Annotated in this window: 28 protein-coding genes and 1 pseudogene; 19 read left to right on the top strand and 10 right to left on the bottom strand. The window is 39.9% G+C overall.

Going from position 1 to position 50072, the window contains the following annotated elements; all coding sequences use genetic code 11:
* Positions 1–110 precede the first annotated feature (110 nt).
* From KFO40_RS18560 to KFO40_RS18520, 9 genes are all read right to left on the bottom strand, one after another.
* Complete coding sequence (locus KFO40_RS18560) at positions 111–1727, bottom strand: sulfatase (RefSeq protein WP_008021433.1); 1617 nt, start codon at positions 1725–1727, stop codon at positions 111–113.
* Positions 1728–1828: 101 nt separating this feature from the next.
* Positions 1829–3829, bottom strand: a complete 2001-nt coding sequence (hepC, locus tag KFO40_RS18555; protein ID WP_008021435.1) for a heparin-sulfate lyase HepC — start codon at positions 3827–3829, stop codon at positions 1829–1831.
* A gap of 59 nt (positions 3830–3888) precedes the next feature.
* Entirely contained in the window at positions 3889–5193 is a 1305-nt protein-coding gene (locus KFO40_RS18550; protein WP_008021436.1) for a DUF4995 domain-containing protein, read from the bottom strand.
* Between the two features lie 201 nt (positions 5194–5394).
* Entirely contained in the window at positions 5395–7059 is a 1665-nt protein-coding gene (locus KFO40_RS18545) for a RagB/SusD family nutrient uptake outer membrane protein (protein ID WP_087318997.1), read from the bottom strand.
* 12 nt (positions 7060–7071) lie between these two features.
* Positions 7072–10224, bottom strand: coding sequence for a SusC/RagA family TonB-linked outer membrane protein (locus tag KFO40_RS18540; protein ID WP_008021441.1), 3153 nt, complete (start codon positions 10222–10224; stop codon positions 7072–7074).
* Between the two features lie 19 nt (positions 10225–10243).
* The gene (locus KFO40_RS18535) at positions 10244–12475 is read right to left on the bottom strand and encodes a surface glycan-binding family protein (protein WP_087323746.1); all 2232 of its coding nucleotides are present in this window, start codon (positions 12473–12475) and stop codon (positions 10244–10246) included.
* Positions 12476–12487: 12 nt separating this feature from the next.
* Positions 12488–14626 carry a heparin-sulfate lyase HepC gene (gene hepC, locus KFO40_RS18530; protein WP_049703148.1) on the bottom strand — a complete coding sequence of 713 codons (2139 nt, stop codon included), beginning with the start codon at positions 14624–14626 and terminating at the stop codon, positions 12488–12490.
* A gap of 673 nt (positions 14627–15299) precedes the next feature.
* Positions 15300–19361 carry a two-component regulator propeller domain-containing protein gene (locus tag KFO40_RS18525; RefSeq protein ID WP_004302193.1) on the bottom strand — a complete coding sequence of 1354 codons (4062 nt, stop codon included), beginning with the start codon at positions 19359–19361 and terminating at the stop codon, positions 15300–15302.
* Positions 19362–19569: 208 nt separating this feature from the next.
* The gene (locus KFO40_RS18520) at positions 19570–20940 is read right to left on the bottom strand and encodes a TrpB-like pyridoxal phosphate-dependent enzyme (RefSeq protein ID WP_120069538.1); all 1371 of its coding nucleotides are present in this window, start codon (positions 20938–20940) and stop codon (positions 19570–19572) included.
* A gap of 132 nt (positions 20941–21072) precedes the next feature.
* Between KFO40_RS18520 and KFO40_RS18515 the strand changes: the two genes are divergently transcribed.
* Positions 21073–22902, top strand: a complete 1830-nt coding sequence (locus KFO40_RS18515) for a TrkH family potassium uptake protein (protein ID WP_008021450.1) — start codon at positions 21073–21075, stop codon at positions 22900–22902.
* A gap of 4 nt (positions 22903–22906) precedes the next feature.
* Positions 22907–23593 carry a potassium channel family protein gene (locus KFO40_RS18510; protein WP_211146691.1) on the top strand — a complete coding sequence of 229 codons (687 nt, stop codon included), beginning with the start codon at positions 22907–22909 and terminating at the stop codon, positions 23591–23593.
* Positions 23594–23725: 132 nt separating this feature from the next.
* Here the strand turns inward: KFO40_RS18510 and galB are convergent, their stop codons facing one another.
* Positions 23726–26173, bottom strand: a complete 2448-nt coding sequence (gene galB / locus KFO40_RS18505) for a beta-galactosidase GalB (protein WP_211146690.1) — start codon at positions 26171–26173, stop codon at positions 23726–23728.
* A gap of 241 nt (positions 26174–26414) precedes the next feature.
* Here galB and KFO40_RS18500 point away from each other — a divergent pair, with 241 nt between their 5' ends.
* The 17 genes and pseudogenes from KFO40_RS18500 to KFO40_RS18425 all read left to right on the top strand — a co-directional run.
* Complete coding sequence (locus tag KFO40_RS18500; protein WP_211146689.1) at positions 26415–26966, top strand: DUF4738 domain-containing protein; 552 nt, start codon at positions 26415–26417, stop codon at positions 26964–26966.
* A 123-nt stretch (positions 26967–27089) separates the two neighbouring features.
* Positions 27090–28286 carry a heparin lyase I family protein gene (locus KFO40_RS18495; RefSeq protein ID WP_211146688.1) on the top strand — a complete coding sequence of 399 codons (1197 nt, stop codon included), beginning with the start codon at positions 27090–27092 and terminating at the stop codon, positions 28284–28286.
* Between the two features lie 195 nt (positions 28287–28481).
* Positions 28482–29069, top strand: a complete 588-nt coding sequence (locus tag KFO40_RS18490; RefSeq protein WP_004323707.1) for an RNA polymerase sigma factor — start codon at positions 28482–28484, stop codon at positions 29067–29069.
* Between the two features lie 129 nt (positions 29070–29198).
* Positions 29199–30398: a FecR family protein gene (locus tag KFO40_RS18485; RefSeq protein WP_008643057.1), complete on the top strand. Its 1200-nt coding sequence runs from the start codon at positions 29199–29201 to the stop codon at positions 30396–30398.
* Positions 30399–30683: 285 nt separating this feature from the next.
* On the top strand, positions 30684–34118 hold the full coding sequence (locus tag KFO40_RS18480; protein WP_248005603.1) for a TonB-dependent receptor: 3435 nt from the start codon (positions 30684–30686) through the stop codon (positions 34116–34118).
* 12 nt (positions 34119–34130) lie between these two features.
* Positions 34131–35888, top strand: coding sequence for a RagB/SusD family nutrient uptake outer membrane protein (locus tag KFO40_RS18475; protein ID WP_008021467.1), 1758 nt, complete (start codon positions 34131–34133; stop codon positions 35886–35888).
* Between the two features lie 46 nt (positions 35889–35934).
* On the top strand, positions 35935–36831 hold the full coding sequence (locus KFO40_RS18470) for a phosphodiester glycosidase family protein (protein ID WP_248005602.1): 897 nt from the start codon (positions 35935–35937) through the stop codon (positions 36829–36831).
* Between the two features lie 16 nt (positions 36832–36847).
* The gene (locus tag KFO40_RS18465) at positions 36848–38752 is read left to right on the top strand and encodes a BACON domain-containing protein (RefSeq protein WP_211146685.1); all 1905 of its coding nucleotides are present in this window, start codon (positions 36848–36850) and stop codon (positions 38750–38752) included.
* Positions 38753–38787: 35 nt separating this feature from the next.
* Entirely contained in the window at positions 38788–39741 is a 954-nt protein-coding gene (locus KFO40_RS18460) for a phosphodiester glycosidase family protein (RefSeq protein WP_211146684.1), read from the top strand.
* Between the two features lie 499 nt (positions 39742–40240).
* A complete protein-coding gene (locus tag KFO40_RS18455) occupies positions 40241–41212 on the top strand; it encodes a tyrosine-type DNA invertase cluster 3b (protein ID WP_032842070.1) in 972 nt (323 codons plus the stop codon).
* Positions 41213–41547: 335 nt separating this feature from the next.
* Positions 41548–42144: a UpxY family transcription antiterminator gene (locus KFO40_RS18450; RefSeq protein ID WP_008025447.1), complete on the top strand. Its 597-nt coding sequence runs from the start codon at positions 41548–41550 to the stop codon at positions 42142–42144.
* Positions 42122–44536, top strand: a complete 2415-nt coding sequence (locus KFO40_RS18445) for an SLBB domain-containing protein (protein WP_211146683.1) — start codon at positions 42122–42124, stop codon at positions 44534–44536. The genes KFO40_RS18450 and KFO40_RS18445 overlap by 23 nt, the downstream gene beginning before the upstream one ends.
* Before the next feature lie 15 nt (positions 44537–44551).
* Positions 44552–45688, top strand: a complete 1137-nt coding sequence (locus KFO40_RS18440; protein ID WP_211146682.1) for a Wzz/FepE/Etk N-terminal domain-containing protein — start codon at positions 44552–44554, stop codon at positions 45686–45688.
* Between the two features lie 19 nt (positions 45689–45707).
* Entirely contained in the window at positions 45708–47120 is a 1413-nt protein-coding gene (locus tag KFO40_RS18435; protein ID WP_211146681.1) for an undecaprenyl-phosphate glucose phosphotransferase, read from the top strand.
* A 41-nt stretch (positions 47121–47161) separates the two neighbouring features.
* Positions 47162–47357 (top strand): annotated as a pseudogene (locus KFO40_RS25765) (lipopolysaccharide biosynthesis protein RfbH); the annotation flags it as partial.
* Between the two features lie 111 nt (positions 47358–47468).
* On the top strand, positions 47469–48995 hold the full coding sequence (locus KFO40_RS18430; protein ID WP_087321327.1) for a lipopolysaccharide biosynthesis protein: 1527 nt from the start codon (positions 47469–47471) through the stop codon (positions 48993–48995).
* Positions 48996–49122: 127 nt separating this feature from the next.
* The coding region (locus tag KFO40_RS18425) for a hypothetical protein (RefSeq protein WP_211146680.1) at positions 49123–50072 on the top strand (950 nt) is incomplete at its 3' end.

Raw genomic sequence — 50072 nt, 5'->3', positions numbered from 1 at the left:
GTATACAATTATGCCCTTTCAGGGCGCAAATTCAGATTGTCGTTTTTACGTAGGGCGTTGCCCTACGCTATATAATTAAGCCCTTTCAGGGCACTCCGCAAAATAATCATTTAGCGATTTTTCATCAGTCTTCTGTCACCTTTGAAAAGAACCTTTTCCTTTTCATCCGGGTCTGTATCTTTATACTGTTTTTGAGTTTCCTGAAGCAGTTGCATCAGCTCTTTTTGTTTTTCAGCATATTCCGGTTTGCCGAAGACATTGTTCATTTCTCTTGGGTCAGCTTTCATGTCATACATTTCCCATTCGTCGATGTCGTTGTAGAAATGAATCAATTTGAAGTCTTGTGTGCGAATACCATAATGACGTTTCACAGAATGTTCAGCAGGGTATTCGTAGTAATGATAATAAGCTGCTTTGCGCCAATCGGCAGGAGTTTTGCCTTCGTTCACCAATACCGGTTTCAGGGAGGCTCCTTGGATATCCGATGGAATCTCTATTCCGGCAAAGTCGAGGAAAGTAGGAGCAAAGTCCACATTCATGCTGATGGCATTACTGGTACTTCCTGCTTTAATTGCTTTCGGATAACGGATAATAAGCGGCATGCGTTGACATTCTTCATACATGAAGCGTTTGTCAAACCAGCCATGTTCGCCAAGGAAGAAACCTTGGTCGGAGGTGTAGACAATGATTGTATTGTCCAGTTCACCAATTTTTTCGAGATAATTCAGCAGGCGGCCGATATTTTCGTCTACTGCCAGAACTGTCGCCAGATAATCACGCATATATTGCTGATATTTCCAGCTGATTAATGATTTGCCTTTCAGGTCACCTTTGCGGTATTCGGCAATGCGTCCGGCATATACAGAGTCCCATTTATCCTGAACTTCAACAGGCATACGTTTGTATACACTGTAAAGACGGTTGGTGGTATCTTTCAGCATTTCTTCACGAGTCAGCAATTTGAGGTCCCAGTCGTTTGTCAGTGTATGTTCGATAGACATATCCTGTTCACGGGCTGCTCTTCCGCGGCCTTCATAGTCGTCGAACAGATTAGCCGGTTCCGGGAAAGTAGTATTGTTGAATATACCCAGATGACGGGGAGCAGGCATCCAGTTGCGGTGCGGAGCTTTCTGATGATACATCATGCAGAAAGGCTTGTTCTTGTCGCGACCTTCGAGGAATTCAATGGCTTTATCAGTAATAATATCCGTGGCGTATCCTTTTTCTACAATATGCTTCCCGTTTTCCCAAAAATCAGGATCGTAATAGTCACCTTGTTCGTGTTGGCCGCTAAGGATGCTCCAATGATCGAATCCTTGCGGTTCACTGATAAGATGCCATTTACCAATTATTGCAGTCTGATATCCGGCTTGTTGAAGCAGTTTGGGGAATGTCTGCTGATCTCCGTTGAACGTACTGGCGTTATCGGTAAAACCATTCTCGTGGCTGAACTTACCGGTGAGGATGCAGGCGCGTGAAGGTCCTGAAAGAGCGTTGACAGCGTAGCAGTTGTCAAAACGGATACCTTCGTTGGCAATCCGGTCCATGTTAGGAGTCTGAATCAAATTTCCTCCGTAACAGGACATTGCTTGAGTGGTATGGTCATCCGTCATCATGAAGATGATGTTCGGTTGTCTGGTCTCTTCTTTCTTTTGATTGCCGCAGGAAGCGAGACTTAGTGCAGCTAGTGGGAGGAGTAGGGCAGAGGGGGTGTAATAGTTTTCCATAATGATGAAGGGGAGTGACTAAAAAGCCGGTTGCATCTCCAATTCCCTTCCTTCCGGAAGGAGGAGAAATTGAGATGCGACCGACTTTTTAGTCAGCTTTATTATAGTTTGTATTTTAATGACTGTTTCTTTCCGTTTACTTTCACTTCTACTTCCAGTCCGTTTTCATCGAACGCTTTGTTCTTGAACTTAGCTGCAAATTTAGGGGCATCTGCGCTTTTCTTAACTGGGTAGATAACTGTGATGTAACGTACAGCTTCTTCGCCGTCTTTCTTCACGTTGAAAGATACATTCATACGTTTGTAACGTTTGCGATAAGCAGTTGAGCACCAACCCGGTTCTTTCTTCATCGACATACCGTCGGGACCGAAACATTGCAGTTTCATGTTGCTGCCGTCTTCAAATTGTGTCAGGAACGTCATGTCTTCGCGGCTGTTGGCAATTTCTCCTTTTGGCATTTGATAGTGAAGATTGATGGAACCTTTGGCGCTACCGATCATTTCGTCTACAATGACAAAGTAAGTGTTGTCAACAAAGAAAACAGAACGACGGTGTTTCAGGTTCTTGTAACTAGGATTTTCGGTCACTAAAGTTTGGATAGCACCTTCCGGTTGCCACAATTTAGTCACAGATTCTGTCGTATCCAAGTTCTTGTTGTTCAGCGTTACTGTGTTGTGAACACAAGTCTGACGGTGCCAGTTGCGTTGTTCCATCACTTCGCCTTCACCGGCATATACATACGAACCAGAATCCGGGAACAAATTCTTGCCGTTAAACCAAAGTTCAAACGTTCCGTTATCCGGCTGACAATGCCAGAATGCTTTCGGACCTGCTTTTACTACCATTTGCGTAGCATCCATTCCCCATGAGTTACGGAATACAAAGAAACCTGATTTCAAGAATCCTTTAGACATATAATCCGGCAATGCACCTTCTTTACCTTCAGTTGCGAAGTATTTGATAGCCTGGTTTTTCGGGAACAGTTTACTCCATGCTTTGTAGTTTTTCACCATTTCTTTCTTTGTTGTCAACTTAGCATCGCTGAAACATGGATTGGTATAATCAGGGAAAGAAATGTTTGCGTAGAACATAATCATGCTTTCGATAGTATCCAGATAATCCTGTGGGAATTCTTTACGGAATCCGTTCGCATCCGCGATACCTAATGCCTTGCAGAAAATGTTGATGGCTGCCAGATGATAATGTGGGTCGAGTTCGAACTGTCCGCCGTCTTCGTATACCTGTACATGAATTTCACGGTTCAGAATATCGATACCGCTTTTTCTCCATGCCGGAGCATCTTTGAATTCAGGGAAGAAAGCACCGGCGTAGATCATACGTTGAGCTTCAAACAGCAAGTGGTTACCTTGATCGGAATAATTAGCAAGGATATGTATAGCATGTTTGTGATAGTTTACCAGGAATTCTGTCAGGAAGTCCGGAGTGAAAGAAGGAGAAGGGAGGAATAACTGGAACTGTGAAGTCTGGTCTTGCAGACGATTACTAACTTCCAGCGGACGCCATGCGAAACGTACATTTTCTACTTCACCTTTGATTTTTCCATCACTTATCAGCTCATATTCTTTCTTGTTCATCTTTACCAACGGATTTTTTTTAATCCAGTCGATATACTGATGTGCCCATTCTTTAGCATATTTCTCGTCGCCGGATATGCGATAAGCCTTTCCCATCGGAGTGAACCATTTGTGACGGTGCAACTGCCAACGGAGTTCATTGTCTTTCACCGGCCAGTATTGCCAGTTGATGTCTTCTCCGTAGTTGTAAGAAGGCTGATAACCTTTATGTACGAAGAATGTATGTTTCAATCCGTCATCTGCCCACTGCTGTTCTTCTTTGCTGATAGTCACTTTGTTCAGATTGATATCCGGAGTTTTTACATTGGTACGTGCACGGTAATAGTCTAATAATGCTTTGGCAGCATCCTCATCTTTACCTTCCTGATGCAAAGCTTTCACTTTTTCCAATCCCGGATAGTCCAGGTTAAGAATTGAAAAGACTTCGCTTTTCAGTTCTTGGGCACTAGCTTTGCCTACAAAACAAGCGATTGCCAGCAGAACGATATACTTTAAAGTTTTATTCATGATATAATTTACGATTTTACGATTTACTATTTACGATTGAGAACACTCTTGCTTTTGTATTATTGGATCATTCTCAACTCTCCATGCTCAACCCTCAACTTCTTCAATTCCATGAATCTCTTCAATGCTTCCAGATAGTAATAGTCAGCATAGTTCAGTGGAGTGTCGATTTCAGAACCGTTGGGCAGTGAGCCGACAGAGTGCATCAGAATGAAACCTTGATTGTCACCCACTTTTGCAAGATATGCGTCGCTTGACAAACTCTTCAGAATCTTTTCCGCATAATCCAGATATTTTTGTCCGTCGGGAACCATTGTGCTTAGTTCGATCAATGCTGAAGCGGTAACAGAAGCGGCAGAAGCGTCACGTGGAGTTTCTTCAGTCACAGGTGCATCATAATCCCAGTAGGGGATAGCATCGTCTGTTTTAACGCGATCCATAATCATATCAGCTACTTTGATAGCGAAGTTCAGGAAAGTACTGTCGTTTGTTTCACGGTAGCAAGCTGTGTAGCCATATACAGCCCATGCTTGACCACGTGCCCATGAAGAATCGTCATTCTTGCCTTGGTGAGTTTGCTTGCGTTCAACAGTTCCGTCGTTGTTGTAGCTTACTACATGCCAGCAAGTATAATCCGGGCGGAAGTGATTGTTCATGGTAGTCATAGCATGCTTGATAGCAATGTCTTTGTATTTATTGTCACCTGTCGCTTTTGCTACATTAAACAGAAGATCGAGGTTCATCATATTGTCGATAATAACCGGGAAGTTCCATGTTCCGAAATCCCATGAACGGATAGCGCCGATAGAATCGTTGAAACGGCCGCAGAGGTTATCGGCAGTTTCTCTCATCACAGCGGCAATGGTGTCGTTGGGTGAAAGACGTTCTGCGTTGCCATAGCTGCAGTTGACCATGAATCCCAAATCATGCGTACCTTTATAATAGCGTACCGGATTCAGCAGATTTGTATATTGGATGGCTTGAGTTTTCAGTGTATCGTTTCCTGTCAGTTCGTATGCATACCATAATGAACCGGGGAAGAAACCACTCGTCCAGTCATAAACGTTGCAGAGGCGACGTTTGCCTAGCTGGTCAGCAGTGGGTTGTGCGCGTAGTGAATCTTTGAATGTTGATGAATCTCTTTCCAACTGACGGCAAAGGAAATCCATGCCATAACCGGTACGGATGGAGCGTGGCAACATTCCTGTACCACTAACCTCTTCTGCAGAAAGTTGTAATTGGGCAGAAGCTACATCCAGTCCTTTTTTTATCCAACTGTAGTCTTCCTTTGGGGTTGTCTGGCACGATGCAAGTGCAATACTAACCGAAGCAAAGAGAACAAGTTTCTTTTTCATGTTATTCATTTTAAGTGATTGTTTTTAGAAGTTTTGTAACTGATACAAAAGTAGTGGAAAGGCTTAACTTTGTGTTGCAGGATTGTCCAAAAGGAGTTTGAACTCTGCTTTTCAAGTTTTGATTTTGTTGAAAAAGGTTTTAATTTTCTCCAATATGCCCTAATTAGGGCATATTGGAGAAAAATTATAGATTTTTTTATCAGAAAAAGATTAGTCGCCCCATCCTTGGTTCTGCTTGAAGTTTTCCATCAAACTCATGTCACGAGCTGGGATAGGGAGTAGTTCGTGTTTATTCTTTTGGGTATATTGGTAAGCTACATAGTTTGCTTCCGGATACCAACCAATTAATTTTATATAAGTATTCACTATTGTTTCATAATACATCCCCCAACGTATTAAATCTTGGCGGCGATTTCCTTCGAAAGCGAGTTCATAGGCACGTTCATTCCGGATATATTCTTGGAATCCCTCGTATGATGTTGATTTTAAATCAACAGTTGTATTTGCTTCATTATAAGGAAGTCCATATCCGCGGCGGCGAACCATATTAAGAGCTGCTAATGCTGCATTGTTGGGACCATGATGCCATTCGTTAAGTGCTTCTGCATACATGAGTAATACGTCTGCATAGCGTAATATATACCAATTGACATTTGATTTATCGTTATTCAGTAAGAAGTTGTATTCTTTTACATACTTTTCAGTGTCCCATTTTGCCGGAGTATAATTTTGCTTATTTTTTTGGCCAGCTGTAGGTTTGTCTACTTCCTCCGGTTTTGCCCAGAAAGATTTATCTGGATCATATTTGTAATTGGCTATGGAAAGATCACGGCGTTTATCTCCTTTTTCTTTGTTTAACCAATCTAGGAAGAATGTATGTACTACTTTAACGTTGGCAGCATTACGTCCTCGTGTTCCTGGAATTTCGGTAACTCTGACTCCATTCCATTTACCAATACGCCCTACCGGGTCTTCGCTGGCTGTACCAGTAACAGAATTTGCATAGAAACTTACCTCAATTAAACTTTCCGCCGGATCCCATGTACCATTACATGTATTTTCCCAAAGTTGTTCATAATTATCTAACATATGATGTTTACCGGAGTTGATAAGCTTCTCTGCCGTCAATGCAGCTTGTTTCCATTTCTCTGTATCTTTAATGGGTTCGCCTGCCCAAGTGACATATACACGAGTCAGCAATCCCAATGCACCGCCTTTAGAAAAACGGAATCGAGTGTTAGCACGCAGGGTGTCATCCGATTCAAACGGTAAATTTTCGATAGCAAATTTAAGATCTTCTTCAATGAACTTGTATACGTCACGAGGATCTGCTTGAACGAACTCTGACGGATTTTTAGATGATTCGGATGTGTTAGTAATTAATGCAATGTTACCATACCAACGTACCAACTCAAAATAATACAATGCTCTCAATGCTCTTGCTTCCGCTAAATACATAGTGGCGAGTGCTTGATCGTTTAGATTGTATGTAACCATTTTAACTTCCAGACGCTCTATAAAGTCGTTGGCGCTATAAATAGCACTATATAAGGATGCCCATGTATTTTGCACATACGAATTGTTGGGATTGAATGCATTAGCCGGATATTCACGGAAACTACTGGTACTGTTTCCTTCACATTGTGCCAGGTCATTAGTTAAATCAAATATGCATGATAAGTTCATACCATAAAGGTTATCTGCCACCATGTTGCGGTAAACTCCTAACAATACATTGTTGGCTTCAGATGCATTGTTCATATATTGGTTCTTTCTAATATCTGATTTCGGATCTTCATCCAATAAATCGGAACATGAAGTGAAAGACAATGTGCATAAAGCCAGTGCTGATATATAATATATTAGTTTTTTCATTGTTATACTCGTTTAAAATTGAACATCAAGTCCGAATGTAAATACTCTGCTCTTTGGATATGCACCCCAATCCAGACCGGGAGTCATAGGATTGCTGGCTGCTGTGCTGACTTCCGGATCATATCCGCTATATCCGCTGATGCAGAACAAGTTCTGTGCAGTACCATATATGCGAAGTTTGGATATGTGGATTTTGTTAATCCATTTTTTCGGCAGGCTGTATCCTAATGTCATGTTCTTCAGTCGTAGGAACGAACCGTCTTCTACGAAGCGTGAGTACACGTCTCCCTTTACATACCCTTTCGTTGAGGGTACTTTGTTGGATGCATTGGTAGGACTCCAACGATCGGCAACTTCTGCCAGCATATTGTAGCGCTGGTCTTGTGAACCGGTTGCAAACTGACGGGTTGCGTTGAACACATCATTGCCATAGCTGTATTGTAACATGAAACTAAAATCTATTCCTTTGAAACTAAAAGAGTTGGTGATACCTCCAAACCATTTCGGCATGGCATTACCGATGACTGTGCGGTCGGCGGTAGTGATCTTTCCGTCACCGTTTTGGTCTTTGTATTTTACTACGCCCGGAGCAGCCCCACCATCATAACGTGTGTTGTTCGTAATACCCGGCTTCAAGATGAGTTTTCCTGTAGCGGCTGAAGTGTAGAAATCGTCTACTTGATAAATACCATCGAATTCATAACCGTAAATCAATCCTAATGATTCGCCTACTATGGCACGATAGTCTGATTGAGTATAATTGGTTCTATCGAAGTTAGAATATGCTTCTGCATAGTTGGCACCGGAAGATAAAGCTTTCAGTTCATTGCGAATGAATGAAATATTGAAGTCTGTACTCCAGGTAAAATTACGATTTTGGATATTAGTGCTATTAATAGCCAATTCGATACCGCGATTCTGGATTTTACCAATATTCTGCATTTGTGATGAGAATCCGGTAACATACGCTAGGTTTTGCGCAAGTAGCAAGTCTTTGGTATTCTTGATAAAGAAATCAGCTGTAACATTCAGGCGATTATCAAAGAACCCAAGGTCAACACCTAGATTGGTAGTACTTGAACCTTCCCATTTCAAATTTTTATTCTTCAGGTGAGATTGAGTCAGTACAGTGGAAGTTGTGTTACCAATACCATATTTACTTTGTGTATAGAGGTCTAATGACAGGAAATTAGCAATACGGTCGTTACCTACAATACCCCATCCTAAACGAAGTTTCATGTTAGATACAAAAGGAAGATTCTGTTTCATAAATTTTTCTTCCGAGATACGCCATGCAGCGGAGAAAGCCGGGAAAAATCCCCATTTATTTTTGTATGAGAAAACAGTAGAACCATCCGCACGTACAGTAGCTGTCAGCATATATTTGTCGTTGAATGAATAATTTCCCCGCGCAAAAAATGATAACATGGTTTTATCTCCAAACGAGGTGTTTACTTTACTGGGAACTGCACCTAGACCTAGATTGTCATTACCGATATTATCTGAAGGGAAATTTTTTGCTTGTCCCAATAAGAATTCGGAACTTCTGTATGCGAGTTCCTCACCTAACATTATTTCATAACGATGTTGCTTTATTTTTTCTACCCATGTTAACTGGTTGTAATTGGTCCAACGTTTTTCGCGTCCCATCTGAGTTTCTCCATAAGGCATTTGACCGTTAGTGTAGGCCTGTCTTGTCTGAGTTTTGTAGAATACATCTCTACGGGTGTTGGTCGTATTGTATGTACCAGCTGTTTTAAATGTTAATTTCTTAGTGATTTTTGCAGTAAGAGACAAATTGGCACTCCACATTTCAGAGCGCTTGTTGTCTGTCGTATTTTCAGCTTGTAGGATGGGGTTCACCTGTGCTAGACTTTCGCCTGTTTCCAACATAGCCGGGTCGATGGCACTGGCTAGTAATTCTTCATTGGTTTTAGCCAGACCTCCTGTAGGACGTGATCTTAATATCTGTCCTAACATATTGAAACGTCCTCCATCACCGGAAGTTCCGGCACCTTCTTTCAATGTATTGGAATAATTGATAGTAGCATCGGCTGTAATATACTTATTAATCTTCTGATTGATACGAACTTTACCGGTTGTTTTAGTAAAACCGCTATTTCTGAAAATACCGTTTTCTTTGTAATGAGAGAAAGAAGCAGAGTATTTGGTACCGTCATTACCTCCTGTTACGGAAATGTTATGATCTTGCGACCAAGTAGGACTGAAAGTTTCTCCTTGCCAATCTACAGATTCTACTCCAATATAGTCGTCCAAAGTACGATATTTGTAATACTCCCCTGTTTCGGGATTGATTTCGTTGCGGTAATAACCGGGGATAAACTTGGTATCTAGTTCTCCCTGTAGTTTTACAAATTCATAGGCGTTGAGCAAGTCTAATTGTTTGGTGATTTTACGATAAGTAGCAGAACCATTGTAGCTGACTACTGGTCTACCTACCTTACCTGATTTAGTGGTTACCATCACTACACCATTAGCTGCGCGCGCACCGTAAATAGCTGATGAAGAAGCATCTTTTAGAATTTGAATAGATTCAATATCAGAGTTTGCCAAGTAGTCAATGTTGTCAACTTGGAAACCGTCAACAATGTAAAGGGGAGTAGCGTCACCGTTTAATGTTCCTACACCACGAATCTTAATATCAAATCCTGCGCCTGGAGTTCCGTCAGTTTGGGTAATTTGTACACCGGCCACTTGACCTCCTAAAGCTGCCATAACAGAACTACTTTTAAATTCTTCTATATCCTTGGCGGCAACAGAAGCTACAGAACCAGTCAAGTCACTTTTTTTCATAGAACCATAACCCACTACAATAACTTCATCAAGCACTGCATTGTCCGGTTCCATTTTAATGTTTAACTTTTTGTCTGTTTGCGCAATTTTCACTTCTTGATTTTTATAACCAATATAGCTGAATACCAGTGTTGAACCTTTTTGGGCTTGGATAGTGAAGTTACCATCAAAATCAGTTGTCGTTCCGGTTTGACTTCCTTTTACCATGACGGTAGCACCAATCATAGGCATGTCTGTTTCGTCTACTACCACACCTTTGACGTTTTGTGCCGAAACACAGATTGTAGCTATGAGAGCTAAGAGGGTGAACCACCCTCTTTTGCTTATTGCTTTTGTATATATATTGTACATAATTGTAATGTCTTTTAATTTAGAAATTTTCATCAAACCATATCAATAATGGGAATGCTTTGGGACAATTCTTATCAGAGCTTAATTTGCCTGAATCTCCATCTGTTCTATAGGTCATTTGACCAGTCATAATACCATTGGCAAATTGTCCGTTTTCTTCTCCATACGTAGGATCACCAAACCATTTGTTGGGATTAATGGTAACAGCCCATCCTTTGGTCGGGTCGACATAACCTAATGCATCTGATAACTTCTTATTAATTTTGTTAGAAATTCCATCATAATAGGACATAGGTGCTCTTGCTCCATAATTGGGTGCTGTTGATCCGTAATAATTACGCCATACTTGGTTCATAAATACTGTTGCATCTACTTTATCTCCAGTAGTGATTGCTCCCGATTTATGTGTTTTAGGCCCTTCCAGATTTTGATAACGGAATGAACGACGATAATCCATTACAAATTGTGAAACATCTGTTACTCCGACTAACGTAGGTTCTACAGAAATTCCTCCCTTTCTTGGATTTACTTTGAATACAAATGGAGTATATTCTATTCTAATAGGATTTGTACTAGGATTAAAGTCAAAAGCAACGAATGTTTTGAAAGTTCTTGCAAGATCACCTTCTCCGGCAGTGGCTTCTATTATAAGATAAGCCATAGGAGCATCAGCTTCTTTGAAATTATCCGGGGAGAATCGGACTACACCTGTTGCTTCATCAATCATAGGATATCCTGTTTGATTAGGATCGTCTAAATTGAATTTAGTGGCTATCTTCCATTTGAAAACAATACCTTTATCATCTAAATTCGTTTCTGGAGTTAAAACCAAACTACCCAATTCTGCTGCACTTCTAATACGATATTGTGAAGCTTCTGTTGCCTTATCCAATCCGAGGTTATTACCGTAATATACATACACTATATTATTAGGATTTGGAGTAACTGTTAATAAGAAAGTTGTGATAGTCGGATTTCCCTTACTGTTATCAGCTTGTACCTTAACTTCATATCTGCCTTCTGGTATACTATTTCCTTTTTTTGCAGTGATCTTACCATTACTCGGATTGATAGTCAATTGTCCTTCAAACTTTTGGTCAAGGTCTACGAATGAATAGGTGACATAGTTTCCTTGCATTCCTTCTTTGGGTTGAGCTGATATAGGCGCGTATTGTGCTATCTCTAAAGCTGCGTATTCAAATCCTGATATAGGAGTGATTTCATCAACTACTTGAATTGTGAATTTAGTTGGCATTTCTACACCTTCAGGAGCGAATTTGTTGGAAACTTTTATAGTGATTTCATAGTTTCCGGCTTCTGTGATACCATGTCCTTTAGCGATTGATATAGCTCCGGTTGTTTCATTGATAGTCACTTTTCCTTCTGCTATTTCCGGAATAATGTTAGCTATACTGAACTTAGCTTCCTCTGTTGAACCTTCAATGACAGGTATAGGACTGATATATTCAGTTTGTCCGTTCGTTTCAGACTCTTTCTCCATGATACCTTTATTGGTAGCGTTATACGTTACATCTATTGGTTTGGAAGTCAGATTGAATGTGATAGCATCAGCAAATATACCTTCTCCTGCTAAAGTAGTCAGTTTTAATGATACTTTGTGCAAACCCGGTTTCATCTTCTTTATAGCCTCTTCATCTGGATTAATAGAAATAACTCCACTTTGAGAAATTTTGAAGAATTCTTTCTCCGGACCATCTGCTATTGCATAACCGCCGCTGGGGATTGTGACGTGTTCACCTTCTGTTATTACTTTTGCAGTAGCTTTCGATTCTCCAATTTCTTCAAAGTCGATTTCAATATAATCAGGTTCTACTTTAATTCCATCGGGAACGCTGGGCAACATTTTTACTTGTATGGCATCTTTGAATTCATGGTAGTTGCCATTGCTATTACATCCTACAGAGATGGAATATAATCCCACCGGTAGATTATCAGAGTTAACAATTCGAACACTACCATCCTTGCTGTCAATGATAAATGATTCGGATGTGTATGGTTCACCATTAAAAGTGATTCCGGTGATAACGAAATCTGTCGGTTCACCTCCTGTATATGTAGGCTTTTCAATCACTGCATTCATTGATGGACCTATATCAGTGAGGCTGTAATAATAGATGGCAAAGCCAGTTGTGTTGGTAGTCTCTGTATCCGTGCATGAGAAGCCTGTAAGAGTCAGGACTACTATAGATAAGATTGCCAGGAATCTAGAGGTTAGTTTTTTTAAATTCATAGTGTTATGATATTAGTTATTATTTTCTGGTATTGTATAGCTTAACTCATAAGGAGTACCATTTACCGTGACTTTGATAGCAACAGCTTTTCCTGTGTAACCTCCATCGGTAAATTCAGCATTAATTGTGGTACCTGTTGGATTGGAAGTCGGGTATATGACGGTAATAGCACGAATTGTTTTTCTATCTTTGTTCTTTCTAAGTGAAATTTTATATCCTAAACGATTTTCAATATTAACCACACCATGATCATTGGATACGTTGCTTTTAAAAGTTGCAGATGAATCATAATCTTCAGATGATGTATAAATAACAATATTGTTATTATCACTGTAGTTAGTATGTATGCCATGGGCTGCTTTGGAATTCGAATTGTCGAAAGTTATTTCATTTTCAGGTGCACAAAGATTGAAATTCAAATTGTATTTGCCTGTATTATACGCTTCTTCAGGATTTTTCATGTATAATTCATCAACAAGCACAAAGAACTCTTTGTTGGCGTGGAATACAGAACGTCTATGGGTTAGAGATGAATTTTCGTATGGTTCATTCTCTGTAACTATGTAATTTGTATTGTCTTGTGTTCCTTTATGGACATAATGGCCTTCCATCTTATTGATATTTGTGGTCGTAATCGTCATTGTATTATGCCAGAAACTTTGGTTATATTTATCTCTGGCGGGATCACCACTATATGCATATACACCTGCATCAGGGAAGAAGTTACGTCCTTTATGGAATAAGCTGAATGTATTATTATCCGCTTGACAATGCCATTTCTTTTTAGGATTATAGTTGTTCTTTAAAATGAACATGGACACTTTACTAGGGTCTTGATCCCATCCATTACGTAGCATGTAATAACCGGAATATTCGTATGCTTTTAATGTATAAGTTGGTTTTTTACCTTCTTTACCTTGGGTAGCCATCCATTTCATACCTTCGTTGTCCGGAAACATCTGTGCATAGCGTGTGAAATTCTTTATCAACATACTCTTTTGCATACGTCCTGAACGAGTGTCGTTAAAATTTTCTACAGAGTAGTTCGGATAAACTAAGTCCATCACAAATTCTGTTGCTTTACGTAAGGACGGCATATAATCGGCTGAAAAATAATGTGCTTTATTATTCTCTTTAGCCACTTCGTAGGCGTTATAGAAGTCTGAAATAGCACCTACATGATAACTCGGGTCAAGCTCGTTTTGTATACCGTCGGGATTGAACTGTTCTTTTATTTGTTCATTTAATTTGCGGGTACCTTCTTCCACCCATTCTTCTGCTTTCTTTAGTTCTGGGAATAAAACACCAGCTAAAGTCAGTGAATATAACTGTGTTACTAATATATTACCTTCCGGTTTATAGAGTTTGCGGATGCTCTCCACTTGATCTACATACTGAGTGAGAAAGATGGATAACCATTCAGGAGTGAAATTGGCAGAATGTATATAATAGGTCATTAAATCTGCTTGTGAGCTAACTCGCTCTGCGATTTGTAATCCGGACCATGGAAAATATTCATCCTTAATAACTTCCGGACATGGATAATTTTTCATCCAATCGGTGAAAACTTCTTTCCAAGACAGTATGTATTTCTCGTCTTTAGTCATGTAATACGCTTTAGCTTGAGGTACCATCCACTGATGACGATGACGCTGATATTTGAACTCATTATCTGTTATGCCGTCAACCTTTAAGTCCCAATTTATTGTTCCATCACTATTTTTGAAAGAATAGTAAATATCTTTCGACTCGTCTCTAACTCCATCGGTTTCTCCTCTAGTTTCAGGGAAGTTCCTTACATAAAAGCGATAGTCCAGAGCTTGATTTGCAATGTTTAGTTCCACTGCTGATGCTGTAGTTCCTAAAAGAGTTACATTCGGGTTTACTACATCTGTACGCATGCGATAATAATCTAGTAATGCATTAGCAGCTAATTGATAGTTTCCTGCTTCATAGTACTGTTTTACTTTTTCTAGACCTTTATAATCTAGATTGATAACTTCAAATAGTTTTTTTTCAATTCCTTCACCTTCATCGGGAAGAATGTTTTCTTTGTCGTTGTTGGGTTCTCCAATGATTAATTCGTCTTTGTCGTCTGTGCAATTAGACAGAAAGAACATTGCGAATAAACAAATAAAGATGTTCTTCATACTTTATTAGGTTTTAATTATTAAAAGTTATATTTTACTGTTTGCAAATGTAATCTGTTTATTTAGAAATGATGATTTGTCCTGTTCACACTTTGTTCAAAAAATGATTTTTTGATATTAATATTGTTGAATCATATATTAATAATGTTTAGAAAAACGGTTTTTAGGCTGATATTAAGCTTTTTATACATCATAATGTAACTTTCATTATTCTTTTATGAAATGAACTAATTCATTTTGATACGGGAGGGAAACGGTACGGAGACGAACTAAACGCTAGTTGTCAATAAGAGATAAGCTGTCTTAATACTGTGTTTAGTTTCCTATCTTCTATAAATAATAATTAGCTCTACATTCTAGTTTGTGTTCTACTTAAGTCGAACGATAGAACCACTTAAGTTGAACTATCGCTCCACTTAAGTGGAACGCAAATTTATTAGGGAACGAAGAAAATAATAGCTCCAAGAAGAATTATTAAAAAGACTATTGTGCTAGATTAATCCTTGTAACTATGAATTTAGCTCAAAACCCTACTGAAAAAAAGAAAAGTACTGTTTTATACATTGGGGTTGTTTGTTATGTATAAACTCTCTTCCAATCCAAAAATATTATGATTTTTATGGATTGGATTCCGTAAAAATCATAATATTTTTGGATTTACCTCTCTAGTTGTTTATCCCTTTGCTTTCTTAATATACTCCGTAGGCAAACATCCGAAATACTTTTTGAAACTCGTAGCAAAGTAAGACGGCGTATTAAATCCTACCATTGTGCTGACTTCTGCTATTGTATAACGGCCATCCTTCAGTAGTTTTGCCGCTTCATTGAAACGAATCTTGCGTATAAAGTCGATAGTCGATTCACCTGTGATAGCTTTCAATTTGAGGTGCAGATTAGAACGGCTCATATTCATTTCTCTGGCGAACTCGTCGGTAGAGAATTCAATATTATCCATATTCTTTTCTACGATGGCAACGGCACGTTTCAACAAAGCTTCATCCATGGCGTTGAACGTAATCTTTTCCGGTTCCACTTCCAGAGATTTGGAATACCGTTCAAGCATACGCCTGCGGGTACGCATCATATTCTGTATCTTCGTAGTCAGGATAGCCAGTGAGAACGGTTTCGGGATATAATCATCTGCTCCCATTTGCAGACCTTCCATCTGATCTTTGGTTTCGCTTTTGGCAGACAGGATAATCACAGGAATGTGACAGGTACGGATATTCTGCTTCACATTCTTGCATAGCTTGATACCATCCATCACAGGCATCATGACATCGGTCACAATAATGTCCACTTCATTCTCTTTCAGCTTTTCCAGGGCTTCTTCACCATTTCCGGCTTCCAGTGTATTGAAAAGTTCGGCAAGTCCGCTACTTAGATAATGGCGGATTTCATTATTGTCTTCTACGATAAGAATCGTACCACGTTTCTTGTCACCAGTTTCGATCGTTTCGTTTTCTACTTTTTCCGTATCAATGAAATACATCTCTTTCGAGTTGGTAGAATAAACTTGGTCCTCCTCATTTTTAGCGTCATTAGAAGCTAATTCGGAAGATTTATAGATATTTATATCCTGTGGCAGATAAACAGAGAAAGTACTGCCTTTGCCTTCTTCACTGTCTAACTCAATACGTCCGTGATGCAGTTCCACCAAACGTTGTACCAGTGACAGCCCGATACCACTTCCTACGTGCTCACTCTCTATCTGATAGAAACGTTCGAATATTTTCCCCTGCTTGTTGATAGGAATACCAATACCGGTATCACTAACTTGCAGTACCAGCCAATTGTTTTCCTCTTTCAACGTAACAGTAATGCTTTGCCCGCTTTCTGTATATTTGAAAGCATTTGAAAGCAGGTTATTAACGATCAGTTCCAGATAATTCGGATCGAAAAGTTCCTCTTTTTCTTCCAGTTCGGAGTGGAGAGTATAAGTAATCTTCTTGTGGCGTGCCAGTTTATCGTAGAACAAGAAATTATCCTGTATCAGTTGATGCGCATTCTCTTTCTTTACTTTCAGCTCGAAAACTCCCAATTCGGCACGGCGATAATCCATCAACTGGTTGACAAGATGCAACAGACGATTGGCGTTGCGTTGGATATATTCCAGTTGGTTACGAGTCCAGCGATCACTAATCTTATTGATTATTTCTTGTAAAGGAGCTAAGATGAGAGTTAATGGCGTGCGAAGCTCGTGCGAAATATTGATGAAGAAACGCATCTTCATCTGGTTGATTTCTTCTTGATGCTCCTTGTCCCTGCGTTCAAGTTCCAGTTCCGCTTCCATACTCTTACGCATCCAGAAGAAGCGGAAGACGAAAGTGATAAACCCGATAAAAGTGGCGAGGAAAATCATGATTGCCCACCAGGTCTTGTACCAGATAGGGAGAACTATGATTTCCAACATTGTAGGTACAGTATTCCATTTTCCGTCACTATTGGCAGCTTTTACCAAAAAGTGATAAGTGCCTTGTGGTAGGTTGGAGTAGGAGACAGTACGTTTATCTGTCAGATAATACCACTCTTTGTCATATCCTTCCAGTTTATAAGCGAAAGTGTTATGTTGTCCGGAAATATAATTGGATACTACAAATTCAATCGTGAAAGCAGTTTGCCATGATTTCAGGGTGATACTTTCTGTCTCATTGATATTCTTAGTCAGGATACCGGTTTCATCATCCGGGCGAACTGTCTTGTTAAACAGTTGAAGTTTAGTGATAACTACCGGAGGCGTATAAGGGTTATCCAGCAATAGTTCCGGGCGGAAAGTAGTGATCCCGTTGATACCTCCGAAATACATCTGACCGCTCGAAGTGCGACAGAACGAAGAAGTATTAAACTGATTACTCTGTAACCCGTCGGATTCCGTAAAATTACGGAACCTCTCTGTTTCCGGATTGAAACAGGAAATGCCACGGTTGGTACTTACCCAAAGACGTCCGAAAGTATCTTCCAGAATACCATATACCACATTGTTGGGCAAACCGTTAGCCGTAGTATATCGTTTGATTTTCTTTTCTTTCTCATTAAAACAGTAGAAGCCTTCACGCGTACCTACCCAAATGATACCGTTGGCAGCCTCGTAAATGCAATTGGTAAACGTCTTTGTTACAGATGATTCCGGCAGAATAGGCACCTTTTCTATCTCGATTCCTTCCTGCTGAAAGACAGATATACCTTCCTCACCCCCGACCCAAAGCCGTTTATGGGAATCTCTGAACAGGATTGTGATTCGTTGTGAAGTAAATGGAGTACCGTCCTTTTCCTTATCAATGGTGGTAAAACTCTTTTTTTCCGGGTTAAAACTAACCAGAGCACTTAATGTCCCCAATAAGAGATTTCCCCCTTTATCAGGAAGAATTGCATATACATTCTCATTCACCAACTGGCTGTTCAGCTGATTGAAACTTTCCATTTTTCCACTGTTTCGATGGAGAACAGTCAGTCCGCCGGCATGTGTCCCTATATATACAAGTGATTTTTGTTCATCTACATATACGGCTTTGATATTGTTGGAACCAATACCGATTTCCCGTTCGTCTTCCTGTAAGATATAGTGCGTAAACTGTTGTGTCTTTGTATTATACAGATTCAAACCACCATCATTCGTTCCTATCCATAAGTTCTTATCCTTATCTTCCGTAATGCAGCTGACTACGTTATCGCTTAGAGAATTCTTATAGGGAATACGCTGGATATTCTTGAATCTGTTGCGGATAGGATGGTAATAGTTCAATCCCCCGAAATAGGTTCCAAGCCACATACCTCCTTGCGAATCCATAAAGATACTGCGAACCGAACGTTGTGACAAACTGCCGTTTTCTACCGGACTGCTACTGTAGGAAACGAAAGAATCGCTTCCTTCATGATAAATGTTTAGATCATTGAACGTTCCTATCCATAAGCGATTTTGCGAATCCAGTGCCAGAGAGCGGATATAATTGGAACTGATACTTTTAGGATTGGAAGAAGAATGATGATAAGCCTTGACCTCTTTCGTTTTCGGATTGAGCAGAAGCAGACCGGCTCCTTCGGTAGCTACCCATATACGGGTAGGAGATTGCTGCAAAATGGCCTGAATCTGTTTCGTTTCCGTTATCGGAGTAATCTTTTCCAGTTTCTTTTGAGGAATGGAATAGCTGTAAAGCCCGTCGACCGGGGTACCGATATAGATAATATCCCCCTGTCTGTAAAGAGCTGAAGCTATAAGCTTGTGCATAGCGGTACTAAAAGAATCGTCTACAAACTTGGATTCTTTAATATCGAACATGGTCAGTCCTTCCTGTGTGCTTATAAGCAACTGTTCCGGTGAGATTTCTGCAATACCATTGATTTGTTGCCGTTTGCCCTTTTTCTCGTAGAAGAAATTTCTGAATTTGTCTTTTTCTTCGTCATAATATGACAAACCATCCCGCGTACCGATCCAGACACGTCCCTGACTGTCAGTCTTTACGATTCGTGAAATGTCATTAGCAATACTGTTCGGATCCTCTTCATTATGTTGATAAACTGTAAATGAATACCCGTCATACTTGTTTACTCCATCATAGGTAGCGAACCACATATTACCTCTTTGGTCCTGATCGATAGAGAATACGGTGCTTTGTGACAATCCTTCGTTAATAGAAATATAAGAGAAGTTAATTTGCTCCGGAACTTCAGAAAAAACGCAATTAACCCCTATACATAGAAAGAGTAGACAGATTGTTGTTTTTTTAAGGCTGTTCATTATTAGTTCATAAGATTAATAATGGCATCAAAGATAGCAAAATCTTTTATATGGAGGTATTCAATAGAGAGAAAGTAAATATAGGGAATGAAAAAATACCACCAATTATACAGATTAGCACGGATTTTTATATCGACAATCTTCGAATTACAATTAAATCTGTGTTAATCTGTGTAATCGGTGGTGAAACTTGAAACTGGTAGGTAATTTATTTAGCTAAATCTCCTATCTCGTCTAAATTCTTCTGAATATCTTCGTCATTCAATGTATAATTCACCAGATCACCGGCCAAATACTTGTCATAAGAAGCCATATCGATCAGACCATGTCCCGAAAGATTGAACAGAATCACTTTCTCTTCTCCTGTCTCCTTACATTTGTTAGCTTCGCGGATAGCCGCTGCAATAGCGTGGCTGGATTCGGGAGCCGGAATAATACCTTCGGACTGCGCAAACAGACAACCGGCTTCGAAAGACTCCAGTTGCTGTATATCTACCGCTTCCATCAGATTATCTTTGAGCAACTGTGAAACGATTACACCTGCGCCGTGATAACGAAGCCCACCGGCATGGATATGAGCAGGAGCAAAATTATGTCCCAAAGTGAACATCGGCAGCAATGGAGTATATCCGGCTTCATCACCGAAGTCATATTGGAACTTACCACGTGTCAGTTTCGGACAAGAAGCAGGTTCGGCAGCAACGAAACGAGTCTTTTTCCCTTCCTGTATGGTGTGGCGCATGAACGGGAAAGAGATACCTCCGAAGTTGGAACCACCTCCGAAACAACCGATCACGATATCCGGATATTCGCCTGCCATTTCCATTTGTTTTTCAGCTTCCAGTCCGATAATAGTCTGGTGGAGAGTCACGTGGCTAAGTACGGAACCGAGCGTATATTTACAGTTGGGAGTCATTTGTGCCAGTTCGATAGCTTCCGAAATAGCAGTTCCCAATGAACCTTGATAAGTGGGGTGTTTCGTCAGAATATCCTTACCGGCACGGGTAGACATAGATGGAGAAGGAGTGACCTGTGCTCCGAAAGTCTGCATGATGCTGCGGCGGTATGGTTTTTGTTCATAACTGATTTTTACCTGATAAACGGCAGCTTCCAGGCCGAAAACCTTGGCTGCGTAAGAAAGAGCGGCTCCCCATTGTCCGGCACCGGTTTCAGTGGTAATGTTGGTAACTCCTTCTTCTTTACAATAATAAGCTTGTGCCAATGCAGAGTTCAACTTATGCGAACCGATAGGGCTTACGCTTTCGTTCTTAAAATAGATATGAGCCGGAGTGCCGAGTGCTTTTTCCAAACCATAAGCACGAACCAGCGGAGTGCTACGATAGTACTTGTACATTTCACGCACTTCTTCCGGTATTTCTATCCATGCATCCGTCTGATTCAGCTCCTGATGACACAGTTCTTTTGCGAAAATCGGATATAAATCTTCTGCTTTCAGCGGTTGTTTGGTTCCCGGGTGCAACGGAGGCATAGGCTTGTTCACCATATCAGCCTGAATGTTGTACCAGTAATGTGGAATTTCTTCTTCCGGTAGAATATACCGTTTTCTTTTTTTACTCATAATATTGTAGTTTTTTAGTTTTCTGTTGCCAAAAGTAGTCAAATTTTTAATATTCAGAAAATTTTGTCAACAAAGAATCGTGTTTGATTGTTATTTTAGTTAAGTTTGCACGACCCCGTTAAAAAAGATGATATGAAGATTTATCATAAGTTTTTATTGTATCAGAATAAACTCCTAAAACCCTATGTACGTATTTTGTTAGGGCTGATAGAAGCACTCACTTATCTGGCATCTTTATCATTGATTGTCGGAGTAGTATATGAACATGGCTTTCCCTTGTCTATTGATGAAGTGGCGAATTTGCAGACATTGTATAAAACTGTCTGGATCATTTTTCTGATTGATGTCACTTTACATATCTCGCTGGAATACCGGAATACTAAAAAGCAATACCGGCGATTAGCCTGGATATTGAGTGGATTGTTATATCTCACGTTGGTACCTGTTATATTCCATCGTCCGGAAGAAGAAGGAGCTATTTTGCATATTTGGGAATTCTTACATGGGAAGTTTTATCATCTTTTGTTATTGTTAGTTCTTTCTTTCCTCAATCTGTCCAATGGGCTGGTGCGTCTGTTGGGACGGCGTACCAATCCGTCTTTGATATTGGCAGTCAGTTTTATGGCTATTATTCTGATTGGAGCAGGCTTGTTGATGCTTCCGCGCTGCACGGTAAATGGTATCACCTGGGTAGACTCTTTATTTACCGCTACCAGTGCCGTATGCGTTACAGGCCTGGTACCGGTAGACGTGTCTACTACATTCACCACTTCAGGATTAGTTGTCATTATCCTGCTGATTCAGATTGGCGGATTGGGAGTGATGACATTAACCAGTTTCTTCGCCATGTTCTTCATGGGGAATACCTCCATTTACAACCAGCTTGTTGTGCGTGATATGGTTAGTTCCAATTCATTAGGTTCTTTGCTGTCTACTTTATTATATATATTAGGCTTCACTTTAGTGATTGAAGGGATCGGTATGGTTTCGATTTGGTTTAGTATTCACGGAACGTTGGGAATGACTCTGGAAGGAGAGTTGGGTTTTGCTGCTTTCCATTCTATTTCAGCTTTTTGCAATGCGGGCTTTTCTACGCTTTCCGGCAATTTAGGAAATCCGATGGTGATGACTAACCACAATTGGCTGTTTATTACCGTTTCTCTATTGATTATATTTGGTGGTATCGGTTTCCCCATCCTTGTCAATTTCAAGGATATTGTATTGTATCACCTCCGTCGTTTCTGGAAATTGATTCGTACCCGCAAACTGGATCGGCATAAAATGCAGCACCTCTATAACCTGAATACGAAAATCGTGTTAATCATGACTTTTCTGCTTTTATTAATCGGCACATTGGCTATTGCTGCTTTTGAGTGGAATGGTTCTTTTGCCGGTATGCCTGTGGCAGATAAGTGGACACAAGCTTTCTTTAATGCCACTTGTCCGCGAACAGCCGGTTTCAGCAGTGTCGACCTGGCATCATTGAGCGTGCAGACATTGTTGGTTTATCTATTCCTGATGTGGGTGGGCGGTGGATCACAGTCCACGGCAGGTGGTGTGAAAGTGAATGCTTTTGCGGTCGTAGTTCTGAATCTTGTAGCCGTATTGCGTGGCACTGAACGAGTGGAAGTGTTTGGCAGGGAATTGTCTTACGATTCAATCCGGCGTTCCAATGCAACAGTAGTCATGTCATTGGGAGTCTTATTCATTTTCATTTTCACATTGAGCATACTCGAACCGGGTGTTTCCATTATGGCATTAACTTTCGAATGTGTCTCTGCGCTTAGTACCGTGGGTTCCAGTCTGAATCTGACCCCTCATTTGTGCGACGCGAGCAAACTATTGGTGTCTTTGTTGATGTTTATTGGTCGTGTGGGATTGATAACATTGATGTTGGGAATCGTCAAACAGAAAAAGAATACAAAATACCGTTATCCGAGTGATAACATCATAATAAACTAAAGCTATGAAGTATATTATTATTGGTTTAGGAAATTACGGCCATGTGTTGGCGGAAGAACTGTCCGCCTTGGGACACGAAATTATAGGTGCGGATATAAGCGAAAGTCGTGTAGACTCCATCAAAGATAAGGTTGCTACAGCTTTTGTCATTGATGCCACTGACGAACAATCATTATCAGTGTTGCCATTGAATAGTGTGGATATAGTTATTGTAGCGATTGGAGAGAATTTTGGTGCGTCGATACGTGTCGTTGCCCTGTTGAAGCAGAAAAAGGTTCCCCGTATTTTTGCCCGTGCTATTGATGCCGTACATAAAGCGGTGCTTGAAGCTTTTGATCTGGAACGAATCCTGACCCCGGAAGAAGATGCTGCCCGCAGCCTGGTACAACTGCTCGATTTCGGTACTAACATGGAAGGATTCCGCATCGATCAGGATTATTATGTGGTGAAGTTCACGGTTCCGGAGAAATTTGTAGGATATTTTGTGAATGAGTTAAACCTGGATGAAGAGTTTCATTTAAAAATGATAGGATTGAAACGGGCGAATAAGATCACCAACTGCCTGGGTATCTCTCTGACCGAGCTTCATGTGAAGAATGAATTACCGGAAAATGAGAAAGTGGAAGAAGGAGACGAATTGGTCTGCTACGGCAGGTATCGTGATTTTCAGGCCTTCTGGAAGGCTATTTAGCTAGAGTACTTATAACGTCGCTTTTATTGAGCACAAGTGAGCAGGTTTCGGAGATAGTTGTATGAAGAAACCCATCGGACTTCTTTTCAGTAAAGAAATCCGGTGGGTTTGTTATATGCTGAAGCGTATGCCTTATTTCGTCTGAATACGAATATTTCCGGCTTTCACTCCGTTTGCTTTTGCTGTAAATACAATCTCACCGGCAGTTTCACCGGCTTGCAGGATAGCTGTCAACATACCGTTGAAAGCATGCATTTTCGGAAGATGGAATTGTTCAAGGTTCGTCGGATCGCCATTGGCGGCAGCACGATATTTACCCGTTCCCTTTACCGAGAAATTTATCTGACGATTATCGGCTGGGCAGAGGTTACCGTCTTTGTCTACTACTTTAACAGTCACATAAGCCAGGTCTTTTCCATCTGCAGTCAGTTCGTTACGGTTGCTTACCAGTTCGATGTGATGAGGCTTTCCGGCAGTACGGACTACTTTTTCAGCTACCGCTTTTCCGTTTTTGTCGTAGGCTACTACTTTCACTTCACCCGGTTCGTACTTTGTATCCATCCACATCAGACGATAGCGGTTCTTTAGCGAACTATTATTCTTGCTTTGTTTTCCATAGCTTTTGCCATTGATAAACAATTCGGCAGTAGGATAATTAGTGTACACAAAAATGGGAGTCACTTCACCTTCACGTCCCGGCCAGGTCCAGTGAGGCAGGATATGCAAGGTTTCCGCTTCCTTGTTCCATACGCTACGGTAAAGATAATAGCGGTCTTTTGGTAAACTGGCAAGGTCGATGATACCAAACATTGAACTGTGGTTGGGCCATGAATCCGTATCGTATGGTGACGGTTCACCCAGATAATCGAATCCGGTCCATACGAACTGTCCGATGGTCCAATGATGATCGTCAGCTAATGCAAAGTCCTCGTCCGGAATATTCGACCAGGGACAAACTTCCACATCGTATGAAGAGCATTGATGATCTTCATATTTGGCCCCTTTCTTATCCTCCACCGGGAACTTGTACACGCCGCGTGAGCTGACAGTAGAAGCCGTTTCGCTTCCCAGAATCAGATTCTGCGGGAGTTGGTCGTATGACTCCTGATAGCGTTGCGTACGGTAATTAAGTCCCGGAATGTCAATCATTGCTGCAAATCCGTTGGCAAGTACACAAGTCACTTGGTCCATTCCGCAAGTGACAGGACGGGTAGGATCTTCACGATGGCAGATATCCTGCAGGAATTTGGCCACTTTATAACCGACAGGACTGCATTGAGTCGGTACTTCGTTGCCGATACTCCACATAACGACGCAAGGGTTATTCCGGTAATTATGAAGCATATTTATCATATCACGTTCCGCCCATTCATCGAAGTAGCGGTGATAACCATTTTCACATTTGGCGATATCCCATTCATCGAACGGTTCGATCATCATCATAAATCCCATTTCGTCACACAACGCAACGAGTTCGGGAGTCGGCATATTATGAGAAGTACGGATCGCGTCGCATCCCATATCTTTCAATAGCGTAAGCTGATGACGCAGTGCTGCAACATTGATAGCGGCGCCCAACGGACCTAAATCGTGGTGATTGCATACACCCTGAAATTTGCGGTGCTCCCCGTTCAGGTAGAACCCTTTGTCGGCAATGTATTCAATGCTGCGGATACCGAAACGTGTGGTGTAAGTATCTACCAGTTTATCATCCGCATAAATTTTAGAGACAGCCTTGTAAAGCGACGGACTTTCCGGCGACCAGAGTTCGGGCGCGTTTACAATAAAATTTTGTTCAAAAGGTTGTCCGTGATTGATGCGGCTTGTATTCTCTTTCCGGGTAACAACTTTACCTTCCGGAGAAAGAATTTCCGTCTCTACACGGATGGCTGTTTTCTCACCGGCATTGTCTATCTTCGTTTGGAGACGTACGGCTGCAAAATCCTTGTTGACGTGAGGAGTTGTGATTTGCGTTCCCCATACAGGTACATGGATTTTGTCAGTCACAATCAGGTGTACATTGCGATACAGACCTGCTCCCGGATACCAACGCGAAGATTGCGGACGGTTTTCCAAACGCACGGCAAGCGTATTGTTTTTACCGTCTTTATTCAATAAGGAAGTCACATTACAGTGAAAAGAATTGTAGCCGAAAGGCCAGAAACAAGCTTCTTTTCCGTTGATGTAGACACGCGCTTCACTCATGGCACCGTCAAAGAGCAGTGTCACTTCTTTGTCGGCAGGGGCGTCAAAACTGGTACGATACCATCCGGTACCTACATAAGGAAGACCGCCGGTACGTCCTGTCTTCAAGGAAGCTTTTTTCTCAAAGTTCTGTGTCACTGCCACGTTTTGGAGGTCATTGTTCATGTCGAATGGACCAAAAATCGCCCAGTCGTGTGGAATAACAACCGATTCCCATTTAGTGTCATTGAATTCCGGCTGACTGGCCTCTTTAAAATCTCCTTTACTGAATTTCCAGTTCTTCTCCAGCAGTGCCTCACTGCGTTGCGCTTGCATAGTGCAGGCGGCGGCCATCAAAAGTCCAGCTAATAACTGTTTGGGGTGTTTCATGTTCATTTTTACTTTTCAGGTATAAAATATTTTGGATTCGGCGTAAAGTTATAAAAAAGGATTCAATAATCTTATCTCTTGAAAGCATTTAATGCACTGTCCGGTTTGCCACTGTCGTCGAGCATCCCTTTGTGATAGTATTTCCATTCCTTCTTTCCTTCAAATGTAGGAAAAATGTCGGTTACACTTGTAAATATCCCGCTCTTTTTGTTCCTTTGCCATCTATTTATAAACAGAAAACTTACGTATGAGAAAACTAATTTATTTGCTTTTGTTGCCGTTGGCGGTGGCTGTGACTGCATGTGGCGGTAAAAAAGGAACTTCAGATAATCAGTCGCTACTGGCAAGAATAGACAGTATAGATGCTCACGGATTGCAGCGTATGCAGACGTCTAAGAGCGAAACTAACTTTAAGTTCAAAGGAAAAGATTATCATTCCTTTGTTTCACGTACTCCGGACGAAAGTCTGCCTCATGTAACAAATGAGATGGGAGATACTTATGTCGATAATAAAATAGTGCTGCACCTGACACGCGGTAACGAAACGGTATTGAACAAGACATTTACTAAGAATGATTTTTCATCCGTAGTCGATGCAAAATTTCTCTCGAAATCTATATTGGAAGGAATTGTATACGACAAGACCACCCCGCAGGGCATTGTATATGCCGCAAGTGTTTGTTATCCGCAGACAGATTTGTATATGCCGCTTTCTATAACGATCACCGCCGATGGAAAAATGAGTATACGGAAAGTCGATATGCTTGAAGAAGATTTGAACGATGAAGCACCGAATTAAGCCTCCAGGCAGGTGTTGACAGCAAAATTACACAAATGTGAAAGCATTTGAGACAAACGAAAGGCAACTGATGAGGTTGCCTTTCGTATTTTTGCACCGTCAACAAACTTAATATCGAATAGAATGAAGAAAAGCATTTTTATTATTTGCGTGCTGGCATCAGGATGCACGGCGATGGCTGAACAAGTCGAGAAACCCGGTCCGGCTATAGAAACACAGACTTTGGTGCCACTGACCGAGCGTGTAAATGTACAGGCAGATTCGGCATGTGTCAATCAGATTATAGATGGTTGCTGGGTAGCAGTCGGAGCTAAAAAAGCGCATGCCATTCAACGTGATTTCAACCTTATGTTCAACGGAAAACCTTCTTATCGTTTTGAACTGAAAGAAGATGATAACACATTATCCGGATATGCAGCGGGGGAAACAAAAGGGCGTGCGGAATTTTCTTATTGTTATGCAACTTCCGATGATTTCAAAGGCAAACCAGCCGATACATATAAGAAAGCACAAATAATGAAAACTGTATATCATCATGGAAAAGGTATTTGTCCGCAGGGTGCTTCCCGCGATTATGAGTTTTCGGTATATATCCCTTCTACATTAGGCAGTGATGTTTCCACCATTTTTGCTCAATGGCATGGAATGCCGGATCGTACTTTGGTACAGACTCCACAGGGTGAAGTGAAGAAACTGACAGCTGATGAGTTCATGGAACTGGACAAGACTACTATTTTTAAGAAAAACATGGGATACGAAAAGAAACCCAAGCTGGACAAGCAAGGTAATCCGGTGAAAGACAAACAAGGCAATCCCGTTTATCAAGCCGGAAAGGCCAACGGATGGCTGGTGGAACAAGGTGGCTATCCTCCATTGGCATTCGGATTTTCCGGCGGATGGTTTTACATCAAAGCAAACTCCGATCGTAAATGGCTGACTGATAAAGACGACCGTTGCAACTCAAATCCGGAAAAGACACCGGTTATGAAACCTGTGACATCTACATATAAAGCATCGACCATTGCTTACAAAATGCCTTTCGCCGATTTTCCGAAAGATTGTTGGATTACATTCCGTATTCATATCGATTGGACAGTCTATGGCAAAGAGGCGGAAACAATTGTAAAGCCGGGTATGCTCGATGTACAGATGGATTATCAGGAAAAAGGGAAAAAGGTTAATAAACACATTGTGGACAATGAGAAAATCATGATTGGACGTAACGACGATGATGGTTATTACTTTAAGTTCGGTATCTACCGTGTAGGTAATAGCACGAAGCCGGTATGTTACAATCTGGCAAACTATTCAGAGAGGTAATTTCTTTGGAATAACTCCATTAAATAAGTCGGTTTCAAGAGGCATATTAAAAGAGATTACCATCAAATTTGAAGAAGAACCATTCCGGAAATTTGTATATCTCAATATATTTTGCGAATATTGCCTTGAATTAGTATTGAATAAAATACGAAAGAGTATAGTTTAAATCTTGAAACCTGACTTAAAAAACAGTTTATGACTCTCAATGATCAGAAACGCATAATAGATTTATGGGTACAATTTTGGGGTGGAAATGAAATGGCATTTTCTCAATTGTACTGTTTATGCTTTGATGATTTATTAGCTTATGGTCGTAGAGTGGGGGGAGATAATGAGATGGTAGAAGATTTGATTCAAGACCTGTTTCTGAAACTTTATCAGAAAAAGATAATTCTTGAAGATAATACAAAGTTACGTTCCTTCCTATTTCGTGCATTAAAGAATTTGATTTATAATCAATTACTTCGTAATGCGAAACTTCAATCATTGCCGGATTATGACTTTGCATTTGATTTGGATTATACAATTGATGAGCAATTGTCTTGGATGCATGACCAAGGGCTGTCAGATGAGGTTCATCATATATTGAAAGGACTTACCGGACGTCAGAAAGAAATAATCTATCTTCGCTTTATCCATGAGATGAGTTTTGAAGAAATCTCAGAAATAATGAAAATTAATATCCAGTCTGCCCGAAATCTATTGTTCCGTTCTATGGAAAAGATTAGGAAAGAATCTTCATCCGCTACTATTTTATTTCTTATTAATGTGCTTTCTATATAATTGTATAGTAACTTGTTATAGCATACTTCTTTCATTTTTACTTATCCCGTCTGTCTTTTTTTGATTTTTTTTCTCCTGATGAGTATAAATTCATCTGCTCGTTTGTCATCATAGAAAATAAGGCAGAAAATGGCTCAATATACATTTAGAGATATAGAAGAATTTTTGTTGGATGATGATTTCTTCCAATGGGCAAGATATGGTTTTTCTGATAATGGGTTTGATATTAAATTCTATAAGATTCAGCATCCCGGTTGTGAAGAAAAGATAGAATTGGCTATTGCGGTGATTCAAAATATGAAAGTGGTTGAAGATAGCAAACCTGTATCTGAGGAATATAAGATGCAAAGTTTTGCCAGAATGATGGATAGGCTTCAACATGAATCTTCGCAACCGGTACAGCTTCACAAAAAAACATTACCTTATCGGAGAGTAATGGCTTATGTGGCAAGTGTGGCAGCCTTACTATTCATCTGTTTGGGGACTTATTATATTCTATCCAAATCCAATTTGCAGAAAACTACAGATGTTACAGCCAATATTATAGACTCTTTAGGTCATTCAGGGCAAATACAGATTATTTTGGATGGTAAACAGGCCGTTGGTTTGGATAAAAATAATGCTGAAATCCGGGTAGGTGAGGACGGTACAGTTACAGTGGACGAACAGTTGGTAGCTGTTTCCAGAGGAGAAAAGATATCGGTGAATCAGATAATGGTACCTTATGGGAAGCGTTCTAAAATAATCCTTCCGGATGGTTCTTTATTGTGGATTAATTCCGGTTCATGCATATCTTATGCTTCGGACTTTCTAGAGAATAGAAAGTTGAATGTACAAGGAGAAGTATATTTGGACGTTCGTAAAGATGCTAAGCACCCTTTTGTCGTGAAGACGAATCGTTTGGAAGTTACCGTACTGGGAACATCATTCAATGTAACCGATTATGTAAAAGATACGGAGACAGCAGTGGTACTTGTTCAGGGAAGTGTAGATGTGACAGTAGACAATAAAGAGAAAAAGCGTTTGCTCCCTAATCAACGTCTTTCAAAAGACAACGGTGCAGTAAAAGTGAATGAAGTGGACGTATACAACTATATTTGTTGGAAAGACGATGCTATGAATTTCGATGGACAGAGACTTTCTGATGTGCTGAAATCACTGTCGAGATATTATGATACAAAAATAGAAATATCAGGAAGTTTGAAAGATGAAAAATATTATGGTAGTCTTGATTTGAATTGTACACTTGACGAAGTGTTGGAGGCCATCTCATTGACTACGCCATTAAGTATAACCAGGCGAGGGGATGTAATATACATCATGCCTTGAGAAACTCAAATGAAGTATAACCTTTAAAAAGAAAGAAATGAAAAACATACCACCTTAAAATAAAACAGAAAAAACCGGATAATATCTGCGAAATATCATCCGGTTCACATTAGGACTGAAGATAACTCACCAAAGTTATAACCAATCTAATTATACAAAAATATGAAAAATAACTCTCAGATAAGGAATAGAGGTAAATATTTAACTAATATTGGTTTTCGATTTTTATTTTTATGCGTTTTTTTAACATCCCATTTACCTAAGATTTTGGCAGAAGATGGGATTATGCTCCTTCAATCCACGTACGTCACATTAAACTTGACAAATGTATCATTGGAGACATTGTTTAAGACATTGGAAAAGAAGAGTGATTATGTATTCTTTTTTAAAGAAGATGTCTTGCAGAAAAATGAAAAAGTAACAGTCAAAGCACAAAACGAGTCGGTTGTGTCTATTTTGAATAGAATATTACCCCCTAAACAACTGACATATACAGTAAAAGGAAGACAAGTGATTATTGTCCGCCTTCCCCGGAAAGAAGAAAAAAAATCAGAAACACCCGTAGAAATAAAAGATTATACTGTAAAAGGAACAGTCGTTGATGCCAGTGGACAACCGTTACCGGGTGTTAATATTACCGTACAGGGCACTACTCAAGGAGTGACCACCAATCTTTCCGGTTCGTTCATACTGCAGATAAAAGATATGAAACGAGCGCTGCTTGTTGCGTCTTATATTGGCTTTTCCACAAAGAAAGTCTGGGTGTCGGATGAGACTGACTTTTTAAAAATCGTACTTGAAGAAAGTTCGGCATCATTGAATGAGGTGGTAGTTGTGGGTTATGGTACTCAGAAGAAACTCAATTTGACAGGGGCTGTAACGACTGCCTCAGGCGATATTCTGGAAAATCGTCCGATTGGTAATATAGCGCAGGGGCTACAAGGAATCGTACCTAACTTAAATATAACATTTGACAGCGGACAACCTAATGAAGCGGCCAAGATTAATATCCGCGGAAATACGTCTTTGAATGGAGGCAATGCTTTGATTTTAGTAGACGGGGTTGAAATCTCAGATTTATCACTCATTAATCCGCAAGATGTAGAAAGTGTTTCAGTATTGAAAGACGCTTCCGCAGCTGCCGTTTACGGAGCGCGTGCTGCCTTCGGTGTAATGCTTGTTACTACTAAAAAAGGGAACCGCAACCAAAAGACACGGGTGACTTATAACAATAATCTCTCATGGAGTTCACCTGCCCGTCTACCGGAGATGCCTCGTGCTGATGTGTGGGCGCGTATGTGGAACAAAGCATACGATTATGAGAGTCCCGGAAGTTATTATTTCAACGACCGTTTTTTAGCTGCGCTTGATGCGCATATAGCCGATCCGGTAAATAATCCGGCTATTCTAGTGGATACAGAAGGCATTCAGAACAGTAACTATACTCCGAGTAATCCAGGATGGGCTTATGTCGGTAATACCGACTGGTTGGATGCTTTTTATAAAAATGCAGCTTTCATGCAGCAACATAATGTAAGTATTTCTGGAGGAACGGATCGTAATAATTATTATGCTTCGGTAGGTTATAAAGATCAAACCGGTATTTTCAGATACGGAAATGATAGCTACAAACGAATGAATCTATCGTTTAATTTTGAGACAAAGATAACCGATTGGCTTGATCTGAGTTTTTCTACTCGTATGAGTAACATACAAAATGACGAACCTTTCAAATATGATAATGGCTCAAGTTCTGAAACCTGGTTTTACGAGGTGTATCGAATGTTTCCTACTTTGTCTGTTTTTTTGCCAAATGGAGATTTTGCCGGCTTGTATTTGAATAGCGGTAATTATAATGTTGTAGGGAAAATGGCATTGGCAGGACGTAACAAGCAGGAGGCGTGGGACCAGTGGTATACCGGTCGTTTTAACATCAAACCTTTTAAGGGATTATCTATTAAGGGAGATTATTCATGGAACCGTTACTCTGCAAGTCGTAAGGTACACAGAAAGGAAATGACACAGACTTTTCCGGAAGGTGCAGCAACGTGGACGGTAGAGAGCCCCAACTACGTACAAAATAAAAACTCCAATGACATTTATCAGGCATTAAATGTATGGGCTGAATATCAAAAGTCATTTAAAAATGCGCATAACATGGTATTGATGGCCGGTTATAATCAGGAACAGAAAACCCTTGCTTCAACATCCTATAAAATGTCCAATCTATATGACAACGAATTGCCTATCTCTGATCTGGCAATCAATTATCTGGAGAATAGTGAAACTAAGGATATTTGGAAAGTGCAAGGCGCATTTTTTAGGTTGAACTATGATTATCAATCAAAATATTTAATGGAAGTGAATGGCCGTTATGACGGCTCTTCTAAATATGCCAAAGACCATCGTTGGGCTTTTTTCCCTTCCGCATCCGTGGGTTGGAGAATCTCGGAAGAGAAATTTTTCAAGCCGCTAACTAAATATGTAGATAATCTAAAAATCAGGGCCTCTTTCGGGGCATTGGGGAATCAGGTTACTGAAGGGTATCATGATTATATGTCATATCTTTCCGGTAAAGTTTTATCCAATTATATGATGAATGGCGCCATTGTTAATGGTTTGGATATTCCTACTTTGCCAAGTTTGGTGACATGGGAAAAGGTCATTACCAAGGACGTAGGTCTCGATTGGTCTTTATTCAATAACCGTTTGTTCGGTTCGTTTGATTTTTATGTTCGTGACACAAAAAATATGGTACGTTCGGTTGTTCTTCCCGCTGTCTTGGGAACGAGTGGAGGCAAGGAAAATATAGCCGATATGCGTACTACCGGATGGGAATTGGAGTTGACATGGAAAGATAAGATTGACAATGTATGGGGTAGTCCGCTCGACTATTTTTTCACCGTAGGTCTTTCCGATTATCAGGCGGAAATAACCAAATATGATAATCCAAACGGTTCTTTGGCTACAGGAATGTACCATAAGGGACAGAAGCTAGGTGAAATATGGGGATATGTGACTGATGGATATATATTAGATGATTTCGAAGCTAAACGTATGAATCATATACAAAAATTTATTAATGGTACATGGTATCCGGGTGACATCCGTTATAAAGATTTGAATGGTGATGGAATAATCGATTTAGGAAGTAACACTTTGTCTGATCCGGGAGACAGAACTGTCATTGGCAATACCACCCCGCGTTATCGTTTTAATCTGCAGGGTGGAATAGGCTGGCATGGCTTTGAAGTACGGGCTATATTTGAAGGGGTTGCTAAAAGAGACTTATGGACCGGTAGTGATACTTTTTGGGGATTTTCAAGAGGTATTTACAATTCCAATGTATTCCAATATCATATAGACAATACATGGACTTATGAAAATCCCACTGCTTATTATCCTCGGCCAAGTGCAAACGGAAATTCTAAAAACAAGCAGATTCAAACAAAGTATTTGCAGAATGCCGCTTATATTCGCTTGAAAGATATTACAATCAGTTACAATTTACCCCAAAAATGGTTGTCGCGAATAGGATTGCAGCAAGCGCGTATTTATGTCAATGGAATGAACTTGTGGGAGAAAACAGCGCTGCCCCCCTTTATGATGCCTGATATTGTGGATCAGATGACTAGTACGGAAAACATAAATGGAGCTAATTTAGGTAAGCAATATGCTTTTATGAGAACATTTTCATTTGGAATGAATGTTACATTTTAAACAGTAATAAATATGAAACACATATATTCTTTTATCTTTTTGTTATGTCTCTCTCTTTCCGGATGTGATTATTTGGATACCGAGCCGGGAGATGTCATATCAAGTGATCATTTTTGGGAAACGGCAAACTCAGCCGCTTTGGAGCAATATTGTAACACCTACTACCCCAAGCTCATAAAGGGACATGGAGACCCTTTGGCATGGACAATCGGAAATATGATAGAATCTGATTATAAATCGGACAATCTATTAGGACCATCTGCCAATATTATTACATTCGGTCAGAGCAGTACATTGATAACCAGTAGTGATTGGGATTGGTCGATAGTCAGAGGGTGTAATGAATTTCTTCAGAACTATGACCGTTCACCGGCTTCAAACATCGACAAAAAGCGATATGCCGGCGAAATGCTGTTTTTTAAAGCATTGGATTACTATGGTAAGGTATTGCTTTTTGGTGATGTACCTTGGTATGACACGACTTTGAACAAGAACGACCCTGAATTATATAAGGGACGTGATCCACGGGCTTCCGTAATGGAAAATATAGTCAAGACCATAGATCTTGCTATTGAGTATTTGCCTGTTAAGACGAAGGTGTATCGTATTAGTCGAGATGCGGCATTATTGCTAAAAGCAAGGATTTGTTTGTACGAGGGCACATATAGACGTTACCGCAATTTGGAAGGTGATGCTGAGTATTTGAAACTTGCCTATGAAGCAGCGGGTGCATTGATGGATATGGGACATTCGTTGTATAAATCTGCTACTCCCGAACAGAGCTATTTTGACTTGTTTATTCAAGATAAGTATGATACTAATCCGGAAGTGATATTGGCCCGCGAATATGATGCTTCTATCAATATGGGCAATAACGTTTCCAATAGCATACCAGGGGCAATTATGGGTATGAGTAGAGATTGTTTTGAAGAGTATCTTTGTGCCACTACCGGCAAGCCTATTTCGCAATGCGGATGTCATAATCCGGATATGGGGCAAATTCAAGAAATGGAGAACCGGGATGGCAGACTGTTGCAGACAGTATGTTTGCCAAAAGCAGGCGAATATAGCCGTTACTTGTTTAGAGAAGTAAATGGAGTCATGACCGGTGGTGCATCCAGCATTTTCGGACTTTTGGAAGGAACGGAAAAGAAGCCTTTTTATGGAACTTCATCTACAGGATATGCTATTGCTAAGTTTTATAAAGCTTCAGAACATGCAGTTGGAAATCATAAAGGTAGTATCGATGCTCCTGTCATGCGTTATGCTGAGGCATTATTGATACGGGCGGAAGCTGGTGCGGAATTGGGAAAAGATCCGGAATTGGACAAAACGGTCAATGCACTTCGCAGTCGTGTGGGATTTTCGCATAAGTTAACCATGGAACCGGATGAAGATCCTGATTTAGTGGCTAAATACCCCAATGTGACAGGACCTAATGCCAATCTGATTCGTGAAATACGAAGAGAACGAAGAATCGAACTTTTTGCAGAAGGATATCGATGGGATGATGTTTGCCGTTGGAATGTGGGAGAGATTGTATACAATCGTGAACGTAGAGGTGCCAAGATGGATCCGGCTCTTTATACAAAAGATGAAATACAATTAATTGAAGATGAAGTAGGATTTGATAAAGACGGATTTATCACTCCGTATACTAAGAAGTCTACATTAACCATGAATTTTACGGATAAATATTATTTGTATAATATTCCATTAAACGAGATTTCTCTGAATCCGAATTTATTGCCTCAAAATCCAGGATGGTAATAATGGTACTTATAAAATTTTTAGAATTATGAAATCAATATTTAGTATGATAAAAAACATATATATATCGTTACTGCTCATAGTGACTGCCATTTTTATCGGATGTTCAGACGATGACGGAGAGAAGATACCATACAAAGGGGCAACCACTCAGCTCATGCAAGGTATTGCCGATAATGTATCGTATATACAACAAATACAGAAAGAAGAGATTATTAAAATCAGTGATGGAGTTAGTGTTATCGATGTCTCTTTTGTATATTGTACGAAACCGACGCGGATGCTTATTGCTGAAATCGATCTTAATAAGAACGTTACGATAGTGACTTCCACTCCCGACAATAAGGATGAAGTGGGTAAGGTCACTCAGACGGTAAGGCAGCAGGCCATGAAAGCAGAAGAAAGCGGTAAGGATGTATTGCTTGCGATTAATGGGCACTCTGCCGGAATTTGCTATAAAGATGGGAAAGAACTGAAGGGCACTTTCGGACGTGATTCGGAACAAGTTTTTTATATGTTGGATGATGGTTCTCTCCATATCACCACAGTTCCTGAATTTAATCTGGTAAAGGAGAGCGTAGTAAACGCTGTTAGCGGGAACTATCCCTTGATTATTGATGGAGAGGTATGCCAATTTACAGTTAATGCTAACACAATGGGTTTTCGTCCCCGCACTTTTGTAGGAGTATCAAAAGATCATAAGAAAGCCTATTTCTTTGTTGTTGACGGAGAACAGGAAAAATATTCTAATGGTATGCGTCTTGAAGATATTATGTTGGTGTGTCAGGGTGCGGGATGTTACCAAGCCATAAATTTAGAGGGTGATGCCTCGTCAACAATGGTACGGAAGGTTGGTGAAAATGATTTTCAGCTCATGAACCAACCGTCTGAAGGTAAGGAAAAAGACGTAGCAAACGGGCTGCAAGTTATTGTGAAACAGTAATTAAATAAAAGAGTATATGAAAATACAATCAAAATTTCCTCATTTATTTACAAAAGGTTTATTGTTCCTTTTTGTAACGGCTCTCTTTATTTCATGCGATGACGCATTGGAAGGCAAGATCAATCCGCATATAGATATGCAAGAGGAGATTATAATAAATCCGGAAGGAGGTAGGGAAGTTATCGATTTACGGTCTTCTTACCCGTGGTTTGCCGAGGCTTCCGATTCTTGGATTCAGTTGACAAGATACCGTGGTCAGATGCAACTTCCTGATTCTATCGTAACGCTGATAGCCGAAAATCCCGAGATGGAACCACGCGAAGGGTGGATTGAAGTCCGTTTGATGGATCAAATGTCTACTAGAATCATTGTTAGACAAGAGGGTAGAGGTTCGTTGATTACTCTTCCGAAGAGTGTCGTTTATTTTAATATCAATGGAGGAGAGGCAGTGTTACCTGTTCTCACAGATCTTGAATGGGATACGGATATAGAGGAGAAAGACGGCTTTACGTTTGAGGCAGCGGGGAAAAATAGCCTGAAAGTTAAAGTTGCCAGGAATACCACTGGCGCAGAACGGGAAATAGTTGTAACCTTAAAGGCAAAAGACAGCGATCGGCAAGCCAAACTGACTGTGATACAAAGTAATCAGGAGAAGATGATGAACATTACGCTTGCTCCGGAAGAAAAGGATGTATTGTTTACTAGAGATGCCAAGAGTGTGGAAATTCCGGTCATATTGAATACTGAATATGAGTTGGAGGTTTCCGGACAAGATTGGATAACAGTGACTTCGGTACCTCAATTTGGTGGTGGTGATATTGCCGAGCAAATTACGATTAAGGCCTCCGTTTCCAACAATACCACCGGAGTGGAAAGGACCGGATACATTAGGATTAAAGATAAAAGCTCTGACATATCCGACATCTATTATATCTCGCAGATGCCGGGAACGCGCCGTATATACGTGAAGCCAGGTGCAGTCGGTGATGGAACAAGTTGGGAGAATGCTTACGGAGATATTCAGGCGGCTGCAAGTGCTTGTGGAAATCATAGTAACATCGATATTTGGGTAGCAGAAGGCGAATACCAGTTGAAAAACTCTTTGGTGTTGAATGCGGTCAATGTTTATGGTGGATTCATCGGTACTGAAAGTAAACTGAAAGATCGGGATCAGAGCAGGAAGTCGACTATAAAAGGTGGTGATTTCTTCTTGATGCGGTCTGAAACAGAAGGATCGGGTGATATATACTATTACTTTGATGGTTTTGTTCTTACAGGTACAGTTACACAATCTAATTCAGAATGGGGTGGAGTATTAAGAATAAGGAAACGCGTCTTTAGTAATAATATAGTACATGGAAATTCATTCTATAGAGCGGCTTGTGGTTATTACGATAATTGTAAGATCATCAATTGTCTGTTCTATGGTAATACAACGACAGAAACATCCGGTGGTATTTATTTCTTGGGTAAGACTTCGGTGTATAATTCGTCTATAGTGAATAACGAGATTAGAGATCAATGGAATAGTGCATACGTTATACGCGTTGCTGATAACATTAAAATGTATAATACTGTTGTTTGGGGCAACAAGTGTGCTAATCCTAAGAACCCACAGTTCCATGTTGCTGATGCCACAGCTTGTACATTATACAATTGTGTGCTGGTGAATATTACCTCACAATCCAATTACTCGCCAATTGTCAATAACTGTATAACTAATTTGGCTAATGATAATATCGGACCGTTGTTTGTAGCTCCGACTGATGGAGATTATCGTTTGCAGAGTACTTCTCCGTTAATAAACAAAGGAGACAATGCAATTATTGAAACAATCGGCGTGAACAAGGATATAATCGGAGGCATGCGTATTTCAGACAATACAGTTGATGTGGGAGCTTATGAATATCAAGTAAAATAGTGAACTTAAGCATCAAATTTTTAACATAGAAAATTATGGAACAGAAAATTAAAAACAGATTAATGTGTCTATTGGCTTCTTTTATGGTAATAACGAGTGCCTGTTCAGACAACAAATCGGATATATATGTAGGTCAAACACCTTTTGGTAAGAATATAGCCAACTCGTCTATTGTTACAGAAATGTATTGGGACCGCAGTGTGGCATTAAGAGATGGCGTTATTATTACAGAATTATTCTTTAGGACAGGCCAATACAATCAACATGTCTATGTAGCTGGGGTGGATTTAACGAAGGTTACGTTTACCCCCGGAACCAAAGACGACAAAAACGTTCCTGCTGTTGATGAGAATTCTGATGCCATACTTCCTTATCATGCGTATGCAGCAGAACAAAACGGGAAAAAAGTATGGTTAGGCGTGAATGGTGATTTTTATACGGCTAAATATGAAGTGATGGGAATCTTCTTTAAAGATGGAGTGGCCATCAACGACAAGGCTTGGAGTGGCCATGAAGCAGTGGTATATCAATTGAAAAATGGGGAATCATACATCGGACTGGCTGAAGAAGCATTGAAGCATGGTGATCAATTGCTTCATGCGGTGGGTGGATATGGAACGCTGATTGACGGGGGACAAATTACATCTGAATATATGGATGTTGAAGATGCTGCTATAGCTTCCGATTTTCATCCGCGTACAAGTGTAGGAATCTCAGAAAACCGTCAGATGCTCTATTTGTTTGTTGTAGATGGACGAATGAAAGATGCTTATTATGCAAAAGGTTTGACTTTACCTCAATTGGCAATTTTGATGAAAGCTGTCGGTTGTCAAGATGCTATTAATTTAGATGGTGGAGGATCCACAACGCTGATTGTGCGTAAGGAAGGTGAAGACGGTGGATTAAAATTCCCTATTTGGAATACACCAACCGATGATAACGGTCCGCGTGAAGTGACCAACAGTATCTTAATTATAGACAAGCCATAAAAGAAAAATGAGAATGTATGTAGAAGTTTTATTCCATTGAAAAAATAATTAAAATTAAAAATACATGTTTAGTGAAGCAGGAACAATCCCTTAAAGATAGTGACGCTATGTTGTCAGTATAGTGATACTATCCTCCTCTTATAGTGACGCCATCCCGTTAGGATAGCGTCACTATTTTTCCGGGATATGATTCTCAGTTTTTAGCAGGTCAAAAGTATAGCTTGCATTTCATCCGCACAATTATTTTTGTCAATACTTGTTTATGGCCTTTTCTTTGGCCTGTGTCCTCTTCCATTCTTTTTCGGTTTTTGAACATTGTTCTTTACTTGTGTTTTAGATTCTCCGTGAATTATCTTTTTGTTAGCCATGATTTGCTGGTTTTTTAAGAGGTTAATAAAACTAAAAAATAATATCTCATTTGTCAAGTGTGCTTCAGGTCTGCCAAAAGATTTGTTCTTTTGTCGCTTGCCAAATGGTATAATATATAAAATAACTAGTGATGCAAATGATGAACAGAAATGGATTTAGCCGGTGTGCGGAATTCTACATCGGTCGTTTGCGGAAGGAGGGGAGACATTCTACTGCGCATGTCTACAAGAATGCGCTTTTCTCTTTCAGCAAATATTGCGGCACGTCTAATGTGTCGTTTAGACAGGTCACCCGCGAACGTTTACGACGTTACGGTCAGTATCTTTATGAGTGTGGCTTGAAGCCCAATACGATTTCTACGTATATGCGTATGCTTCGTAGTATCTATAACCGTGGAGTGGAAGCGGGCAGTGCGCCATACGTGCCGCGCCTGTTTCATGATGTCTATACAGGTGTGGATGTCCGCCAGAAAAAGGCTTTGCCTGCTACGGAATTGCATAAGCTTCTGTATGAAGATCCCAAATCGGAACGTTTACGCCGTACGCAAGCTATTGCCGCCCTGATGTTCCAATTTTGTGGAATGTCGTTCGCTGATTTAGCCCATCTGGAGAAATCGGCACTCGATCAGAATGTACTGCGATACAATCGTATCAAAACCAAAACCCCGATGAGCGTGGAAGTGCTGAATACTGCAAAGGAAATGATTAACCAGCTTCGTAGCAAAGAAGATTCTCATCCTGACTGTCCGGATTATCTGTTTGATATTCTTCGTGGGGATAAAAAACGGACGGATGAAAGAGGTTACCGGGAATATCAGTCTGCTCTTCGTCGATTTAATAATAATCTGAAAGACCTGGCAAGAACCTTGCATTTGCAATCTCCTGTCACTTCCTATACGCTTCGTCATTCTTGGGCAACGACTGCGAAGTATCGGGGAGTCTCCATTGAAATGATTAGTGAATCATTGGGGCACAAATCTATTAAAACGACACAAATCTACTTGAAAGGCTTTGAGCTTAAAGAACGTACGGAGGTAAATAAAGGGAATTTATCTTACGTTAGAAATTGCAGTGTAGGTAGTCCTAAAATAGTAAAGTGTTAATAATCAGAATTAAACTATGTGTGTTACTTCTTAGGTAACGGAATTAAATTTGACGCAAAGATAGACAAAAACACGAATAGAAAGCAAATATTCCTCCACTTTTTTTCGTTTTATCTGAAACATAGAGCAAAAAACTATCCGAACATGAAATAACCTTATTTCCATGCTCTATACTTTTTATTGCCTAATCTCTAGATTTTCCCCGTTGAGTATTAGGCCTTTCCACATTCTACGCCTTTGTCATGTGCGTGATTTCTATTTTCATCATAATGTACGTTTCGTGTATGTGTTATCTGTTACCTAAGAAGTAACGGAATCACATGGGGTAAAAAAATATGATTTTAACGAAACCAAAATCAGTAAATGCCGGGCCTATTAGTGGGACAGGGGAAGGCGTAGCACACTCAAAACGCTGGTATGTAGCACTCGTTCGAATGCATCACGAGAAGAAGGTATCCGAGCGTTTGTCTAAGATGGGAATTGATTCTTTTGTTCCCGTTCAGCAACAGATCCATCAATGGAGCGACCGTCGAAAGATGGTTGATACAGTCTTGCTTCCAATGATGGTTTTTGTTCATGTCAATCCAAAAGAGCGTATGGAAGTCCTGAGCTTCTCCACTGTCAGCCGTTATATGGTGATGCGTGGTGAAAGCACTCCTGCCGTTATTCCTGACGAGCAGATGGCGCGTTTCCGTTTTATGCTCGATTATTCCGAAGAAGCAGTCTGTATGAATGATACTCCACTGGCGCGTGGTGAGAAAGTTCGTGTCATAAAAGGTCCTTTGAGCGGCCTTGTCGGCGAACTCGTGACTGTCGGGGGGAAGAGTAAGATTGCCGTTCGTTTAAATATGCTTGGCTGTGCTTGTGTAGATATGCCAATCGGTTATGTAGAACCCACAAAGATTAGTAATGACGACACAAAAAAACTTTAACGTATTTCTATTCATTCTGCTACTAGGAGTTTTTTCTCCTTTGATGGCTCAAAATATGAGCGATTCTCAAGTATTGGAATATGTCAAAGAGGGGATTAGACAAGGGAAAGAACAAAAACAATTAGCCTCTGAACTTGCACGTAAGGGCGTGACCAAAGAGCAGGCTATGCGTGTGAAGCAGCTTTATGAGCAGCAGAACAATGTCAATGCTTCCAACGCTACCGGTACGGATGTCAATGAATCCCGTCTTCGTGAAGAAATGAAGGAGAACACCTCCGATATGCTGGAAGACCATCCGAGTACTCAAGACCTTGCGCGTAGTAATCAGGTTTTCGGACGTAACATTTTTAATACCCGTAACCTGACTTTTGAACCCAGTGTCAACATCGCCACCCCTTTAAATTACCGTCTCGGTCCCGGTGATGAAGTGATTATCGACATCTGGGGAGCCAGCCAGAACACTATCCGCCAACAGATTTCTCCTGATGGCACGATCAACATTCAGAAAATAGGTCCCGTCAACCTGAACGGTCTGACTATTGCTAAAGCCAATGACTATCTCAAAAAAACATTAAACAAGATATATAATGGTCTTAATAATACGAATGACCCCACTTCGGACATCCGTCTGACTCTGGGCAGCATCCGTACTATTCAAATCAATGTGATGGGGGAAGTAGTCCAGCCGGGCACTTACTCTCTTTCTTCCTTTTCTACTGTCTTCCATGCACTTTATCGTGCAGGTGGAGTCAGTGACATAGGTAGCCTTCGCAATGTCCAGCTGGTACGTAACGGTAAGAACATCGCTACGATCGACGTCTACCAATTTATCATGAAAGGCCACATTCAGGATGACATTCGTCTGCAAGAAGGTGATGTCGTGATTGTTCCTGCCTATGACGTATTGGTTAAGATCGACGGAAAAGTGAAACGCCCCATGCGTTTCGAAATGAAGAAGGACGAAAACTTATCTACTCTTATCAGTTATGCCGGTGGGTTTGAGGCCGACGCCTACACCCGTTCTTTGCGTGTCGTACGCCAAAACGGACAGGAGTATGAAGTAAACACAGTCAAAGACCTTGATTATAGTGTCTATAAAATGCGGAATGGTGATGTTGTGACCGCCGAGGCTATCCTTAACCGCTTCACTAATAAGCTTGAAATCCGTGGTGCTGTTTACCGTCCCGGTATCTACCAGCTAAACGGTAAACTGAATACCGTCCGTGAACTGGTGAACGAAGCCCAAGGCTTGACGGGTGATGCTTTCTTGAACCGTGCTGTCCTTTATCGTCAACGTGAGGATCTTACTACTGAAGTTATCCCTGTAGATATTAAAGCCATCATGGATGGTACTTCTCAAAATATCATCCTGGCGAAAAACGATATTCTTTATATTCCCAGTATCCATGATTTGGAAGATAGGGGAGATGTTGTAATCCACGGCGAAGTGGCCAAACCAGATTCCTATCCTTATGCTGATAATATGACCCTTGAAGATTTGATCATTCAGGCCGGAGGCTTGCGTGAAGCCGCTTCTGTTGTTCGTGTGGATGTATCGCGTAGAATCAGGAATCCCCGTAGTACAGCGGATAATGATACTATCGGTCGGACGTATACATTCTCTCTGAAAGAAGGGTTTGTTGTTGATGGCACACCGGGTTTTGTTCTTCAACCTTATGATGAGGTTTATGTTCGCCGCAGTCCGGGTTATCAGGCCCAACAGAATGTAGCCGTTGAAGGTGAAATCCTGTTCGGAGGGTCTTACGCCATGACTAGTCGTGAAGAACGTCTTTCAGATTTGATCAATAAAGCGGGAGGTGCTACGAATTATGCCTATTTACGTGGTGCAAAGTTAACCCGTATAGCTAATGCAAGTGAAAAGAAACGTATGGGTGATGTAATCCGCCTAATGAGTAGACAGTTGGGAGAAGCTATGATTGACTCTTTAGGTATTCGTGTAGAAGATCATTTTACAGTCGGAATTGATTTGGAAAAAGCACTGGCCAATCCTGGCAGTACAGCAGATATTGTCTTGCGTGAGGGGGACGTGATTTCCATTCCGAAGAACAATAATACGGTCACGATCAATGGTGCTGTGATGGTTCCAAATACAGTTTCTTATATAAAGGGTGAGAATATAGATTATTACCTGAATCAGGCTGGTGGTTATTCTGAAAATGCAAAGAAGAGTAAGAAAATTATCGTATACATGAATGGCCAGGTAACTAAAGTGAAGGGTAGCGGTAAGAAACAGATTGAACCGGGTTGCGAGATAATTGTACCTAGTAAGGCTAAGAAAAGGAATAATATTGGCAACATTTTAGGTTATGCTACTACATTCAGTACTTTGGGAATGATGGTTGCTTCTATTGCTAATTTAATCAAGAAATAACGAATACCTTTATTTATGTCTACTTTGATGGAACAAACATCTGAAAAGGAAACAAAACAGTTGCATAATAATCACAATGATGAGGAGATCGAAATCGATTTGATGGATCTTTTTCGTAAGGTTATAGGTATTCGTAAGAAGATCTATAAAGCGGCCGGTATCGGACTGATAATTGGTGTTATTGTTGCAATAAGTATCCCTAAGCAGTACACGGTTGAAGTTACCCTTTCTCCGGAAATGGGTAATAACAAGGGTGGTGGTTTATCCGGTTTGGCTGCTTCCTTTTTAGGAAGTGGAGTTTCTATGGGAGACGGTACTGATGCCTTAAATGCTTCCTTATCTGCTGATATTGTTTCTTCTACTCCCTTCTTGTTGGAACTTTCTAATATGAAAGTCCCTGTATCAGGGAGTGAGGAAATCTCTTTAAGTTCTTATTTGAATGAAGAGTCATCCCCATGGTGGGGTTATGTAATTGGATTTCCTGGCATGGTAATTGGTGGAGTAAAGTCCTTGTTTACAGAAAATGAGGATGAATCCATATCTTCCGATAAAGCAAGTCGGGGTACCATTGAATTATCCAAAAAGGAGTTTCAGAAGATTGAATCACTAAAGAGAAAGATTGCTGCTTCTGTAGATAAGAAAACCTCTATGACTACCGTTTCTGTGACTTTGCAGAGTCCTAAGGTTGCTGCAGTCGTTGCTGACTCTGTAGTTAAGAAGTTGCAGGAATATATCATAGACTATCGTACCTCCAAATCTAAAGAGGATTGTCTCTATTTGGAGAAATTGTTTAAAGAACGTCAGCAGGAATATTACGAAGCGCAGAGAAAATATGCCGACTATATGGACTCTCATGACAATATCATTTTGCAGAGTGTTCGTACCGAACAGGAACGTTTGCAGAATGACATGAGTTTGGCTTACCAGGTATATAGTCAGGTTGCCAGTCAGCTTCAGGTTGCCAGAGCTAAAGTTCAGGAAGAGAAACCTGTGTTTGCTATTGTAGAGCCTGCTGTTGTCCCTTTGGAACCTTCGGGAACCAGTAGAAAGGTATATGTTTTAGCTTTTATTTTCCTATCAGTTTGTATTGTTATATTCTGGAATTTATTTGGGAAAGATTTCCTGAATAAGTTCAAAGAAGTATGTGCCTAAAATCAATCTTTAATGTGATATGGTATCAACCACCAGTCAAATCAATAAATTTATAGAATTTATAGCAGTTCTGGGAGATCTGATCATTCTGAATCTGGTATTGTTCTTTCTCCTTTTCTTTTGGGAGGAAGCTTTTGTTTCTTTACCTTTTTCTTGCAGGGTCTCCTGGATGATGACTTCGTTAAGCCTCTGTTATCTGGCCTGTTCCGGTTCTCGTGGGAGGGTTTGGGATAGTCGGGGAATTCGCCCTGACCAGCTAGTGTTGCGTGTGTTGAAGAATATTATAGCTTTTTCCATCTTTTGGGCATGTATCATGACTTTTAGTGGAATCTCTATCTATTCTCCTCTTTTCTTTGTTGCTTATTTTTCTTTCCTCTTTGTCATCTTAAGTATTTATCGCATTATTATTCGTCATTTCCTGATAGTCTATTGTGCTAAGGGAAAGCATAGACGTTATGCTGTTTTTATAGGAGGGGGCAATAATATGCAGGTATTGTATGAGGAGATGGAAAGTTCTCTGGCGTCTTCCCTGTATGAAGTCGTAGGTTATTTTGATATAAAACCGAATGATGCTCTTTCTTCTCAATGTTCCTATCTGGGTAATCCTGACGGTTTTTCAGATTTTATGTCTGCACATCCAAGCATCAAGCATGTTTTTTGTTCTCTGTCGATGGAGGAGGGACGTTATAATTTTTCTATTATGAATCATTGTGAGAACCATTTGCTTTATTTTCATGGTGTTCCTAATGTATGTAAAGGTTTTCCTCGTCGTATCTGGCACAGTATGGTTGGCAATATGCCTATATTAGATCTGCGTTATGAACCTTTGGGTAAGATGGAGAACCGTATTTTGAAACGGCTGTTTGATGTTGTTTTTTCCGGTCTTTTTCTGGTTACTGTTTTTCCTTTTGTTTATATCATAGTTGGAAGTATTATAAAGTTGACTTCTCCCGGTCCTGTATTCTTTAAGCAAATGCGTACAGGTTTGAATGGTGTGGATTTTGTGTGTTACAAATTCCGTTCTATGAAAGTGAACGATGAAGCTGACAGTAAACAGGCTACGGCTGATGATCCCCGAAAAACTCGTTTTGGGAACTTTCTCCGTCGTTCTAATATTGACGAACTTCCTCAGTTTATCAATGTCTTTAAGGGTGATATGTCGATAGTAGGTCCTCGTCCTCACATGTTGGCCCATACGGAGACTTATGCCCGTTTGATTGATAAATATATGGTGCGGCACTTTATAAAACCTGGGGTAACCGGTTGGGCTCAAACGCATGGTTTCCGTGGTGAAACGAGGGAACTATCACAGATGGAGGAACGTGTAAAGGCTGATATCTGGTATATGGAGCATTGGACAATGTTGCTTGACTTATATATCATTTATAAGACTGTGGCGAATGTAGTTATAGGAGAAAAGAACGCATATTAGAGTATCTTTATTGGCAGAACATTTTAAAAATATATCTGCTTATGAATAAAAAAGAAACTCTGAAGCAACATATCTCGTGAATATTATAATGAGGTTCATCGGGACTCCAAAGTCTTTGAATCAGGAAAAAGTGTAAATTATGGTGGTCGCTCTGGGAATGCTGAAGAACTTGTTAATTTGATTGATTCCTCTTTGGACTTTTGGCTTACAGCAGGACCTTGGGCTCATAAATTGGAGAGTGGGATTATTTGTGGAGTGATCAAAGCTTATTGAGTGGGTTAAGGAAAGATGATTTTAGTACAAAAATCGAAAGGATTATTTTGTGTCTTAAAATAACGGTAAAAAAGAATGTTGTCAATTACTGAACAAGAAAACAATAAACGGATAGCAAAAAATACAATATACTTATATATTAGAATGTTCTTAACAATGATTGTGTCATTATATACATCGCGTATAGTGCTACAAGTATTGGGAGATTCTGATTATGGGTTGTATAACGTAATTGGTGGTGTCCTTACCATGTTCTCAATGTTCAGCGAAGCTTTAACGGTGGGAACACAAAGGTTTCTGACTTTTGCTTTGGGAGAAAAGAATTTTGAAAAACTGCAAAATACATTCTCTATGGCATTGGGGCTTCATTTAGCTCTTGCTGTGGTCATATTGCTATTGTCTGAAACTATAGGTTTGTGGTTTCTTTACGAATATCTTAAGATACCGGATGGGCGCATGACTGCTGCATTGTGGGTGTATCAGTTCACGATATTAGGTTTTTTGATAAACCTAATCCAGCTACCGTTCCAGGCTTGTCTCATTGCCCATGAAAAAATGAGTATGTATGCCTATATGGGTATCTATGATGTAGTGATGAAACTTATGTTGGTGATAATATTACAATATGTTACTTTTGATAAGCTGGTATTATATGCTGCGGTGGTGTTTGTTGTAAACCTCACATCTGCTGTCATCTATAATTTCTATAGCCGGAGGCAATTCAGTGAATGTATATTTAGAATTGCATGGGATGGAAATTTGGTCAAAGAGTTTGTCTCATATAGTGGATGGAATATAATTGGAGGAAGTGTTGGATTTTTCACTAACCAAGGTATCAATATTCTACTGAATATATTCTGTGGGACTATTGTTAATGCTGCAAGAGGCTTGTCGGTAACAGTCAATACTTTTCTTCTGAATTTTATTAATAATTTCCAAACTGCTGTAAATCCACAAATCGTGAAATTGTATGCAATAAATGAATATGATAAACTTCATCGTTTAGTGATATATAATTGCCGTATTGCTGAGTATTTATATCTTCTCATCGCAATTCCCATTTTTATAGAGATCGATTTTGTACTTAAATTTTGGCTTGGAGATTATCCTGAGTATACTCCTGTATTTATACAAATTATTTTAATTCAATCAGCATGGAATCCACTTAGCTATCCTGTGGGTATGTTAATTCATGCCTCAGGCAGAATGAAATGGCCTTCTATATGGTCTTCTCTCCTGATTTTGATTTTTCCAATATCATATATCTTGTTGAAAACGGGTTATTCTCCTGTAACAGTTTATATTGCAAGTGCAACAATCAGGTTGTATCTTAATGGTTGTAATCTATACTTTGCTAATCGATATACATATTTGTCAATCAAAAGGGTGCTTCATGAGGTATATTTCAATGTAATTCCTGGTGCAACAGTAATGTTTATTATTCCATATATTATTTCAGAACATATGGAATCAGGCTGGTTCAGGTTTTTAGTCGTAGGTAGTGTGAGTCTCATTACTTCTACTTTGGTGATTTTTGTATGGGGGATGACTCCTAATATGAGAATTTTAGTTTTAAAGAAGTTACATATAAATAATCAATGAATAGAAAAAATGTCAATAGGCGTATGTTATTATTTGCCAGAGCCAACATATTCAGTTGTAATTCAAGATGTACTTTCTTTTTGTGTTGTAGCAGGAAATCCTGTTAGGGTAATAAAAAAATAGAAATATGAAATCAGTATTACTTATAGCACCCACATTTCTTAACCTGTATATAGATCTGAAGATTGAATGGGAAAAGCGTGGGTATAATGTCACGTATATCGAAGAAGAATCATATAGCTTTGACCCTTCTCTTATAAGAAACAAGCAGCTAAGCCATTGGAAAGAGAAATTATACATCCAATTTTTAAAAAAGAAAAGTATCCAACTTTATGAGAAGAAACTGAAAGGAAAGACTTTTGATTATTTAATGGTAATTAATGGAAAATCTTTTCATCCTATCCTGATAGATCAGATAAGGCGTGATAATCCGATAGTAAAAACGGTGCTCTATCTTTGGGACAGAACTTATAAAAACTACCGATTTGACAGGAATTTTGATTGTTTTGATAGAGTGGCTACATTTGATAGGGAAGATGCCAAGCAATTTAATTTGGAGTTTCTTCCTCTTTATTGGATCGAAGATGATAGATCACAATATGTAAAATATAAGATATTTGCATTCGGATCTTATCGTAATGATAGAAAAACTATATTTGAGCTTCTTTATAAAGTAGCAATAGAAAATGAATTGCCTGTCTATATAAAGCTATATATTCCACCTGTTTCAAAAAGTTTATTATCAAGAATAAAGACTGTTGTAAAAGAAATAATTAAAAGAAAATCTTGTAATGATTGTAATCAAGATATTCTTATACATGAACCTTTATCTCCCTCTGAATTTCGTAAATGCATATATTCTTCTTTATGTGTAATAGATACTTATAACGATTTTCAAGAAGGTATGACGCCACGTTTTATGTGGGCATTAGGAGCTGGGAGAAAAATTATTACAACTAATAAGAATGTGATTAATTATCCATTTTATTCCCCAGATAGAATATTGGTTATTGACAATATGGTTGACACGGCTTCTTTGCTACTGTTTTTGGATGAAAAAGTAAATGAAAATAAACA

Source organism: Bacteroides sp. 1001302B_160321_D4 (genome assembly GCF_015667765.1).
GTDB lineage: Bacteria > Bacteroidota > Bacteroidia > Bacteroidales > Bacteroidaceae > Bacteroides > Bacteroides xylanisolvens.
Note: the sequence above shows the minus strand (reverse complement) of the source record. Positions and strands in the feature narration are given on the sequence as shown.

Coding starts and splice junctions, on each gene's coding strand:
- KFO40_RS18460 (WP_211146684.1), top strand. CDS start 38,788: ATGGAACAGAAAATTAAAAACAGATTAATGTGTCTATTGGCTTCTTTT.
- KFO40_RS18475 (WP_008021467.1), top strand. CDS start 34,131: ATGAAACACATATATTCTTTTATCTTTTTGTTATGTCTCTCTCTTTCC.
- KFO40_RS18525 (WP_004302193.1), bottom strand. CDS start 19,361: ATGAACAGCCTTAAAAAAACAACAATCTGTCTACTCTTTCTATGTATA.
- KFO40_RS18510 (WP_211146691.1), top strand. CDS start 22,907: ATGAAGTATATTATTATTGGTTTAGGAAATTACGGCCATGTGTTGGCG.
- KFO40_RS18430 (WP_087321327.1), top strand. CDS start 47,469: ATGTTGTCAATTACTGAACAAGAAAACAATAAACGGATAGCAAAAAAT.
- KFO40_RS18480 (WP_248005603.1), top strand. CDS start 30,684: ATGCTCCTTCAATCCACGTACGTCACATTAAACTTGACAAATGTATCA.
- KFO40_RS18520 (WP_120069538.1), bottom strand. CDS start 20,940: ATGAGTAAAAAAAGAAAACGGTATATTCTACCGGAAGAAGAAATTCCA.
- KFO40_RS18550 (WP_008021436.1), bottom strand. CDS start 5,193: ATGAATAACATGAAAAAGAAACTTGTTCTCTTTGCTTCGGTTAGTATT.
- KFO40_RS18495 (WP_211146688.1), top strand. CDS start 27,090: ATGAAGAAAAGCATTTTTATTATTTGCGTGCTGGCATCAGGATGCACG.
- KFO40_RS18435 (WP_211146681.1), top strand. CDS start 45,708: ATGGTATCAACCACCAGTCAAATCAATAAATTTATAGAATTTATAGCA.
- galB (WP_211146690.1), bottom strand. CDS start 26,173: ATGAACATGAAACACCCCAAACAGTTATTAGCTGGACTTTTGATGGCC.
- KFO40_RS18535 (WP_087323746.1), bottom strand. CDS start 12,475: ATGAATTTAAAAAAACTAACCTCTAGATTCCTGGCAATCTTATCTATA.
- KFO40_RS18440 (WP_211146682.1), top strand. CDS start 44,552: ATGTCTACTTTGATGGAACAAACATCTGAAAAGGAAACAAAACAGTTG.
- KFO40_RS18545 (WP_087318997.1), bottom strand. CDS start 7,059: ATGAAAAAACTAATATATTATATATCAGCACTGGCTTTATGCACATTG.
- KFO40_RS18450 (WP_008025447.1), top strand. CDS start 41,548: ATGATTTTAACGAAACCAAAATCAGTAAATGCCGGGCCTATTAGTGGG.
- KFO40_RS18470 (WP_248005602.1), top strand. CDS start 35,935: ATGATAAAAAACATATATATATCGTTACTGCTCATAGTGACTGCCATT.
- KFO40_RS18500 (WP_211146689.1), top strand. CDS start 26,415: ATGAGAAAACTAATTTATTTGCTTTTGTTGCCGTTGGCGGTGGCTGTG.
- KFO40_RS18485 (WP_008643057.1), top strand. CDS start 29,199: ATGGCTCAATATACATTTAGAGATATAGAAGAATTTTTGTTGGATGAT.
- KFO40_RS18445 (WP_211146683.1), top strand. CDS start 42,122: ATGACGACACAAAAAAACTTTAACGTATTTCTATTCATTCTGCTACTA.
- KFO40_RS18515 (WP_008021450.1), top strand. CDS start 21,073: ATGAAGATTTATCATAAGTTTTTATTGTATCAGAATAAACTCCTAAAA.
- KFO40_RS18560 (WP_008021433.1), bottom strand. CDS start 1,727: ATGGAAAACTATTACACCCCCTCTGCCCTACTCCTCCCACTAGCTGCA.
- hepC (WP_008021435.1), bottom strand. CDS start 3,829: ATGAATAAAACTTTAAAGTATATCGTTCTGCTGGCAATCGCTTGTTTT.
- KFO40_RS18465 (WP_211146685.1), top strand. CDS start 36,848: ATGAAAATACAATCAAAATTTCCTCATTTATTTACAAAAGGTTTATTG.
- KFO40_RS18455 (WP_032842070.1), top strand. CDS start 40,241: ATGCAAATGATGAACAGAAATGGATTTAGCCGGTGTGCGGAATTCTAC.
- KFO40_RS18540 (WP_008021441.1), bottom strand. CDS start 10,224: ATGTACAATATATATACAAAAGCAATAAGCAAAAGAGGGTGGTTCACC.
- KFO40_RS18490 (WP_004323707.1), top strand. CDS start 28,482: ATGACTCTCAATGATCAGAAACGCATAATAGATTTATGGGTACAATTT.
- hepC (WP_049703148.1), bottom strand. CDS start 14,626: ATGAAGAACATCTTTATTTGTTTATTCGCAATGTTCTTTCTGTCTAAT.